Source organism: Pseudomonas sp. P7779, assembly GCF_013386315.1.
In the GTDB taxonomy this organism is placed as follows: Bacteria; Pseudomonadota; Gammaproteobacteria; order Pseudomonadales; family Pseudomonadaceae; genus Aquipseudomonas.
Window position 1 is genome coordinate 1 of record NZ_JACARZ010000004.1, and the last position, 53,579, is coordinate 53,579.

The 53,579-nt window shown below is 57.0% G+C and carries 61 protein-coding genes and 7 pseudogenes (1 of these 68 running past the window's edge); 19 read left to right on the forward strand and 49 right to left on the reverse strand.

Annotated elements, in window-relative coordinates:
• Positions 1-18 precede the first annotated feature (18 nt).
• From HX869_RS01175 to HX869_RS01190, 4 genes are read right to left on the reverse strand one after another with little or no spacing between them, the layout of a single operon-like run.
• Positions 19-390, reverse strand: coding sequence for a hypothetical protein (locus HX869_RS01175; RefSeq protein ID WP_178902620.1), 372 nt, complete (start codon positions 388-390; stop codon positions 19-21).
• Positions 390-677: an ogr/Delta-like zinc finger family protein gene (locus HX869_RS01180; protein ID WP_010176319.1), complete on the reverse strand. Its 288-nt coding sequence runs from the start codon at positions 675-677 to the stop codon at positions 390-392. Before HX869_RS01180 ends, HX869_RS01175 begins: the two co-directional genes overlap by 1 nt.
• Positions 677-1,147 carry a YmfL family putative regulatory protein gene (locus HX869_RS01185; protein WP_177054625.1) on the reverse strand — a complete coding sequence of 157 codons (471 nt, stop codon included), beginning with the start codon at positions 1,145-1,147 and terminating at the stop codon, positions 677-679. Before HX869_RS01185 ends, HX869_RS01180 begins: the two co-directional genes overlap by 1 nt.
• Before the next feature lie 29 nt (positions 1,148-1,176).
• Complete coding sequence (locus tag HX869_RS01190; RefSeq protein WP_178902621.1) at positions 1,177-1,428, reverse strand: DNA-binding protein; 252 nt, start codon at positions 1,426-1,428, stop codon at positions 1,177-1,179.
• Between the two features lie 96 nt (positions 1,429-1,524).
• Here HX869_RS01190 and HX869_RS01195 point away from each other — a divergent pair, with 96 nt between their 5' ends.
• From HX869_RS01195 to HX869_RS01215, 5 genes are all read left to right on the forward strand, one after another.
• Positions 1,525-1,863, forward strand: coding sequence for a helix-turn-helix transcriptional regulator (locus HX869_RS01195; RefSeq protein ID WP_178902665.1), 339 nt, complete (start codon positions 1,525-1,527; stop codon positions 1,861-1,863).
• A 100-nt stretch (positions 1,864-1,963) separates the two neighbouring features.
• A complete protein-coding gene (locus tag HX869_RS01200; RefSeq protein ID WP_178902622.1) occupies positions 1,964-2,128 on the forward strand; it encodes a hypothetical protein in 165 nt (54 codons plus the stop codon).
• A gap of 111 nt (positions 2,129-2,239) precedes the next feature.
• Positions 2,240-2,716 (forward strand): hypothetical protein, encoded by a 477-nt coding sequence (locus tag HX869_RS01205; protein ID WP_178902623.1) that lies wholly within the window; start codon positions 2,240-2,242, stop codon positions 2,714-2,716.
• Between the two features lie 62 nt (positions 2,717-2,778).
• The gene (locus tag HX869_RS01210; protein ID WP_178902624.1) at positions 2,779-3,834 is read left to right on the forward strand and encodes an N-acetyltransferase; all 1,056 of its coding nucleotides are present in this window, start codon (positions 2,779-2,781) and stop codon (positions 3,832-3,834) included.
• On the forward strand, positions 3,812-4,183 hold the full coding sequence (locus HX869_RS01215) for an ASCH domain-containing protein (protein WP_178902625.1): 372 nt from the start codon (positions 3,812-3,814) through the stop codon (positions 4,181-4,183). The genes HX869_RS01210 and HX869_RS01215 overlap by 23 nt, the downstream gene beginning before the upstream one ends.
• A gap of 38 nt (positions 4,184-4,221) precedes the next feature.
• Here the strand turns inward: HX869_RS01215 and HX869_RS01220 are convergent, their stop codons facing one another.
• The 13 genes from HX869_RS01220 to HX869_RS01280 form a co-directional block, all read right to left on the reverse strand.
• Positions 4,222-5,490: a phage late control D family protein gene (locus HX869_RS01220; RefSeq protein ID WP_178902626.1), complete on the reverse strand. Its 1,269-nt coding sequence runs from the start codon at positions 5,488-5,490 to the stop codon at positions 4,222-4,224.
• Positions 5,487-5,927: a phage tail protein gene (locus HX869_RS01225; protein WP_178902627.1), complete on the reverse strand. Its 441-nt coding sequence runs from the start codon at positions 5,925-5,927 to the stop codon at positions 5,487-5,489. Before HX869_RS01225 ends, HX869_RS01220 begins: the two co-directional genes overlap by 4 nt.
• A gap of 5 nt (positions 5,928-5,932) precedes the next feature.
• A complete protein-coding gene (locus HX869_RS01230) occupies positions 5,933-8,554 on the reverse strand; it encodes a phage tail tape measure protein (RefSeq protein WP_178902628.1) in 2,622 nt (873 codons plus the stop codon).
• Positions 8,544-8,663 carry a GpE family phage tail protein gene (locus HX869_RS01235; RefSeq protein ID WP_017477242.1) on the reverse strand — a complete coding sequence of 40 codons (120 nt, stop codon included), beginning with the start codon at positions 8,661-8,663 and terminating at the stop codon, positions 8,544-8,546. Before HX869_RS01235 ends, HX869_RS01230 begins: the two co-directional genes overlap by 11 nt.
• 8 nt (positions 8,664-8,671) lie before the next feature.
• Positions 8,672-9,007, reverse strand: a complete 336-nt coding sequence (locus HX869_RS01240) for a phage tail assembly protein (protein ID WP_010176308.1) — start codon at positions 9,005-9,007, stop codon at positions 8,672-8,674.
• 47 nt (positions 9,008-9,054) lie between these two features.
• Positions 9,055-9,570, reverse strand: a complete 516-nt coding sequence (locus HX869_RS01245; protein ID WP_178902629.1) for a phage major tail tube protein — start codon at positions 9,568-9,570, stop codon at positions 9,055-9,057.
• A gap of 57 nt (positions 9,571-9,627) precedes the next feature.
• Positions 9,628-10,803 carry a phage tail sheath protein gene (locus HX869_RS01250; RefSeq protein ID WP_178902630.1) on the reverse strand — a complete coding sequence of 392 codons (1,176 nt, stop codon included), beginning with the start codon at positions 10,801-10,803 and terminating at the stop codon, positions 9,628-9,630.
• A gap of 120 nt (positions 10,804-10,923) precedes the next feature.
• A complete protein-coding gene (locus tag HX869_RS01255) occupies positions 10,924-11,358 on the reverse strand; it encodes a phage tail assembly chaperone (RefSeq protein ID WP_178902631.1) in 435 nt (144 codons plus the stop codon).
• Positions 11,359-11,370: 12 nt separating this feature from the next.
• The gene (locus tag HX869_RS01260) at positions 11,371-13,299 is read right to left on the reverse strand and encodes a phage tail protein (RefSeq protein WP_178902632.1); all 1,929 of its coding nucleotides are present in this window, start codon (positions 13,297-13,299) and stop codon (positions 11,371-11,373) included.
• Positions 13,296-13,913, reverse strand: coding sequence for a phage tail protein I (locus HX869_RS01265; protein ID WP_178902633.1), 618 nt, complete (start codon positions 13,911-13,913; stop codon positions 13,296-13,298). The genes HX869_RS01260 and HX869_RS01265 overlap by 4 nt, the downstream gene beginning before the upstream one ends.
• Positions 13,913-14,824 (reverse strand): baseplate J/gp47 family protein, encoded by a 912-nt coding sequence (locus tag HX869_RS01270; RefSeq protein WP_178902634.1) that lies wholly within the window; start codon positions 14,822-14,824, stop codon positions 13,913-13,915. Before HX869_RS01270 ends, HX869_RS01265 begins: the two co-directional genes overlap by 1 nt.
• Positions 14,821-15,165: a GPW/gp25 family protein gene (locus HX869_RS01275; RefSeq protein WP_178902635.1), complete on the reverse strand. Its 345-nt coding sequence runs from the start codon at positions 15,163-15,165 to the stop codon at positions 14,821-14,823. The genes HX869_RS01270 and HX869_RS01275 overlap by 4 nt, the downstream gene beginning before the upstream one ends.
• Positions 15,162-15,734, reverse strand: coding sequence for a phage baseplate assembly protein V (locus HX869_RS01280; RefSeq protein ID WP_178902636.1), 573 nt, complete (start codon positions 15,732-15,734; stop codon positions 15,162-15,164). The genes HX869_RS01275 and HX869_RS01280 overlap by 4 nt, the downstream gene beginning before the upstream one ends.
• A gap of 170 nt (positions 15,735-15,904) precedes the next feature.
• Here HX869_RS01280 and HX869_RS01285 point away from each other — a divergent pair, with 170 nt between their 5' ends.
• Positions 15,905-16,891 carry a DUF4062 domain-containing protein gene (locus HX869_RS01285; protein WP_178902637.1) on the forward strand — a complete coding sequence of 329 codons (987 nt, stop codon included), beginning with the start codon at positions 15,905-15,907 and terminating at the stop codon, positions 16,889-16,891.
• Between the two features lie 58 nt (positions 16,892-16,949).
• Here HX869_RS01285 and HX869_RS01290 read toward each other — a convergent pair.
• From HX869_RS01290 to HX869_RS01340, 12 genes and pseudogenes are all read right to left on the reverse strand, one after another.
• Positions 16,950-17,411, reverse strand: a pseudogene (locus HX869_RS01290) (phage virion morphogenesis protein).
• Positions 17,401-17,883 (reverse strand): phage tail protein, encoded by a 483-nt coding sequence (locus HX869_RS01295; protein WP_178902639.1) that lies wholly within the window; start codon positions 17,881-17,883, stop codon positions 17,401-17,403. Before HX869_RS01295 ends, HX869_RS01290 begins: the two are co-directional and overlap by 11 nt.
• Positions 17,880-18,065 (reverse strand): annotated as a pseudogene (lysC, locus tag HX869_RS31390) (Rz1-like lysis system protein LysC); the annotation flags it as partial. The gene HX869_RS01295 and the pseudogene lysC, both read right to left, overlap by 4 nt.
• Positions 17,980-18,423 carry an Rz-like lysis system protein LysB gene (lysB, locus tag HX869_RS31465; RefSeq protein ID WP_178902640.1) on the reverse strand — a complete coding sequence of 148 codons (444 nt, stop codon included), beginning with the start codon at positions 18,421-18,423 and terminating at the stop codon, positions 17,980-17,982. The gene lysB and the pseudogene lysC, both read right to left, overlap by 86 nt.
• Positions 18,420-18,623: a hypothetical protein gene (locus HX869_RS01305; protein ID WP_177026840.1), complete on the reverse strand. Its 204-nt coding sequence runs from the start codon at positions 18,621-18,623 to the stop codon at positions 18,420-18,422. The genes lysB and HX869_RS01305 overlap by 4 nt, the downstream gene beginning before the upstream one ends.
• Positions 18,620-19,462 carry an N-acetylmuramidase family protein gene (locus HX869_RS01310; protein WP_178902641.1) on the reverse strand — a complete coding sequence of 281 codons (843 nt, stop codon included), beginning with the start codon at positions 19,460-19,462 and terminating at the stop codon, positions 18,620-18,622. Before HX869_RS01310 ends, HX869_RS01305 begins: the two co-directional genes overlap by 4 nt.
• Positions 19,459-19,782, reverse strand: coding sequence for a phage holin, lambda family (locus HX869_RS01315; RefSeq protein ID WP_017477258.1), 324 nt, complete (start codon positions 19,780-19,782; stop codon positions 19,459-19,461). The genes HX869_RS01310 and HX869_RS01315 overlap by 4 nt, the downstream gene beginning before the upstream one ends.
• A gap of 45 nt (positions 19,783-19,827) precedes the next feature.
• On the reverse strand, positions 19,828-20,040 hold the full coding sequence (locus tag HX869_RS01320) for a tail protein X (RefSeq protein WP_178902642.1): 213 nt from the start codon (positions 20,038-20,040) through the stop codon (positions 19,828-19,830).
• Complete coding sequence (locus HX869_RS01325; protein WP_178902643.1) at positions 20,040-20,501, reverse strand: head completion/stabilization protein; 462 nt, start codon at positions 20,499-20,501, stop codon at positions 20,040-20,042. The genes HX869_RS01320 and HX869_RS01325 overlap by 1 nt, the downstream gene beginning before the upstream one ends.
• 103 nt (positions 20,502-20,604) lie before the next feature.
• Positions 20,605-21,306, reverse strand: coding sequence for a terminase endonuclease subunit (locus HX869_RS01330; protein WP_178902644.1), 702 nt, complete (start codon positions 21,304-21,306; stop codon positions 20,605-20,607).
• A gap of 4 nt (positions 21,307-21,310) precedes the next feature.
• Positions 21,311-22,333, reverse strand: a complete 1,023-nt coding sequence (locus HX869_RS01335) for a phage major capsid protein, P2 family (RefSeq protein ID WP_178902645.1) — start codon at positions 22,331-22,333, stop codon at positions 21,311-21,313.
• A 40-nt stretch (positions 22,334-22,373) separates the two neighbouring features.
• A complete protein-coding gene (locus HX869_RS01340) occupies positions 22,374-23,204 on the reverse strand; it encodes a GPO family capsid scaffolding protein (RefSeq protein ID WP_178902646.1) in 831 nt (276 codons plus the stop codon).
• A 155-nt stretch (positions 23,205-23,359) separates the two neighbouring features.
• Between HX869_RS01340 and HX869_RS01345 the strand changes: the two genes are divergently transcribed.
• The 3 genes from HX869_RS01345 (at position 23,360) to HX869_RS01355 (ending at position 27,219) form a co-directional block, all read left to right on the forward strand.
• Complete coding sequence (locus HX869_RS01345; protein ID WP_178902647.1) at positions 23,360-25,117, forward strand: terminase ATPase subunit family protein; 1,758 nt, start codon at positions 23,360-23,362, stop codon at positions 25,115-25,117.
• On the forward strand, positions 25,117-26,166 hold the full coding sequence (locus tag HX869_RS01350; protein ID WP_178902648.1) for a phage portal protein: 1,050 nt from the start codon (positions 25,117-25,119) through the stop codon (positions 26,164-26,166). The genes HX869_RS01345 and HX869_RS01350 overlap by 1 nt, the downstream gene beginning before the upstream one ends.
• Positions 26,167-26,229: 63 nt before the next feature.
• Entirely contained in the window at positions 26,230-27,219 is a 990-nt protein-coding gene (locus HX869_RS01355; RefSeq protein ID WP_178902649.1) for a hypothetical protein, read from the forward strand.
• On the opposite strand, the gene HX869_RS01360 is transcribed toward HX869_RS01355, so the two are convergent.
• Positions 27,191-27,874, reverse strand: a complete 684-nt coding sequence (locus HX869_RS01360) for an SOS response-associated peptidase (protein WP_178902650.1) — start codon at positions 27,872-27,874, stop codon at positions 27,191-27,193. The two genes, HX869_RS01355 and HX869_RS01360, sit on opposite strands and share 29 nt — an antisense overlap.
• A gap of 28 nt (positions 27,875-27,902) precedes the next feature.
• Positions 27,903-28,241, reverse strand: coding sequence for a hypothetical protein (locus tag HX869_RS01365; RefSeq protein WP_178902651.1), 339 nt, complete (start codon positions 28,239-28,241; stop codon positions 27,903-27,905).
• A gap of 1,291 nt (positions 28,242-29,532) precedes the next feature.
• Between HX869_RS01365 and HX869_RS01370 the strand changes: the two genes are divergently transcribed.
• Positions 29,533-30,546 carry a hypothetical protein gene (locus HX869_RS01370; protein ID WP_178902652.1) on the forward strand — a complete coding sequence of 338 codons (1,014 nt, stop codon included), beginning with the start codon at positions 29,533-29,535 and terminating at the stop codon, positions 30,544-30,546.
• A gap of 235 nt (positions 30,547-30,781) precedes the next feature.
• On the opposite strand, the pseudogene HX869_RS01375 reads toward HX869_RS01370, so the two are convergent.
• Positions 30,782-31,655 (reverse strand): annotated as a pseudogene (locus HX869_RS01375) (tyrosine-type recombinase/integrase); the annotation flags it as partial.
• Between the two features lies 1 nt (position 31,656).
• On the opposite strand from HX869_RS01375, the pseudogene HX869_RS01380 reads away from it, so the two are divergent.
• Positions 31,657-32,286: pseudogene (locus HX869_RS01380) on the forward strand (hypothetical protein); the annotation flags it as partial.
• Positions 32,287-32,369: 83 nt separating this feature from the next.
• Positions 32,370-33,737 (forward strand): HEPN domain-containing protein, encoded by a 1,368-nt coding sequence (locus HX869_RS01385; protein ID WP_178902653.1) that lies wholly within the window; start codon positions 32,370-32,372, stop codon positions 33,735-33,737.
• Between the two features lie 83 nt (positions 33,738-33,820).
• On the opposite strand, the pseudogene HX869_RS31770 reads toward HX869_RS01385, so the two are convergent.
• The 4 genes and pseudogenes from HX869_RS31770 to HX869_RS31475 form a co-directional block, all read right to left on the reverse strand.
• A pseudogene (locus HX869_RS31770) lies at positions 33,821-34,107 on the reverse strand (hypothetical protein).
• A 56-nt stretch (positions 34,108-34,163) separates the two neighbouring features.
• The gene (locus tag HX869_RS31395) at positions 34,164-34,370 is read right to left on the reverse strand and encodes a hypothetical protein (protein WP_256736743.1); all 207 of its coding nucleotides are present in this window, start codon (positions 34,368-34,370) and stop codon (positions 34,164-34,166) included.
• Between the two features lie 567 nt (positions 34,371-34,937).
• Positions 34,938-35,825: a hypothetical protein gene (locus tag HX869_RS01390; RefSeq protein WP_178902654.1), complete on the reverse strand. Its 888-nt coding sequence runs from the start codon at positions 35,823-35,825 to the stop codon at positions 34,938-34,940.
• A 35-nt stretch (positions 35,826-35,860) separates the two neighbouring features.
• A pseudogene (locus HX869_RS31475) lies at positions 35,861-36,076 on the reverse strand (hypothetical protein).
• Positions 36,077-36,807: 731 nt separating this feature from the next.
• Between HX869_RS31475 and HX869_RS01395 the strand changes: the two are divergent.
• Positions 36,808-37,131 (forward strand): DUF2442 domain-containing protein, encoded by a 324-nt coding sequence (locus tag HX869_RS01395; RefSeq protein ID WP_178902655.1) that lies wholly within the window; start codon positions 36,808-36,810, stop codon positions 37,129-37,131.
• Positions 37,132-37,231: 100 nt separating this feature from the next.
• Here HX869_RS01395 and HX869_RS01400 read toward each other — a convergent pair whose 3' ends face one another.
• The 6 genes and pseudogenes from HX869_RS01400 to HX869_RS01425 form a co-directional block, all read right to left on the reverse strand.
• Complete coding sequence (locus HX869_RS01400) at positions 37,232-37,501, reverse strand: short-chain dehydrogenase (RefSeq protein ID WP_177083887.1); 270 nt, start codon at positions 37,499-37,501, stop codon at positions 37,232-37,234.
• A gap of 333 nt (positions 37,502-37,834) precedes the next feature.
• The gene (locus HX869_RS01405; RefSeq protein WP_178902656.1) at positions 37,835-38,188 is read right to left on the reverse strand and encodes a gamma-glutamylcyclotransferase family protein; all 354 of its coding nucleotides are present in this window, start codon (positions 38,186-38,188) and stop codon (positions 37,835-37,837) included.
• A gap of 18 nt (positions 38,189-38,206) precedes the next feature.
• Positions 38,207-38,814 (reverse strand): annotated as a pseudogene (locus tag HX869_RS01410) (M24 family metallopeptidase).
• A 211-nt stretch (positions 38,815-39,025) separates the two neighbouring features.
• A complete protein-coding gene (locus HX869_RS31775) occupies positions 39,026-39,301 on the reverse strand; it encodes a hypothetical protein (RefSeq protein WP_161635744.1) in 276 nt (91 codons plus the stop codon).
• A gap of 114 nt (positions 39,302-39,415) precedes the next feature.
• Entirely contained in the window at positions 39,416-39,994 is a 579-nt protein-coding gene (locus tag HX869_RS01420; protein WP_178902657.1) for a DUF4337 domain-containing protein, read from the reverse strand.
• 54 nt (positions 39,995-40,048) lie between these two features.
• Positions 40,049-40,933 (reverse strand): LysR family transcriptional regulator, encoded by an 885-nt coding sequence (locus HX869_RS01425; protein WP_177067023.1) that lies wholly within the window; start codon positions 40,931-40,933, stop codon positions 40,049-40,051.
• Between the two features lie 96 nt (positions 40,934-41,029).
• Between HX869_RS01425 and HX869_RS01430 the strand changes: the two genes are divergently transcribed.
• Positions 41,030-41,998, forward strand: a complete 969-nt coding sequence (locus HX869_RS01430) for an SDR family oxidoreductase (protein WP_178902658.1) — start codon at positions 41,030-41,032, stop codon at positions 41,996-41,998.
• On the opposite strand, the gene HX869_RS01435 is transcribed toward HX869_RS01430, so the two are convergent.
• Both HX869_RS01435 and HX869_RS01440 read right to left on the reverse strand, forming a co-directional pair.
• Complete coding sequence (locus tag HX869_RS01435; RefSeq protein ID WP_177008389.1) at positions 41,985-42,341, reverse strand: DUF2784 domain-containing protein; 357 nt, start codon at positions 42,339-42,341, stop codon at positions 41,985-41,987. The two genes, HX869_RS01430 and HX869_RS01435, sit on opposite strands and share 14 nt — an antisense overlap.
• A 24-nt stretch (positions 42,342-42,365) precedes the next feature.
• Positions 42,366-43,262 (reverse strand): LysR family transcriptional regulator, encoded by an 897-nt coding sequence (locus tag HX869_RS01440; RefSeq protein WP_178902659.1) that lies wholly within the window; start codon positions 43,260-43,262, stop codon positions 42,366-42,368.
• A 97-nt stretch (positions 43,263-43,359) separates the two neighbouring features.
• Between HX869_RS01440 and HX869_RS01445 the strand changes: the two genes are divergently transcribed.
• A complete protein-coding gene (locus tag HX869_RS01445) occupies positions 43,360-44,208 on the forward strand; it encodes an oxidoreductase (protein WP_178902660.1) in 849 nt (282 codons plus the stop codon).
• 104 nt (positions 44,209-44,312) lie between these two features.
• Positions 44,313-44,999: an HAD-IA family hydrolase gene (locus tag HX869_RS01450; protein WP_004371166.1), complete on the forward strand. Its 687-nt coding sequence runs from the start codon at positions 44,313-44,315 to the stop codon at positions 44,997-44,999.
• A 117-nt stretch (positions 45,000-45,116) separates the two neighbouring features.
• Here the strand turns inward: HX869_RS01450 and HX869_RS01455 are convergent, their stop codons facing one another.
• Entirely contained in the window at positions 45,117-45,509 is a 393-nt protein-coding gene (locus HX869_RS01455) for a YbaN family protein (protein WP_177008388.1), read from the reverse strand.
• 20 nt (positions 45,510-45,529) lie between these two features.
• The gene (locus HX869_RS01460) at positions 45,530-46,117 is read right to left on the reverse strand and encodes a YecA family protein (protein WP_004371163.1); all 588 of its coding nucleotides are present in this window, start codon (positions 46,115-46,117) and stop codon (positions 45,530-45,532) included.
• A gap of 276 nt (positions 46,118-46,393) precedes the next feature.
• Here HX869_RS01460 and recQ point away from each other — a divergent pair, with 276 nt between their 5' ends.
• Together recQ and HX869_RS01470 are read left to right on the forward strand one after the other, a co-directional pair.
• Positions 46,394-48,520 (forward strand): DNA helicase RecQ, encoded by a 2,127-nt coding sequence (gene recQ / locus HX869_RS01465; RefSeq protein WP_004371161.1) that lies wholly within the window; start codon positions 46,394-46,396, stop codon positions 48,518-48,520.
• Positions 48,521-48,641: 121 nt separating this feature from the next.
• Positions 48,642-49,076 (forward strand): MarR family transcriptional regulator, encoded by a 435-nt coding sequence (locus tag HX869_RS01470; RefSeq protein ID WP_004371158.1) that lies wholly within the window; start codon positions 48,642-48,644, stop codon positions 49,074-49,076.
• 132 nt (positions 49,077-49,208) lie between these two features.
• Here the strand turns inward: HX869_RS01470 and HX869_RS01475 are convergent, their stop codons facing one another.
• Positions 49,209-51,398 (reverse strand): patatin-like phospholipase family protein, encoded by a 2,190-nt coding sequence (locus HX869_RS01475; RefSeq protein ID WP_177027712.1) that lies wholly within the window; start codon positions 51,396-51,398, stop codon positions 49,209-49,211.
• An 83-nt stretch (positions 51,399-51,481) separates the two neighbouring features.
• Here HX869_RS01475 and HX869_RS01480 point away from each other — a divergent pair, with 83 nt between their 5' ends.
• Entirely contained in the window at positions 51,482-51,769 is a 288-nt protein-coding gene (locus HX869_RS01480) for a SelT/SelW/SelH family protein (protein ID WP_003214624.1), read from the forward strand.
• On the opposite strand, the gene HX869_RS01485 is transcribed toward HX869_RS01480, so the two are convergent.
• The gene (locus HX869_RS01485; RefSeq protein WP_178902661.1) at positions 51,763-52,653 is read right to left on the reverse strand and encodes a DMT family transporter; all 891 of its coding nucleotides are present in this window, start codon (positions 52,651-52,653) and stop codon (positions 51,763-51,765) included. The two genes, HX869_RS01480 and HX869_RS01485, sit on opposite strands and share 7 nt — an antisense overlap.
• A gap of 154 nt (positions 52,654-52,807) precedes the next feature.
• A protein-coding gene (locus HX869_RS01490; protein WP_178902662.1) for an AraC family transcriptional regulator crosses the window boundary here: on the reverse strand, positions 52,808-53,579 show its 3' portion. Its footprint extends 20 nt past the window's final position; the window shows 772 of its 792 coding nt (coding positions 21-792); its start codon lies beyond the right edge, outside the window; its stop codon occupies positions 52,808-52,810.

Below are 53,579 nucleotides of genomic sequence, written 5' to 3' on the forward strand. Positions count from 1 at the left end.
GGCGGGGTTAGTCGGGGGTTACGGTGTTACGAGGCGCAGTCGGCGGTTTTCCGGTGCGTTGATGATGCGTTGGTAGATCAGGCTGACCGGTACGGCCCAGGTCATTCCGCTGGCCGGGTCCGTGATGACAGCCACGGCACCGGAGCTTGCATCGACGTCCAGCTGGTGGCGGTCGTTGTTGGACTTGAGCTCACCGTAGGCGCGACTGATCAGTTTTTCAGCCATGTGCAAAGGCACTTCCAGGCTGCCCACCAAGTGCTGCACCGCGCGGCAGAAAAGCAATTGATCGTTGCCGAGGTACTCGGTCTGGTGACGTTGCAAGAAGGACAGGCCAGCGGTTTGCATGGTTGCCTGGTATTCCTGGTAATCGGTATCGGTAGCAGTATTCATCACGCACCCTCCATTTCCATTTGGTCCAGCAGATCGGGTTGATCATTAGCGGTTTTCATTGCCTGGCGACGAATGACCACATCTGCAACCGGGAGGCGCACAGCCGGGTTAGGCATGCCGCTGGGGCTAAGCTCGTGGGTCATTTGAAATTCAGCACGCACCGCCCAGCCGCAGGCCTCGTTGGTGCATTGCATATAGGTGATGCGCAGGAAAATGTGCTGGCCTTCGCTGGTGCGGATGCGCATCCGGCTGTGGCAGTGAGGGCACACCAGTTTGTAGGTACTCACTAGACCGCTCCCTGGCTGTAAAGCTGGATAGTCGCGAACACCTCGGCGTAACGGGCCGACATGTAGGTGACAAGGGCGGCGATGATCGCGTCGGCCTCGCGCTTTTCAATGATCCCGTCATCCAGGGCAGCAGACATGATCTGGTCAACCCTGCCGCGCTTGGCCGAGGCTTTGAGCGAACGGGTGTACAGCTCAACGTTGTCCAGGGTTTCCGGGAGGCTCAGCGGTACGAACATGCCGCCGTACATTGAGGCGATGTAGTCCGGTAGGAAGGTGGTACCGGCAACTTTCTCCAGGCGATGAATATGCTCGTCGGTCAGCGGGCGACTGCCGGCGTTCTCGTAGGCCTGGTTGTCGAACTTCTTGAGCGGCATACCGAGGTCTGCCGATGCGTAAGACCGACCGCCAGGGTAGGCGCCGATAACGGCCATTACGACGCTCTTTCTGCTGTCTAGAACTGGGCGTTTCATCTTCTGGTTTCCCCTTGGTGCCAGAGGCCCTAGTTTGTTATCACGCAATCGGCGCCGGTTTGGGGCGGCGGCGTAGTGATCACGCCGTCCTTGATTCCCAGCAGGACAGCGGCACGGTGGGACTCCCCCCGACGCCCGCGATTCTGGCCGCTAAGCACCGCATAAACGGTGCTGGGGTTCAGTAGGTGCTGTTCCGCAAAGTCCTTTACCGTCTGGCCGCGCCTTTCAAGGGCGTCACGCGCTAGATGGCGAGCTTGCTCGTAGGTGTAGGCGTTGGGCATAGTGCAGTTCCGTGCAATTTTATGTGGTGACACGCAAAGAATGATGCACATATCTGCACTTGTAAATAGCGGAGATGAAGAAATTTGCATTATTCAGTGGAAATAGGTGCTCGGCTTCAAGCTGAGCGAAAGCGCTTGGGCCTCAATCAGGATCAGTTCGCCGATGCTGTTGGTGTCTCCAAACGGACGCAGGCGGCTTATGAAGCGGGCAACACTGACCCGTCCTCTCTTTACCTCCATTCGGCAGCCTCAAAGCTTGGGGTCGACGTGTTGTTTGTGGTGACAGGCGTCGCTACGCCTCGGCCAGTTGAAGGGCTGAGTGTGGGAGAGGACCGCTTGGTAACTCAGTACCGATCATTACGAGAAAATGACCAGCAAGCTGTGGATCGTATCGTCGGCGCTATGTGGGAAATGACAGCGCGAGAAAAAGAATAATCCTTCAGCGAACTCCGTAGAATCCGCACGGGACTACGTATTGCTTTCCGAGGAGGCTCGGTAACGTCGATTCAACTATGCACTTGATGGAGTAATGAGCATGTTGGATCAAAGTGGAGATAGCCAGGATGATGAGAACGCTATCGAGCCTTCCAGATTGACGCATGATGAAAAGAAGCTTCTTACGCTTTATAGGGAAATGTGTGACATCGACCGGCGTTACATTCGCCGCGTGGCTGAGGCGTTAACCGCGACCTCCGGTTGACCTTGTAGTCAAGGTCTTCAGCCCAGGCTTTTTGCCTGGGCTCCAGTTAGCAGACAGGTGCATAGTCGCTGAGTGGGTTTGGTGTTTAAGGGATTAAAGGGAGTAGGGATCATGCGCAATATTTGTGTCGCAGCAGGGATGTTGCTTCTAAGCGGAACCGCTTGGGCCAATGACGAAGCCATTGCCCAGCATTGCAGCGGCGAGTGGCCCACTGATCGCGAGATGTACACCTATTGTGTTGGGGAGCAGCGTAAAGCTGTGCGAAACCTCGCCAAATACTCGGGATCCATCCGTGCTCATTGCGAAACCGAGTGGAAAACCGACTACGAAATGGTGGTGCACTGCATCAAAGAGCAGCAGGCCTCTCAAGGGGCGGTCGCCCGCGCTCCTCAGGATGAAATTTCAACTCGCTGTGCCCGCGAGTGGCCCAATGAATATGACATGCAAGAGCACTGCGCCAAAGAGCGTAGGACAGCGAAAGACAACATTGAGCGTAACTATTCGGGTCTTCTGCGTCGCGCCTGCGAGCGCCAATGGGGTACTGAGTATGAAATGGTTGAGCATTGTATTGAAGAAGACGGGCAGTAATTTGCGGTTTTTTGACCGTCGTCCCGTTCAAAAAATATTAAAAATGCATAAGGAAGGATTCTATGGAGCTGCGACTTACAAAATTTGCTGACGTTAATTTTAATGATGTTTTTTTTGATTCATTAAAACAAGATTATGCAGAGATTCCAGTTTGGTTTGAAAAGAAAGCACAAGCGGGGGACAGCGCATACGTTTTTTATGGGGATGCCGGCGCTATAGATGGATTTCTTTATCTAAAGGTAGAGGATGGCGTTGTTTCGGATATTAATCCTCCACTACCTTACGGACGTCATGTGAAAGTTGGAACGCTAAAGATTAACGCGCATGGGACCAAGTTGGGTGAGCGGTTTCTGAAGAAAATATTTGATTACGTAGTCGCTTCTGATGCACAAGATGTATACGTAACGGTGTTTGAAAAACATGGTGGATTGATATCTCTCTTTGAAAGGTACGGTTTTGAGAAGCACGGAAACAAGGTCACGCCGAATGGGGTGGAATGGGTGCTTTATAAACAACTTTCAAATGTGCCTGGAGATATAACCAAGAGATACCCCGTCGTTTTGGCAAATGGGCGTAGAAAGTTTTTGCTTACGATCTATCCTGAGTTTCATACTCGATTGTTTCCTGATTCAATATTAAATAACGAAGACCCAGAAGCGATAATTAAAGATGTATCGCATACTAATAGTATTCATAAGGTTTATATATGTAAGCTCTTTGGTGCTGACCAGTTGCGCTGTGGTGACGTAATTGTAATATACCGTACCGGTAACGAAGTCACGCCAGCTTGGTACAGTGCAGTGGCTACTTCAATATGTGTTATACAAGAAGTCGTTTTGCTCAGCATGTTCAGAACTGTTGACGATTTTCTGGCATATTGTTTGCCGTTTTCTGTGTTCAGTGAGGAGGAGCTACGACGGTTTTATAGGGATGGAAAATACCCTTATATTCTTCGTTTCTCTTATAATTATGCGCTGCCAAAGAGACTGAATCGTGCTACTCTTGTTACGAATTGTGGGATGGTTGACAGTCGTTGGGGCTGTACTGAGTTAAATGATAGGCAGTTTTCTCATATACTTGAGCTGAGTGGTGCAAATGAAAATATTATTATCAATTAAGCCGGAGTTTGCCGAAAAAATTTTTCAGGGAGAGAAGCGGTTCGAATTTCGTAAGAATATTTTCAAGCGCTCGGATATAAGCAAGGTTGTGGTTTATGCGACTATGCCAGTCGGTAAGGTTATAGGGGAATTTGATATTGATGGTGTGATTGAGGGTTCCCCTAAGAAAGTCTGGGCTGAAACGAAATCTCATGCAGGGATAACCTCCAGGTTTTTTAGTGAGTACTTTACTGGTCGACAGCGCGCCTTCGCAATTAAAGTTGGTGGAACACTTCGCTACGAACATCCATTGAATTTATCTGATCTTGCTGAAGGAATGGTGGCCCCACAATCTTATAGATACTTGTGAAGCTTTAACTCCGCAGACGGGCCCCAAATTTTGGGGCCTTAATTTTTCGCATCTTGAGCTCGTTTCCATTCTCTGGTGACTGCTCTTTTCGCAGATGCTTCAGTTGCATACAGCCATCGTAATCGTCTCGGCTTCTTCTGATCCCCCGTTGTAATCATCTTCTCCTTTCCTGTTGTCTGGTCGCGGTAGTACGCGATGATCCCCGTGTAATCGCCTTTGTTCTCTTCTGCCAGGTCCTCAACGTTGTCCTGCGGTAGCTTGCTTTCCAGCTCGAGGCTAACCGTATACCCGCCATCCGCAGTGAGGCTGTGCTGCACGTTGCCGCCGTACCAGATGATTTCGTCGATTTCCGCCTTTACGCCTTGCAGCGTGTAGACCAGTTCGGGGATCAGATCCGGTCGGCCCATTGCCAGGGTGTAACTGAGTGTGGCACTGCCGCGTTGCAAGCGCCGGAACTCGGCACGAGCGGCGCGCAGGGCTGACTGCTGGTCGCTGTAGGTGTGGCGCAGGTCTTTGAGGTTATCGCCGTCGCCGGCAATGGCCTTCTGTTTTTTGGCACTGTTCACGTCGTAGTAATAGGCGCGCACGCCGTCGTAGCTGTCGCGGTCGGCTTGTAGGTAGCGGTGTTGGTCACCGTCGGCGCGGGTGAGGGTGATGTGCGGCAGGTCCAGGCCGCTGGCCGTCTTGCCGCCACCCGCCGGCAGGCACAGTAGGCAGCCCGCTTTCACGCTGGCCACCGCGTCGAACTCCTCGCCCAGGCGGCTGATCAGGTTGGCGTCAGACTCGTTGGCCTGGTCGAGCTGCAGGATGGGCAACCCATCCAGAGCGCCTGCGATGGTCGCGGTCAGGCCGTTGCCGATGGCGATATCGCCCAGGACGACGCCGAGGGTGGTGTTGCTCCAGCTACGCTCCCGTTTGGTTTTCAGGCCCTTGCGCAGGTCTGCCGATCGAGCACGGATGCTGAGTACGTCCGGCGCGCCGCTGTGTTCGGTTTCGTCGACAGTGTAGGTGCCTTTGTCCACCAGGCCGGTATCACTCCAACCCAGCCACAACCGCAATACCGCACCTTTGGGTGGGATCGAAAGCAGACCATCGTGGTCGCTGAGGGTGATGCTGAGTTGGTCGGCCTCGACGCCGCGATTGTCGGTCAGCTCCAGGCTCATCAGGCGAGGGCTGATCAGTTGGGCGATGTCCAGACCGTCGACGGTGAGCCGGAAGGCGGGCACGGGATAGGCCGCGTCGCGGACGTAGCGCTCAGCGGTACTGCGCACGTAGCCGGTGACCTTGGAAAAGATGGAGTCGATCATAGCAGGCCTCGCAAGATGTTGACGCCAATGCTGGTGCCGGCGCTGAGCAGATCGATGCGGTCGTCGTCGATGCGCTTGAGGCTCAGGGTGAACTCAATGCGCCGTGGCGTGCCGTCCTTGAAAAAGAAGGTCTTGTTCTCGCTCAGGCTCTCTATCACCCACAGGCCGTATATCCGCCCGGTGCCTTCGACCATGGGCCAGGCCTTGCCGGTGTTCGCCATCAGGCGTATCGCGTCGAGGCTTAGGGCGCTGCCAGCCAGCTCAGGGAATATGATGCCGGGGAGGGTGATGGCATCGTCGCCACGACCGACGAATTGCCGTGCGGGCGCCGCGCCGATGCGATTGTTGCTGGCATGACGCCAATCGGTTTGGCGTTGCAGCTCCTGGTAGGCGGCGGTGGAGAGGCTGAACACGAACATGCCGAGGGCCATCATCATGGTGGTTATTCCAGGTCAGAAAGTTTGCTGCGCTGACGCGCTTTCTTTTCGTTTTCGATGCGTGCCATCAGTGCACGCACGCTCTTTTCCAAACTTTGCATGTCCGTGCCTGGCCCCGCCGTAATGGTGAATTCGTAGGTGTCGTGGCTGTCGTAGACCGCAGCTGCGGGCGCGCTGCTGATCGGTGGCACAGTGTCCACGGAAAACGCCGACACGGCTGCTGTGCTCAGTGCCTGAGTGCCCGCCGCTGTCATCTGCTTGCTCATGGTGGTCAGGGCGTCCAATGGGCCTTTCTGTCCACCTTCCAGGCCCTGTGTCAGGCCTGCCATGGTGAACCCTCCCAGCTCTGCGAACACCCGCGACGGGCTGTGGATGCCGAGTTTCTCCTTGAACCAACCAATGCTGGCATCACCGATAGAGCTGATGGTGTTTTTCACGGCGCCGAGCCCGGCCGTCAGCCCATTGATCAGGCCGTTGACGATCATGCCGCCGAATTCAGTGAAGCGGCTAGGCAGCTCGATGCCCAGGTAACTCAGCACACCGGCAAATGCCTGGTAGAGCAGGCCGAGCGGGCTGAAGTTGACCAGGGTGGTAATGATGCCCCCAATGCCACCGTCGAACCCCGATTTGATTTCGTTCCAGGCGTTGGCGAAGTAGGTTTTTACCGCGTCCCAGTTCTTGTAGATCAGGTACGCGCCGCCGGCCAGTGCAGCGACAACAGCAGCGATGACCAGGACAATCGGGTTAGCGGAAAGCCCCCACAACGCTATGCCAACCGTACGAAGTGCGGTCACTAGGTGACCAATCAAAATCCCGCCCAGCGTTCGCAGTACCGTGCCGAACACCTTGAAAATACCGATGATGCCGGGCAGGCGAACACCGAACATGGCCAGGCCGAAGCGTAGGAACAGGAACGGCCCCAAGATGCCGGCGAGTGTGAGGGCGAGCCCGCCGAAAACCGCTGACAACACCACCACACTGGCTACGATCTTCAGCAAGGTCGCCGTCAAAGTCGGGTTGGCTTTGACCCAGGCATTGACCTTGTCTAGCACACCGCCGATGGCGTCCATGACGTCGACCATGGTCGACCGTACGGCTTCGCCCGCGCCGCTTTTGGTGTTGAATAACTTGTTCTGCAGCACTTGCCAGCGACCTTCGATCGCATCAGCACGGATATCCATTTCCCGCTGCATCGATCCATTGGCTGCGGCGTCATTCACCAGGTCGAGCTGACGTTTCAGTTCGTCCAGGTTGTTGACCAGCTTGCCGGCGTCCTTGCCGAATTCTTTGCCGAATATCCGCGTTGACGCTTCTGTCTGTTGCTCAGGCGACAGCTTTTTGATCCGCTCAAGGACACCCATCATTGTGCCCATGGCGTCCTTGCTCATTCCGCTCTGCACAGCCTTTGAGTCAAGGCCGACCATGGCCATGCCTTCCTGGAACTTCTTGCTCTGCATGGTGGCTATGGAAAGCTCACGGACCATAGCCCTGGAAGCGCTCGCGGCGACTTCTGGTGCCGAACCCAGCGACAGGAACGTACTGCCCAACGCTGCCGCCTTGCGGTAGTCGAGCTTGTCGGCTACGTCGCTCATACGGGTCAGCGTTTCAATGATGTCGCCACCCTTGGAGCGGGTGTTGTCGTCCAGGTAGTTGAGTGCATCACCCAACTCGGAGATGTTCTTGATCGGTACCTTGTACAAGCCGGCGATCCGGCCCATGTCCTCGCCCACCTGTTCCGCTGGCAGATCGAACGCCACGGCGGCAGTGGCCGATACCTTTGCCATGGTCAAAAGGTTTTCTTTGCCCTGAATACCGGCCCGGGCCTGCGCTTCGACTAGGGCTGCGAACTCGGTGGTGGCAATAGGCATTTCGTTGCTGGCCGCTTTGATCGCGTCCGCAAATTCGTAATAGGTGGCGGTGAGTTTGCCGTTGTCGTCCCGCGCGCCGTCGACCTGCTTGGCTACGCCCATCATGGCGGTTTCGAAGTCGACGTATTCCTTTACCACGCCGATGACTGGGCGGCTGGCTGCGTACGCAACGCCCAAGCTGGAGCCCCCGGCCACGGCCGCGTTGCCCGCGAACTGCTTGCCCTTGTCGTAGCTGCCCCGGGCCATGGCCGCGCGCTTGTGCTGGGCGCTCAGCTCCGCCATGCGCTTGCCTTGCGTGCTGACGCTGGCGTTGGTGGCTATGATCTGCTCGCGCAGCTGGCGTTCGTGGGCCACCAGATTTTTAGTGCTGATGCCGGCGTCATTGAGCTTTGACCGCAGGCCTTGGAGTTGAACGCTCTGCTGCTGGTGTTGCTGCTTGAGCTTTGTGGCCTCGCGTACTGCTGACTGAAACTCGCGCGTCATTGCCCTGGTCGGCGCGCCGGTCGCGGCAAACTGCTGGCTGAGGCCTTTGACTTTATCGCGTGCCGCGGTGAGCGCGGTGCCGGTCTGGTCGGCGGCGGCACGCTGAGCGCGCCAGGAGCTGACGTCTTTCTGTTGGGTGTTGAGTTCTTTCAGGCGGTCGCGTGCAGCCTTGAGCGCGCGAGCGGTCTCAAGGCTGCCGTTGTTGATTTGCTTCAACGGGCGGGTGGCTTTGTCGATGGCATCCAGCACCACCTGTAGCCGCAGATCATTTGCCATCGGTGGAACTCCGCACCCTGGCACGCTCGCGCCAGTCCATCAGTTCTTGCAGACCCAACTGATCCATGTCAGCCGGTGCCCAGTGAAAAACCACCGCCAGATCGGCCATGGCCTCCTCTACGCAACGAGGGATGCATCCGTCTTCGTCGATTTCTGTAGCAAAAAACCGGTGATCTTCGTGCTGAGCGCGACCAGGTCGGCGGGGTCCATGGACGTAACTTCAATGGTGGTGAGGGTCGGCGAGCTGATGCGCGGTAACACCTTGATCAGGCTGTTGACGTCCATCTGCAGCAGCTCGGCCAGGCTCACGCCTCGCAGCTCGCCCGAGTTGGGTTTGCGCAGGGTGATGCTATCGATGGTGCTGGTGCCACGGCGGATTGGGGTATCGAGGATGACGGTGTTTTCGTCAGTCAGTGATTGAACGTCAGGTTGTTCGGTGGCTGCGGTTTTCATGGATAAAGCTCCTGGTGAGGGGCAAAAAAATACATGGCGATTGGAGGTCAGAAGCCCAGGGCGTTGCGCTGTTTCTCCAGCATGTCGACGCCGCCGACTTTCTCGATGAAGTTGAGCAGGTCGATTTCGATGATTTCTTCGTTGTCCACCGTCAACTTGTAGTAGGTGCAGGTGGTGGTCATCGAATGTTCGGTGTCTTCGCCTGGCTGGGCGTCACCCATTTCGATGGTTTCGTGCCGGCCGCGCACAACGATTTCCACGGCGCTGACTTCGCCTGTGTCGTCCTGCTCATAGGCGCCGGAAAAGCGCATGGCGACACCCGACGCATTGACCATGCCGAATTGCTTCAGGCTGATCAGGTCCAGCCCGCCGGTCTTCCATTCCAACTGGATACCGTCGTCGGAAAAACCGAGGTCAGCCTTGACCGGGCCGTTCATGCCACCGCCGCGAAAGGCTTCCATCTTGCGGCCGAGGGCGGGCAGGGTGACGGACTTCACCACCCCCCTGTAGATGTTGGCGTCGTTGAACAACATGAGGTTCTTGAGTTTGCGTGGCATGGCCATGGCGGTGTTCTCCGGGTGTTTGGCAGCGGGTCAACTCCCCTTTCGGGGAGCCCCGGTTTAGCCGTTGATCTGGCTGGCGAACTGCATCAGGTATCTGTCGGTAATACGCTGGCGCAGCGTGAGGTCTTCCAGGGGCGGCACTGGCGTGTAGTCGTAATCGATCGTCAGCTTGCCGGCCTTGAGGGTGTCTTTGTCGTTGATATCTTCCGGGTACCAGGCGCTGCCGCCGATCAGGTAGCCCTGCGCAACCAGCTCGCGAAACTTGGCGTTGATGCCTTCAAGGATGTCCCGCACCAGGGAGGCGTGCATGGGCTTGTCCACAGCCCACATGTGCGCCTCGGCCATGGTATCGGCGAGGATCTGCGCGGTACGGGTGTAGTTTTCGAAGGCGAACAGCGGATCGTCGCTGCAGGTACGGCTACCCCAGAAGCGGAAACCACCCTCGTTGATCAGGGTCGTGACCTCGTTGCTGTTGAGGTAGTTGGCGTCGGTGGCCGGGTTTTGCAGATCCCAGAACACGTCTGCGCTGATGCCGGTCACGCCGTTGATTGCAACGTTGGAAAGAGTCTTGTGCCAGCCGGTTTCCTGGTCGATTTTTGCCCGCAGGCCCAAGGCGCGGGCCACCGCCGACGCGGTAATGGTCGCGCTGGTGACCGTGTCCCAGTTCTGGAACTCCGGCCAGATCACCATGACCTCACGGGCGCCGAAGTTTTCACGGTAAGCGACCACTTCTTCCTTGGTTTTGCAGTCCCACGCACTGACATAGGCGAAGGCGCGCAGGTCCTGCGCAATCGGTACCAGGGCGGCGGCCACCGGCTGGCTGTCAAGACCAGGTACGCCGAGAATGCGTGGCGTCATGCCCACACGGGCCTTGGCTGCGAGCAAGGCTTTCATGCCGGTGTATTTGCCATCGGCGGTGGTGGTGCCGATCAGGGCAGTGGTAGTAGCGGCTGAGTCTGCGCCTTCCTTGACCCGAACCACGATGGTGTAGGGCTTGGTCTGATCGGCGATGGCTTGGAGGCTGGACGCCAGAGTGCCCTTTACGCCGGCTTTGGCGATGGCGCTTTGCACGTTGGTCAGCAGTACCGGAGTGTCCAGCGGGAAAGCGAGCGGGTCCGCATCTTCAGCCGTACAAACCAAGCCGATGACTGCGGTGGGAATGGTGCGAATGGGGCGGGTGCCGTCGTTGAGTTCGATGACCCGCACGCCGTGGAGATAGTCTGAACCGGCCATGGGTGGATGCCTGCGCTGTGATGGAATGACAGTGCACAGGCTGCCGCGCGCGCGGCAGTTCGGCGAGTGGTGGACGTTGTAGGTGGACACGCTACAAGGCGCGCCACCTTTCGATGGTTGTTATTGAACCTGCTCATCAAGCCAAGTGGGCGCGATAGGGCGATGCGTGCTATCCGGGAATTCCGGCGATTGCGGCCAGTCGCGCAGTGCCTGCATGAACACCAACAGCCCTCCGAATTGCTCGGCGGTGAGCGTTGTCGGCGCGCCAATTTCGAGCTGATCGCGGTGCCGGTCACGCAGCCATGCCGCAGACGTCAGTACTCCATCACGCCAAGCGCGTTCGGCCTGGGCTACGGCATCGGGGTCAACCGGCGGTTCGACCAGCTCAAGCGAACCATCCTCGGACACTTGCGCGAGCAAACCGCGCGATATCCCTGCCAGCAGCTCCCTTCGCTGTGGCTCGGTGATTGCAATCGCGTCGGTCGGAATCTGCTTTTTGCTATTGAGCGCAGTGTCGAAGAAACCACGCTCTGAGGGGCTGTAAAACGCTGCCATTGGTGTACCTCTTTATCGGCCAAGCGCCAGCCAAGCGATGTCGCCTGCTGACTGGGTGTAGTTGTTCTGAACCCGGATCACAGACCTCGACACGTACCCAGCTCCAGGCGTAAATGCTGCCCCGGTAATCATCGTCGTAAAGGCCATGAAGGCTCCCACCCACATGATTTCGTTCGGGAACGTCACGGAAAGGGATACGTCACGACCAGGGCCTTGCGACGTACCGCTGTTGGTCGCCTGTCCAACCCCGACCGCTAACCCCCATTGCAGGATCCATCCGCCCAGCCAGGTCGGCATTGCGATGTGGCCATTCGCGCCAAGCACCCATGAAACGCCTGCCCGTAGTTTCTTGGACGTGACGGCCTTTGTGTCGTCAACGCCGGCATTTACTTCGGGTTGTGTGGCGAGCTGTATAACGCCCAGTACACCCTCTTGAGCGGCCTGCCACAACGCGCTCAAGCGGGTGGCGAGGGTTAATGGGGTGACTATCGTCGTCGGTTCAGTACCTGTGTTAACAGCGGTCTGCGACGCGATACGGGCGATACCAGCAAAGCTCGTTGTCGCCTGCACAACTTTGGCCGCGATTGCCTGCCAGACCCGTAGCGCTGTCATCGGCTTGGTCGTGTCAGAACCTTGCTCAGCCTCTGTTTGGCTCGCCGATGCGATGCCGTAGCCAGACAAGGTGTTCGGCAGGCCTGTCAGTGCAGCAAAGGGCACAGAGTACAAACCAGCCCCGCTTCCCGTGATCGTGCCGCTGATCTCAACGACCCCCTCCGACTTGATCCGGATGCCCGGGCCGATGGACCAGGGGTCAGTCCCAAGCCCCAAGAATGCAGTCTTGAATATGCCGTCAGAACCACCGTAAAAGCCCATTCCTCCTCTGATTTCTGTAGGCGCTCCAGCGAATACCCCCTGTGCCCATGCCGAGGTATTTCCGTGGGTGAGATAGAGTCTGCTGCTCTCTGTCAGTTGGACATTTCCTTGCAGGCTGCCGCCATTAATCGACAGTGCATCGGTGATCCCGGCCGCAGCGAGCGTAGTCGGGTTCGTGCCGGCAATGACCCGACCATACTTGTCGACAGTAACCTTGCCATATGAACCCGCATTGACCCCCGTGCGCCCCACAGCCATTTCGAAGGTAAGCGCAGTAGTGCCCAGGACGATTGGGGCATCGGTTACCAGTTGCCAAACGCTGTCGCCGTTGACCGTGCCCGTCTCGACGCTCACAAATAGACCAGGTGTCACCTCGATGCTGGTATCTGCATCCTCGGCGCGTTTCCACAGGCCAGTTGAGGAAACAACCCACAGGCCGTTGTCCTTGGCCGTCACTTGATTCTTCACCAGCACGCGAGCCCCAGCCTGCAACGCCACGCCGTCAACAGTCTGAAGGCCGCTCAACGTGGTGTTGGCAGTAGTGGCTACCAGCACGGAGTGCTTGAAGTCCTGCTTCGCCTGGGCCTCGATGATGGCGGTGTCGACATACTCGCGTGTGGCCAACACAACGCTGGGGTCAATCTTTAGCTCGATATTCGCGGTGTTGCTGACGATCAGGTTGATTCGAATCACCTGTGTCCGGCCTGATCCCTGGGCAAGCAGCGGTTTGAAGGTCGGCGCGCAGTTGGCAACCGCGACCATGTCGCCGTCCTTGTCGTAAAGGGCCAGCTCACGTACCCACCAGCCGCCAACGCTCTCCGGGATGACCTGCTCGGCAATGATCACGCTGGCGTTGGCTGGATCAACCTTCACCTGATTCAGGGGGGCACGTCGGCGCTCATTGATCAGCCTGGTTTGCGAACTGCTGGGGATAGGGTCGGTGCCATTGGCATCGCCCACGCCCATTTGGGCAAATGTCCATGCTGTGCCGAGGGCATCTGCATTGGCCTGCTTGGCCCTGCCGATGTCAATGAGGATCGCGAAAAACTGGCTGTTTTGGTCGGTCATGAGTGAATGTCCATCGTGTCGATATGATGTTCGCGGCCACCGATGCGAATCACACCGCTGACGTCAATGTCGCGCTGTGTCGGTGGGTAAACGCTGAGTTCGTCGCCTTCGTACACGCTGGCCCCGATAAACACCGTGCCGGTGCTTTCCAGGCTGATGGCCAGGCCTGTCAGGTGACGGGTGACGGGCTTCGCGTCATCGATCAGCCAGGTCAGCTCCAGGTACATTTCTTCGGTGATACCGGTGTCCAGCACGCCGACCTTCAAGGCAAATGTGCCGGGTACGCCCTCTGGCGCCGTCTGCCACCACTCCATCACCTCAATCAGGTAACCCAGCGGCTCGACCACACGCCGCAATGCACCGATGGTGCCCTTGTGAGCGTGGATGTAGCGGGATGAACGAATGGCCGCGCGTTTAGTGGCCTCGGCCCAATTGCTATCCCAGCGGTCGACGGAAAAGGCCCAGGCCAGGTAAGGCAGCAGCGGCACAGGGCAGGTGTTCGGGTTGCACAGCTGTCGCAATGGGATGGGCACCCGCTGAATTTGCGCGAGTGCCTGTGCGGCCTGGCGCTCAAGCAGCGTGGAGTTTCCGGGCAGCAGGTGCTGAGCGCTCATTACTCGGCACCCCGGGTGACGGTGACGCCAGTGCAGTAGGGCGCCTGGGCTTTGGTCGCGACAATGTCGACCCAGTTTTCCAGTTCAACCTTGCGCACACCTTCGACATGCAACGCGGCGTGAATAGCGGACTCCGACACTTCCATTCCCAGGCGCCGACGCTGGCTGACATAGATCAGCAAGCGCTGCTCAGCTGCTGCCAGAATCGGCTCAGACTCAGGACCGCTGGTTAACAGGTAGAGCCTGGCTTTGACCTGGTAGCGGATGATCTGCGCGCCTTGGACGGTCAGGCGGTCAGCCACCGGGCGACGGTCATCGTCGCTCAGGTACGTCTTGACGATGGCAAGCAGGTCGGCGGGTGCTGTGCCATCACCCAGCAATGATTGAACGGTGATCACCGCCACGGCAGGGGATGGACTTTCGGCTGTGGCGTCGGCAACGCGGCCATCTGCCCCTCGGGCATGGAAAATGTAGCTGTTGCGTGGCCCGGCGGTGCTCAGCCCTTCCCAGGACATTTGTGCCCGCTCGCGTAAGCTGTCGTCGCTCTCCATCAACCGCGCTACGGGCGGGTTTGCCAGCGGCTTGGCTTCTTGGACTACCAGGCGCGTGACGTTGAAGTTGCCCGCCAATTGGTCCAGATCGGGACCTTTGGCCAGGGCCAGCAGGTTGGCAATCGACGCCTCGTTGACCCGCTGGCGCCAGATGGTTTCGCGGTAGGCGTTTTCTTCCAGCAGCTTGGTCAGCGGCTCCGATTCCATTTCGAGGCGCGCGGCAATCTCGGGCTGTTCTTCAATCGGCCACAGACTGATCATGTAGGCCTTGCGTTCCGCCAGGATCAGTTCGTAGTCGATCTGCTCGACGATCTGCGGCGCCGGGAGCTGGCTGAGGTCAATCGCGGCAAAGGAGTTCATACACTGCCTCCCAGTTGCAGCGGGATGCTCAGGCTGAATGTCTCGTTGCTGTCGACGACGCTGCCTTCCACGTCCAGCACGGACTGGCCTTGCAGATTTGCGCCGACGAACTGAATGCGGCTGAGGCTGATCCGCGGTTCCCAGCGCATCAGCGCCATGACTGCGCCCGAGTACACCCGCAAGCGGGTGACGTCGTTGAATGGGTGGTCCACCAGCTCGGGCAGCAAGCTGCCGTACTCTCGGCGCATCACCCGGGTACCGATGCGGGTGGTGAGGATGTCGGTCATGGACTGGGTGATGTGGTCCAGAGTGCCGATGGCGCCGCCGGTTTGTCGGTTCATTCTGGTTTCCCCGTCTTGCCGTTGCCTGGCATCACACTGCCGTGGGGATGGTTGACCAGGCTGATGCCGGCGGCGACCACGTCTTCGGAGACGGTCACAAGGCCGACCACGTTCTGGTTGCCCGTTTGGTTGTAGTCGCCCTGGTGATTTATAGGGCCGATGATATTGATCCCGCCCTTACTGACGATGCTGGTGGTGCCGCTGTCGGGCAGGGTGGCATTCAGGTGGTGGGCGACACTGTCGTACTCGATCACCGCGCCGTCGGCGTAGGTGCGTCGGTGCAGGCCAGGGCGGTTGCCGTTGGCGGGGATATGGTCGCTGGGCAGGCCGGTGATGACGACGCCGTTGGCGAGCTGGCCAGAGGGGCTGAACAGGATCACCTGTTCGTCAACGGTGGGCGGGTCCCATTCGCGGTCGGAGCCGGCCCGCAGGGCGAGCCACGGCAACCAGGCGGTGGTGAGTGCACCGGTTTTTACCTGCACGCGCGGGGGCTCCATCTGCACGGCGGCGATGACGCCGAAGCGGATGAGGTTTTCGAGCATGCGGGAGAGGGCGGCGAATTCGTTCATGGCGCCGATGGTGGCGTTGCGCGCATGAGAGTGCAGCTAAACCTATTTGTATTATGCTGTGCTACAAGCATGGCATGCTGCCATCGTCTCAGCACTGCAAGTGTCTTGAAGCCGCCAAGCTTAAATTGATCAGTGTTTATTTTTAGATTGAATTTTTAGGGTGGGGAAGCATGGATAAGCGATATCAGGTTTTTGTAAGCTCAACTTATTTGGATTTAAAGGATGAACGTCAGAGTGTTACTCAAACTTTGATGGAAATGGACTGTATTCCAGCGGGCATGGAACTTTTTCCGGCTGCTGATGAGGATCAGTGGACCTTCATTCAAAGGGTTATCGATGATTGTGATTATTATCTCCTGATAGTAGGTGGTCGGTATGGGTCGGTAAGTGATGAAGGGATTAGCTATACCGAAAAGGAATTTGATTATGCAGTAAGTAAAGGCTTGAGAGTGGTCGCATTGCTACATGGTAATCCTGACGTGTTGCCTCTTGGGAAGTCAGAGGTTGCTCCTGAACAGCGTGATAGACTTTCTTTGTTTCGAACTAAGATTTCTACGGGGCGGGTCGTAAAGTTTTGGAATGACGGAGCTGAACTTCCAGGCTTGGTTGCGTTAAGCTTGGCTAAAACAATTAAGCTGTATCCGGCTCAAGGTTGGGTGCGAGCAAATGAAGTATCTAATGAGGGGTTGTTGTTAGAGATTAATGATCTTAGAAAGTTGAATGATAGTTTGATGGCGCAAATTCAGGATCTAGATTCGCAAGTGGCACCAATTTTTGATATTCAAGATTTGGCGGGTGTTGACGATAATTTTCGGCTGAATGGAAAATATTTTAATAGTTACGGCAGTAATTCAGATTGGTATGTGGTGTTCTCATGGAAGGAGATTTTTTATTATGTTTCTCCTTATTTGGTAGGTGGTGGAGATCCCAGCGAAATCAAACGAGTTTTAAAGGAGGCTGCATGCGCAAGATATGGCGTGGATCTGGGGATTAGCACCTTAGAAGATCAAGATTTTCAGACTGTAAAGGTTCAGCTGCAGGCTTTGGGCTTGGTTAATGTAGAGTTGTCTGATAGTAGAACTAAAGATGGGGTGTGGAAGCTGACAAATCGAGGAGAGAAGCTAATGGTAGAACTCCGGGCCGTCAGAAAAGAATAAGAAAAAGAAAGGTGCGGATTATGGATTTAACATGGTGATCCGAAGAGAGAATTTTTACTCAGAAAGTACCGAAATGGCGTAGTAGGCCGTCGCGGACAATGTCTAAATCTAATTCGCAAAATCCCAACAGTTTACGCTATTCGTAACTTATTTCAGTTGCTCCACGCTCGGCTCTATCTTTCAAGCCGTATTGGTGAACTCTAGCAATCCGGGCGACACGCCCGGTGAAGCCCACGGTAATGATATTGCTGTCGCCTCGGAACTTCATGTATGTCGCGGTACGCAGTTTCTTGAACATCGCCAGCTTGCGGCGAATACGACCCTGTTTCCCGCGAAGATCACGCTTTTTTCGAGGCGCATATTTGCTGCCATCCGGGTTTTCCTGCGCCATCACTCGTTTCTGCTGGCTGCGGCGCAGCTCCTGTCCAATGGTCCGAGCAAGTTTGCTGCGCTCCCCAGGCTCCAACCGTGCCAGTAGAACCGCCGCCCAGGTCTCCAACGTCTCCAGGTTATTTGCCATCGGGCACTATCCACTCACTGGTGTTGCCCTGGGCCCCGGGCTTCCAGTTCGGATCGAGATAACCCGCCACGCGCTGAGGTTCGTTCGGGTGTTTGACGGTGGTGTTGCCCTGGTCATCGTTGCCAACGACTACCCGCTCTGTCAGCGGCAGGGTGATGCTGAGGTCCACTTTGTCCTTGTCGAGGATGTCGGCTTCGAACTGGATGCCGCTTTTGACTTTGTCGAGGTTTTCCAGCAGCTCGGACTGGTTGACGCTGAGCCAGCCCAGGATCGGCAGGATCACGCTGTCGGGGTGGCCGGCGAATTCGGTGAGGATTATCTGCAGGTCAAAGCTGTATTCAAACGACAGGGTATGGGCGGCGGTGCAACGAACCCTGCCGTTGTCGATGAATATCAGCAGGCGGTCGGGGTTGTGTTTGAACTCGGCAACGGTGGCCAGCAGGTGGGCGCGCAGGCTTTCGGGCTTGTTCATGGTTGGGCCTGCTGGTGTTTGTAGACCATGTCGACCTGGGCGGCGCAATCAGCCCAGGCAGCTTCGGCGCGTTCCTGATCGGTCAATTGGTCCCCGTTATTGCGCGGGCTGGTCGCCGGTAGTTGGCACGGCACCACGGCCGGACAGCCAGTCACGGTAAGCTGCGGCGCCGGTGAGGGCGGGGCGCTCGCGCAACCGGCGAGCAGCGTCAGGCAAAGGCTGAGCAGCCCAGTCGCGTAGTTCGGAGTTTTCACGTTTCAGGTCCTCTATGGTTCGCTCGCGTTTTGCCAGGCCTTGGCGCAGTTGATCCTGTTGGATGCGCAGGGTGCTCTGGGTGTCGCGCTCCTGTTTCAAGGTGGCGGTGAGGGTGTTGGCGGTTTCCAGGTTGCGGTCAGCGTCCTTCCGGGCATCCGTGGCCTCCTTTGCTGCAAGCTTGGTCTTGTTCTCTGCGGCATTAATGCGCTGTTGCTGGCCCCAGATCACCAGCACCAGGACACCCAACAGGGCGAGGCCATAAAGGGACTGGCGCAGGACGCTCACGCGCGGTACCAGCCAAGTTTGTTCATGGCGGCGGTGTCGAACTGCTTGATCGGGCCGCGCACGATCACAGCCCTGGCGCCGTTCATCATCTGGATGGCTTCGCCCAACAACTGCATGTCGTCCTGTTCGGTCGACTCAGGTACCACCAGCAGGTCACCGTCGTGCACCCGCAGTTTTTCTACTGCGTCGAAGTCGATCATGCCGCGACCCCTTGCCCGCACTCGCAACCCGCGTGCCGTTCGTAGGCACGCTGGAGCTTGGTGTCATAGAGATTTCGCAGATAGTCTGGCCCGTTGTAGAGCCTGGCGAACTCGGCCCATTTGCGAGCTTTGAGTGCCTTGTGTAGCGCCGGGTCGGTCTCGATGAAGCGGGTAAAGGAGTCGAACTGCTGTGATTCGCCAGCACTCATTGCCGCTACAAAGTCCTGCACGCTGGCATAGCCGAGGCGCTTCCAGTGGAAGCCCATGATCTGGAAGGCGCCCCAGGAAGCCGACTCTAGGGCGGCGGAGTCGTCGATCAGTCGGGCCATGGCCAAGCGCTGGTGCTCGGCGGTACCACCGATGTATCCGCCGGGCTTCGGGTTGACCAGGGCGGGGTTTGCCGTGGCGAGCTGGTCGGCGTGCCGCTTGAGTTCGGCTGGGTCATCGCCAGCGTTTCGAACCGTGGCGAGTTGGCGGTACATGATGTGGCGTTCGAACAGGATCACCGGCTTGCCGTTGTCAAGAAATCCCTTCCCCTTGGATTCCACTTCATTGACCGCGTAGATGCTCGCCAGCGGCACTCCGAGCCCTTCGGCAGCGGTCACCAGGTCATTGTTGCGCAGCAACTGGGCGCAGTCGCCGCCGGCAAGGCTGGTTTGCGTCTTGTTACCGGCTACACCATCTGCGACCAGACCGACTTTGACCTGGTAAGCGCGGACGGCGGCCTCGGTGGCGTCGCCGTAGTCACCATCCGGCACCAGGTTGGCACCGTGTTTGTTCAGGTTCTTTTGTAGCATCAGCACCGCTTGTGAGCGGTCACCGTGGCGAAGGGTGGTCATAGTTGCTCTACCTTTCGGTTGAAAAACCTCTTGGCCGCAGCGCGGGTGCCTTCAACGCCGAGCAGGCCGATTACCCCGCCGAAAAATGGCGCGGTGGAGGTCGGGATGCCCAGCAGCGCCAAGCCATGGCTGGCGGCCAGTGCCAAGGATCCGCACAGCGGAGCCTCGACCACCATGCGGCGTAGGGTGCCGCCGCCGTACATGATTCGCAGGGCGGCGATGATCAGGGCGAGGACTCCGGCGTAAAGAGTCGGCCAGTTCTGTTCGAGCCAGGCGGCGAGCCAGGCCCAGGTGTCGGGACGGTCAGGCATGCGCTTCATTCCGTTGTCCAGGGTTGGTGGGTTCAAGGGCTTGGTGCTGCGGTGTCAGTCCCATAGGTTCACCATCTGCCGCTGGGGCGCGCTGGCTTGGACTTCGGGCATGTTGACGACAAGGCCTTGCGGCAGGATTGGGCCGTGGTCGGCCAGGCCTGGGTTCGCTTCAAGTACTGCCTCGGTGACGCCTGCAGTGCGGCCGTAGTGGCGCCAGCAGAGGGCGTCGACGGTGTCGTTCTGATTGGCGCGGACGGCGACAGGCATCAGATCAGCTCCACGGTGGTGCGGCTGCGGCCGAGGAAGTCGCGCACAGCCCAGCGCAAGTCGCGGCGGTAGTCGTCGATGTTGGGGGTAAGCTCTTCAGCTTTTTGGCTACCGGCATTGGTGGCGCTGTAGTCGCGGTAACGCTCGCAGACTTCGGCTCCGGTGCCGGCTTCGATCGCGCGGCGATAGAGATGAACCTTTACCGACACGTCTTTGATGCGGTCACCCGGAACTTCGGCCAGAGTGTTGTAGCCCGCAGCCTGTTGGGTCGTTCGCCATTCGCTCAGTTCGTTATTTAGATTGATCGCGGCGGCGATCACGGCAGTCTCCAGACGAGCCGGAGTGACGCTGGCGTCGATGCGCAGGGTGGAGCGTAAACCGTCCAAGTCAATCGACGGCCAGAATGGGTCGGTGTTGATGTGGCCGCTGTCGACGGTGCCGCTGGCAACAAATGCGCTCATGACTGCACTCGAAAAATAGGTCGCCGGTGGTCGGGGCTTCACGTTCAGGAGGAGCGGCCTGGCCGATCCGCCCCGAGCCGGCGGGGTGCGTGGGGACGCTCAGTTAGCTGCTGGTGGCAGCGTGCTTTTTCAGGAGGCGTTCTGCGCCATCCAAATCTTTCTTACCGCCGCAGCCGTCGTGCAGTTCGATGGCACGTTTGAGCAGGTCAATACCAGCCTGGATCTGTCCAGGCTGGCCTGGCTCTTCGGTGGTGATGCCATCCAACGTCGCACGACCGGTTGCCAGGTACAGCTTGGCGCGGGCCTGGTCGGGCATGTCTTCGGCGTCGGTCAGTTCGACGGTGCGGTGCAAGATGCTCAGGTCGAAACTGCCATTGGCCTTTTGCGATTTCAGCGCGGCCGTTGCGATTTCTTCCGCCACTAGGCAACCGGTGGTGCGTTCGAAACGGTCCGGCATGATCAGCTTGTGCTTGAGCACGTAGTCGGCGATGTCCAGGGCACCGCTGTAGTCCTCGACGTCAACGCGCCAGACCATGACGGTGGTTAAGACGTCGTCCTGAGCACCGTTGCCCGCTGCAAGTACTCCCTCGACATACGGGATGTACTCGGGCAACAACTGTGCCTTGAGTGCAGCCTTGCCCTCGTTAGACTGGATGGCTTTCAGGCGCAACCGGTCTTGCAGCAACTGATTCAACTGATGCTCATAAGCGGTCGCACCAGCCATGGATTGCTGCGGTGCTGTTTTCGCTGCTTCCATGGCCGCGCGAACGCGGCGTTGGTGGGCTTGGGCGATGCTGAGTGTCATGGGATTAACCCTCGCCGCCGGCGTCTTCGACTGGGGTGATGTTTTCCAGCAGGCAACCCAGGCCGTATTCCTCGACCACGTACGCCTCGTTCGATGATTCGAAGTTGCTGACGCGGTTCCACTCCGGTTCTTCCTTGAGGTAGCGGCGGCGCCCGCCGATCTGCCAGTACACCGACAGGTTGGCGAAGGTGGTGATGAGGATCGTGCCTTCGGGGATGTACGGCACCTCGTACAGCGGCAAGCCCCCGACGCGGCGTTGCGAGATGATCAGATCGCTGGCCAGGGTGTTGGTCGAGTCCTGGTCCTTGTTGACCAAGGCCAGGAACTTGTCGTGGACCAGTTCGCGCCCTGTCAGCACCACCAAGCCTGGATTGCGGCGGTACCAAGGGTCGAGCAACTGGATGGCGTCGTAGACAAGGGCGTCGATGTTCTTGAAGTCGCCGGTTTTGCCAATGGTGATCTTGCCGGCGACGGCGCCTTCCTTCAGCACGCGGTCGGGCGCGTGGGTGCGGTACTGCTGGAGCCAGCCGATGTTGACGTCTTCCAACAGCGGGTGCGAGGTGCGGTCGGTCTGCTCGGCAGCCGAGGTGCCGTAGAAACCGATCTGGATACGGTCGAGCGCCTGACGTTGGGCGATGGCGCTGGACAGGCGGGTTTGGAAGTCCGGGAACTTGGCCCAGGCGTCGAGCTGTTTGTAACTGACGAAGGTATCGAAGTCGGTCTGCTCGGCCTTGTACTTATCGCTCGACAGAGTGCCGATGCTGCGCGGCTCACGTTTTTTGACGTTGGTGTTGGTACGGCTGGCAACGGTACCGCCCACGCCCAGTCCGACCTTTTCGCCTTCCTGTTCATCAACGCCGATGACGTTGACCTTGGTCAGGAACTCGCTCGACTCCTGAATCTTGGTTTCCAGGCGCTGCTGGATGGTTGGGTCGACGCTGAATGTGGCGGTGGCCGATTCAACGCCGTTGAGCAGTGCGACCTGGCTGAGGTAGCCGGTGAAGAGTTTTCGAGTGTCGTTACGCATGGGTGTCTCCGATAGTGGGCTGGGCGGTGTAGGCCGCAGGTCAGAACTCAGCCAGGGCTTGTTTGCCGCCGCCGGTTACCGGTGGGCGCTGGGTTTGGGAGTGGTCTTGGGTTTTGCCGAGGGTGGTTTTCAGCTCGACCAGGTCTTTGCTGAGCTGCTCAACCTTGGTATTCAGCTCGCCGGAGAATTTCTTCTCGGCGGCGATTTGATCCGGCAGGTCTTTGACGTGGTCGGCAATCGCTTCGACGGCCTGGCCGATCTGGGCGAACTCTGCATCGTCCTTCGCCTGTTTGCCGCCCAGCAGCGCCTGAACCTTGCTGAAAAGCTGGGCTCCGAGGCCGGGCTTGTCTTCGACTTCTTCAAACTGCAACTCAGTTTCCACCGCCTCGGTGAACATCGACGTCGCGGAGTAATGACGGTCTTTGAATGGGCTGGATTCTGGCTTCTGCGCGGAGAAAGACAGTACATCGGTGCCCAGGCTGGCGGGGGAGTCGGTCACCGCCAGGCCGACGATGTAGGCCTCGCCGGTGTCCGAGAAGTTGTCGTCAATTTCGATCGAGGTGTAAATCTTCTGCTTGGCCTTGTTCATGGCGATCAGATCGGGCGTCGGCTCGACCTGGGCGAACAGGGCCAGCTTCTTCTGGCCGTTGATTTCCACTTCTTCGGTCTTGACCGCGAGCACGTCACCGTAGGCCTTGAAAGGGCTGTCGGGCAGCAGGCTGCGGAAGTGCTCCAGCCAGATGCGAGCGCCATAGGTGGCTGGATTGAAGTTCTTCGCCGCCTGTTCCAACCAGCTGCGTTTGATGGTGCGCTTGTCAGAGGTAGCACCCTCGACGGCGACGCGGAACCAATTGCTGCGAAATTTCTTCATGCCGGGAATCCTCAATGCGTTGGGCGCTAAGTGCGTTGCAATGAGGGGCATGGTCGTGACGCGCGCGAGTTGCGGCAACGGGACGGGATTGTAGAGAGCGGGACTACAAGGGGCGACACTACTGACTCGCAGGCGTGGGCGGCAGCATCGCGGCCATGACTACGACTGAACTGCTCCCAATCGATCCCCGACGCCAATCCAAGTTCCTGTATTGGATGGGTTGGCGTATCTGCGAGATTGCCGAGGCTACGGGCGAAAAGGAGAAAACGCTACACAGTTGGAAGGCCCGCGACGAGTGGGACCGGGCGGATAACGTCGAGCGGATCGGCGGGGCGTTGGAAGCGCGGCTGGTGCAACTGATCCTCAAGGAAGGCAAGAGCGGCGGCGATTTCAAAGAGATCGACCTGCTGCACCGGCAGTTGGAGCGCCAGGCCAGAATCCAGCGTTTTCAAGGCGGCGGTACCGAAACCGAAATCAACCCCAACCTCGCCAAGCGCAATGAAGGGCCGAAGAAGAAAACGCTGAAAAACGACATCAGCGAAGACCAGATCGAACTGTTGCGCGAAGCGTTTATCGACGGGTGCTTCGACTACCAGAAAGATTGGTACCGCGCGGGTAATCAGCGCACCCGCGTCATCCTCAAGAGCCGACAGATCGGCGCCACTTACTATTTTGCACGCGAGGCGTTCATTGATGCGCTGGAGACCGGGCGGAATCAGATCTTCCTGTCGGCGTCGAAGAACCAGGCCTACCTGTTTCGCGGGTACATCCAGGCATTTGCCCGCGAGGTCATTGGCGTCGAGTTGACCGGTGACCCCATCGTTTTGCCGAATGGTGCGGAGTTGTTTTTCCTCGGTACCAACGCACGTACCGCCCAGGGCTACCACGGCAATTTCTACTTCGACGAATTCTTCTGGACGTTCAAGTTTGAGGAGTTGAACAAGGTCGCGTCGGGCATGGCGATGCACAAGAAGTGGCGAAAAACCTACTTCTCGACGCCATCGACTATGGCCCACGAGGCTTACACGTTTTGGACTGGGGAGCGTTTCAACAAGGGCAAACCGGCTGCACAGCACACAAAAGTCGACGTATCCCACGGAATGCTCCAAGAGGGGCGTTTCTGCGAGGACCGGCTGTGGCGCCAGATTGTCACCATCCTCGACGCGGAGCAGGGTGGTTGCGACCTGTTCGACATTGAGGAACTGCGGCGAGAGTACAGCCCTGAGGCTTTCGCCAACCTGTTGATGTGCGAATTTGTCGACGACGGCGCGAGCATCTTCCCGCTGACGGTGTTGCAGCCGTGCATGGTCGACAGCTGGGTCGAGTGGGCGGAGGACTACAAGCCGTTTGCCATGCGGCCGTTTGGTGACCGTCAGGTGTGGATAGGGTATGACCCGGCAGAAACCGGTGATTGCTCCGGTCTGGTGGTGGTAGCGCCGCCGCTGGTTCCTTGTGGCAAGTTCCGGGTGTTGGAGCGGCACCAGTTCCGAGGCATGGACTTTGCGGCGCAGGCCAGCGTCATCAAAGCCGTCTGCGATCGCTACTGGGTGACGTACATAGGGATCGATGTCACTGGCTTGGGCAGCGGCGTGGCGCAGCTGGTGCGCCAATTCTTCCCCAACGTCACCACGTTCAGCTATTCGCCAGAGGTCAAGACGCGCCTGGTGCTGAAGGCCTATGACGTGATCCACCGGGGCCGGCTGGAGTTCGACGCCGGCTGGACCGACATGGCGCAGTCGCTGATGGCGATCCGCAAGACCATCACCGCAGGCGGTCGCCAATTCACCTACACCGCCGGCCGCAACGACAACACCGGCCACGCCGACCTGGCGTGGGCGCTCTTTCACGCATTGCATAACGAACCGCTGGAGGGGCAGACCACTGCCAACACCGGGCGGATGGAGATTTTTTGATGTCGAACCGCCGCAGAAATACCAAACAGTTGGCCCAGGCACCTGTCGTAGCAACGCAGGAGTTTTTCCCGCGCAGTGACACCAAGATGGAGGCGTTCAGTTTCGGCGATCCGTCACCGGTGCTGAGCGGCCGAGAGGTGTTCGATTACCTGGAGTGCTGGTTTAACGGGCGTTGGTACGAGCCTCCGCTATCACTGGACGGCTTGGCGCGGTCGGTGGGTTCCAGCGTGCACCTTCACTCGGGGTTGATGTTCAAACGCAACCTGCTGAGCAAAACCTTCATTCCGCACCGGCTGCTATCGCGGGCGGCGTTTGAACAGTTCTCCCTGGACTTCCTATGTTTGGGTAACGGCTATCTGGAAGGCCGGCGCTCAATGCTCGGCCCGGTGCGCGAGCTGGTACCGCCGCTGGCGAAGTACATGCGCTCAGGCAAGGACGGTCGGCAGTTCATGGTCCAGGGCTGGAAGGAAGAGCACGAATTTGAACCTGGCACCGTTTTTCATCTGCGGGAAGCGGATTTGCATCAGGAGGTCTATGGTCTGCCCGAGTGGATCAGCGCCTTGCAGTCGGCGTTGCTGAATGAATCGGCCACGCTGTTCCGCCGCAAGTACTACGAGAACGGGAGTCACGCCGGTTTCATCCTCTACATGACCGACGCCGCGCAAAACGAAGCGGACGTCGATTCTCTTCGCAAGGCGCTCAAGGACTCCAAGGGGCCTGGCAACTTCCGCAACCTGTTCGTGTACTCACCGAATGGCAAAAAGGACGGCCTGCAGATCATTCCGGTCAGTGAAGTGACGGCCAAGGACGAATTCAACTCGATCAAAAACCAGACCCGCGACGACGTGCTGGCCAGCTTGCGCATTCCGCCGCAGCTGATGGGAATTGTGCCGCAGAACGCGGGTGGGTTTGGGTCGATCAGGGAGGCGGCACAGATCTATGCAGCCAATGAACTGGAGCCGATTCAGGCGCGTATGGCGCAGGTGAATGACTGGCTTGGGGAGGAGGTCGTGCGCTTCAAACCCTATGAAATTCCCAAGGATAGTTAGTCGAACCACAATTGCTTTGGTAGGGTGCCCATGCCTATCTAGGCAATTGGAGAGGGTAAAAAATTGAAGGTCTCAATTTTCTTAGGCAGCGCTATTGGTGGTTTGCTATCGGTATTGATTTTGGTGCTCGCTTTTCGCGCTTTTGACCATGATATAGATGTGGTTTTTGGGGGCGGTGGTGCACAAGACGTGGATCTATTGACCGCAGTTGTTTTGCCATTACTTTCGACTTTTTTCGGTGCAATGGCGGGTTCCTACTATACATATAGGTTGCAAGTAAGGACTAAGGGGCACGAGGCGGTTCAAAGGGAAATATACCTATTGCGCCAAGCCAGTCTAGCGTTACAGTCCCAGTTGAATGATTTGGCCGGAATAAAGAAGGTAATGGTGCTGCCGTATCGAAACGATTCGCTTAGGGCGCTGAGCTTACCTATCACTATTGGTTCTGTTGGTGTGACGGAAAGAGTTGATCAGGATGTGGCTATACCCTTAATTAAGTTAAATGAAGCGGATCTATTGCTTAGAGTGCAGTTTTCTGAAAAGACCTACCTAAATACTCTTGAGTTGCAGCAGTCATACCACCGACTCTCTAAGGAATACTCTGAGAAACTAAAATCTGAAGGTATCGACCAGTTCGACGTTTCATCGCTTACTTTCAAGACCAAGATCGTCGGTGGTGCAATGATTGCCCAGTTGTATGTGACTGGGGAAGCGTTGATAGACGCATTGGATGGCGGTATTGAAGACATTATGACCGCGCTAAACGGCCTTTCAAGAGTTTATAAAGAAAATTATAGTAGTGGGCAATTTCAGTTTATATCTGTCGTACCTTTCGAATCATCAGCTGAAGTTTTCGCGAAAGTTCCGCAGCCCATCATTAAAGATGTGAAGTCATTAATGGAATTGGCTAGGTATTACCCCAAGTATTATGATCCGGGTTCGGACGAAGTTATTCCAATCGCACGACTTGCTAAGCCAAACTGGCGCTCTCCGTTCTATAAAGCAGTTAGCTACAGACATTACGTCAGTAACGCAGAGGCTCAATCAAACTAGCGCCGTTGTTCCTGGCGTTGCCAACAGCGGTACTTACCTTGAACCAATCAAAGGTCTCAGCCGGTTCTCCTTGGTGCAACACCATCTGCTCGGCACGGTCCTTGGGCGTTGTCGGGTCCAACCATTCACGGGCCAGTTCCGGGTTCAGCACCACGGGTCTTCTGTCATGAATGTCCAACATTCCGCCTGCACTATCGGCCGTGATGATGACGAAACCGTCATGCTCGCCTGGGCCTTCATCGGTATTCGGTAACTGTCCGATAGAGGCGCAGAATATCGGCGCACCGTCTCGCCGGCGTATTAGGTAGGGCTGCTTCTTGGGGCCACCGTCATCCACCCATTCAAACCAGTTGTCGATAGGCGTGATTGCCCGGTGCGGCCAGATCGCACGGTAGAAGGGGCCGTGGGCCACCTTCTCGACGCGGGCATTGATCGGCGCGGCGCGATCCTTGGCCCAGTGCGGCCGCCATCCCCAGTGCACCAGTTCGGTGCGCAGCATGTCGCCCTGCAGGTGGAGCAGGGCGACTTGGGTTGTCGGGGCGACGTTGTAGCGCTCAAGTGGCAATTCACCGACCGAGTTCGCCAGGGCATTGGGCATGTTCAGCGCCGCAACGAAGTCGTGGATGCCGCTGTACTGGGAAAGTCTTCCGCACATGGTTGAGCCCTCAATCTGAAACCTGAGCTTAGACGATGGTTTTTGGTCGAGTGACGAGGCCATCGAGCAGCTCTTTCAGCTGATCCGCTCGTTTCTTGTCAGCTCTTGATGAGGTCGTCAGGTCGTTGATCTGTTTGCGCATGGCGGCGGCTTCAGTACTTCTCTCGGAGAGGTATCCCCGGAACTGCGTCTTGACTGCCTCGGCCTCAGCCAGCATTTGCACCAAGCCATGAATATCCTCCCTCGCTTTGCGCAGCTGCAGGTTCAGTTCCTGGATCTCATTCTCCAGTAGGCGGGCGTGCTGTTTGTGCATTTCTAGAGGCGTGGGGATGCCAAGCCATCCGCAGGTTTCTTCGTCGATGTTCATGGGGGGTAGTTCCGATTGCTGTATGTGCATACAGTAATCGAGCTTGGCAAGTTGTGGGACTTTGGGCGACGAGCTGTAGGAGGTTGGGCCAGTGGCACGCTACGTCGCGCAATTCGGGGAGTTGACGTGCTACATGTGGGGCTATGACGTGCTTCATGACCTGGCGCGCGCCGTCGTCCCCCCACCGCGCCTGCGGGCTAAATGGGTCGTTTTTTCTGCGCCCCTGCGGACCACTCCCGGCGGCTTAGGCTGGGCGCTTGCTCGGCGTTGTGGGGAGGTTGAAAGCCTGCGGAACCCTGCACTGAGGGGGTATTTCTTCGAACGGTCTGGATGCGTCGCTGTGCAGGTAGAGGGGGGGTATTTCAAAAAGAGTAATTTCAGTAACCATGTCTGGGCAATGGGCTGGAGGCCGCGTATTCCGTGGGGATCGGTATTACAAAAAGGAGTAACAGAGAAGTAATTGAAAAGGTAATTTTCTGCCAATCTATTGTTTTTAAAGGGTTTTTATAAAAATGAGAATTACGTTTATAAAGAGTAATCAGATTACTTCAATATTACTTAAAAATTACCTTTTGGCCGAAATGCAAAACCCTTTAATTTCAATGGCTTGAGCGTAAAAAATGGTCAAGGTTACTTATGTTACTCTTTTTTTTGCCCCCTCTAGATTTCGAATTCCAGCCCCCTATACGTGTGATGCACACGCGTACTGAGGTGCATGCTGATGCTCGTGGGAATGGCGTGGGAATGCTTTTGCGCAACTGGCACCCCTGGAGCCCTTGTATTCCGGGGCGTCGGCCGCGAGATTGAGGGTGCGGGTACTTTCGAATCTCTCCTTCACCGCCACATTAAGTAAACACAAACCCCTGGTTTTCCTAGAGAAAGCCGGGGGTTTGTGGTTTTTGGCGTCTGAAAAATGGCCATATGGGACAGATCTGGGACAGATACTGCTTTGCGAGGCGGTATGAAATGCGCGTTGTGCGATTCGATGGCTTTCTGAAGAGGTTATCCACCTCTGTCGGAAGACTATCCGGTTGGTAAGTGATTTTACTTTCTCTACTGACGCTGACCGTGGCTCTAATTTTTTGTAGTGAAGCACTGACAGTCGTGCATACAATTGGCCATCATTCACGCAAGGAGTGATAACGATGTCTTTTGAGGAAGATTCAGACATTGCACAGGCCTAGGGCTTGGTGGATTTTTGAATTTTAGTAGATTTTATGAGTTGTACACAGTATTGAGATTCAAGTGAGCTGAGAGTTTAGTGTTCAAATAATTGGATAGAGGGATGGTTATGCAGGAAGCCTTAAGTTTTTCAGCGTTTGCGAATAAAATCGATGATTTGTATGGTGCAGTAAATAAGGGGAGAGATTTTGAATACATGTATTCTTATCTCTGTAGAAATAGCTCGTATTTGTCTAGGTCTATACTTCGTGATGGTGATTCAAAGCTCTTCTTTGCGAAAGCATTTTCATGGATTTTCTCTGTCGCGGGGAAGATGGAAGTCGATTTGGGAACTGCATTCAGGAAGAAATTTCCAGGAGTTTGCCCTTATTGCCTAGGTTTGCCTTGCCAATGTAATGAGACACATAGGGCGCCGATTAATAATCTCCCTGCTTATGCCGTAAGGGGGGAGCTGAACGATAAGTATAATACTGATACAAATGCTTCTAAAGAGTTGACCTTGGAAAAGGCCATCATAAGAATTGGGTCGATTTATCCTGCAAATAAAGCAATATGGAAAGCTTTCGGTAGCTTTTACCATTTCTCAAGACTCTTTGAAGAACTTGGAGAGGTTCACGAAGCTTACTCAAGCTATAAGAAAACCGGCGAGAAGCTTAATTTTGAAGAAGAACTGGCTGACGCTACTGCTTGGCTGTTATCCGCTTGGGGTATATATTACAAAGAGGAGTCTCTATCTGATTGGTTGATGGATTACTATATGGATGGCTGTCCTGTATGTAAAAAGCCTGCATGTGCATGCAAAGAATACTCCGATCGACCGCAAATGATTTCTGATAAAGCAAGTCTTGAGGAGGTTAAGTTAAGGATCGTTGAGTTAATTGGTTTGGATCCGGCCTTGAAAGATGAGATTAATGAATTATTGCAGTCAATGGATCAAGCAATAGCTACAACATCTACAGTGGATGCAAAACAAGCAGTTGGCAGCGTCAAGAGAACCTTGGGAAAACTGTTCGATGCGATAAGGACTGCCGGCGATGTGACCGATAACGCAAGCAAGGTGGCATCTAATATTCAGACCATTTTGGCGAGGATTGATGATCTTAAATCTTTTTGGCCTGGCTAAGGGATTGGGTTGAATTGGCGCAAATTCATTATGCTTTTTAAGTCGAGTTGCGCTATGAAAGCCCGCTGATTGGCGGGCTTTCACGAAAGAAGCGTGAGCTATAAATTCATTATTCAGTGGGGTTCTGTAGTTTTTTATTTGATGTGCATGTTGTCATTGATGGTAAGGAGTGTTGTATGCCTGTGACGCCTGTAAACTGTCAATTAGGTTGATGTTCTATCTAGGATTTTACTTGCTATAGGTTTAATGCTAGCTGCAGCATCCCAACAACATCCGGCCCATCCTCATTAATCCACGTTCCATAATGCTGACGAATCATGTTCCCATTGGTATGTCCCATCTGTTCCGCGATCCAGTCTATCGACGCTATCCCCGTGGTCAGCAGCTGACTGGCGTACGTGTGCCGGCACTGACCAGGTCCACGATATCGAACCCCGGCCGCGAGCAAGTGAGCCTTGAAAAATCTGTCCCGCACCACGAAGTCGCTGACGTGCGGCAGGCCGCTTTTCGTATTCAGGAAGACGAAGTGCAGCTTATGTTGCCGCACGGTTTTGTCGTCTCGTTCAACGATATCAACGGTTTCCGCCTTCTTTTTTCGATTCAACGCATCGATCTTCTGCAACGCATCTCACGCCGGGGCGAGCAGGCGAACCTTCCGCGTCGATCGACGGGTTTTCGTCACTCGATAAGCCCCGCGCACCTTGGAACGACGGAATGTCACCGTGCCTTGCTCCAGGTCGACATCCTCCCAGGCCAGGGCGATGGTCTCGGACACCCGGGGGCCGGCCCATATCATGAACTGAACCATCAGCAGTTCTTGCGTGCGGTTGGTGTGCGTTTCCAGGATCTGTTTGATTTCCGCCCGGGTGAACGGATCCGGTACTTCGGGATCTGGCAGGCGCACCATCAAACCCTCGGTCGGGTCATGCGCCACTTTCATCCTGGTGCGATACAGCCTGAACATGGCGCACGTTGCTGATGATGTCGCGGATTGTCTTGTTTTTGAGCGTTTTCGACAGGGTTACCTGTATCCATTCCTGCAGATCCAAGTGGTCGATACTGTGGATCTGTACTTTCCCCCAGCGTGGCCTGACATGAACCTCTGCCTCGAGCATGCCCAGCGTCCCGAAAGGTGACCAGGTGTGGCAGCACAGCGAGGCCTGTCAGCAGCGCGTCGATGCAGACGGCAACTGGCTGCGCCAAACGGACGGCAAGATCCTGGACAAGGCGATCGAGCGGGAAGTAGAGGCGATGGGCAACACCGAGCGGTTCCAGAGCCACAACAGGACCGTGGACGATCATTCAACCGAGTCGGTAGGGGGCATCAAAACGCTTGAAGCCCTGGGCGCGCTTAAGCTGCTGTCGGGCGGGTCCGCGAGTCTGGCGGCTGTAGACGATCTGCACCAGGCCACTGGCCGTGACCTAAACCTCGTGGTCGGGCAGAAGCATAACGCTGCGGTGGGTGGTGACATGCAGGAAAGGATTCAGGGCCCCCGCAGGAGCGTGGCGGGAGTCAGTCAGCAGATGCAGGCGCCGAAGAACTGGATTGGGTCCGGAACGGTGAACCTGTTTCAGGTGGTGTGCGACATGCTCGACCTGTTGCAGCAGATGAACACGCAACTAGCGGCACACACACACGTACCAGGACCAACGCCGAGCCCGACCGATGCGGCGGCATTCACAGCTAAGGCTCAGCAAGCACTGATGCTGTCCGCAAAACCTAAGTCTATTACCCTTTAACCAACCGGAGCCGCAAGGCACTTTGCGTTTTTCATGACTACAGCACAATATGATGCTCAGTCTAGGACACTCGGTGCGCGCTCATGTTCGATACAGTTAAAGAGCTGGAACTACACAAAGAATATTTTTTTGAAGTATTTTATCGCGAGGGCAACTCTGGTTATGCGGCCACGCTTCATTTAACCCCGGGGCTGATAAAATTTAAAGTTACGTCTGAGCGAGATTTTTCGCTGTCTTGGGATGCGACCGAAGCTAGGTGCGACAACCATAGGAATGTATTTTTACTTAAAGGGCTTTACTGTGTTGGAGTGAAGTCAGTGGTAATTAATCACATGCCATATGTTGGGTTGAAGGAAATTGAGTTTACCGTTGAAAGTGTAATTTTTTGCCCTAATCAACCTCCACAAAATGGCGTTTTTGAATCAATAGATATAGCCTCTACAACAATAAATGAATGGGTGGGTTATACCACTACGCAACAGAAGATATTCGATGCAAGTTATAATCGCGAAGATGTAGAGCCACTACTGGTCGAGTTCTCTACTCCTGCAAACGAGCATGACGAGATAGGTGTGCGTTACAATGCGACGTCCCGTCAGTCTCATTTATTGTATGAGCATGGATTTACCTTTCCACCCTCACTATTTTATTTGTTCGGTTCGGGGGGGCATGTTGCTGACCCGTATTCAACTTACCTTCGTATCTACAATCTATTAGCTTTCCTGACCGGCACAGAACCCTCCGTCCAAACTGTGACGCTCAATTACGATCTTTATGGCTATCGCCAAAAAGGCTACCTCTACTGCATGAATAACAGTTTGAAACCTAAAAGATCAGATCTTTATGCCATGTTTCCCCTTGGGATGAACCCCCGGTTTGATGACTGGGGTATTGCGCCATTTCCCATGTCTTCTTTCGAGTTGTATTTTAATCCAGAGTCCGATCTTCCTGATTTTTTAGAGAAGTACGTCAAGTATCGAAATATGGCGAATGTCGAGGATAGACTGCTGGGTTACTTTAGGTTGCTTGAAAAGCACAGCTATAACAGGAAGTATTATCTTTCCGAGGGTTTGTTTGTACGATTCTCCCGGCTTGCAAAAGGCTGGGTAAAGGGCAATACCTCGTTGAGCGCCAAGCAGATCAAAAGTTTTGAGGGTGGGCTTAAAAGGTTTAATGGTCAAAAATACAACACTGAGAAATGTCTCAGTGATTTTCTTTCTTCGTTGCCTGAGTCGATTCAAAAAAATTTGGGGGTCACTAAAGATTTATTATCGAAAATTTGCACTCTTCGGAATAATATTACACATGCAAATAAATATAATATCGAAGATAATAAGTTGCACTTATTTGCTGCTCATGTTCATCATCTGCTTATTTTTGCAACTTTAGAAAAGTTGGGTGTTGTTCTAGCAGATGTTACAAATATTACTAATCGCCTCAGGAATTATTGACTGTATCTGAACTGGAGTGGAATTAAGTTTCGATGGTCGGAAGTGGTTTTCTCGACTGTCCGCACTGCAAAGAGGAAATTCGTCTACTCTAAACGGCACCACCATGACTGGGCATAAGCGCACCCATCGATGTACTCAATCCCGCTATGCACAAAACCGGTAATGGCCTTCACTGCCAGTGTTGCGGCCAGCAGCGGCGGCAAAGGATCCGGGTCGAGAGACATGCCCACCTCAACGCGAGCCATGTTCGCGCTTCGACCGAGCTCTACGCTGTTAACCGAGTTAACCATTACGTTGCCTGGTAGCGGCTCCGCTCCTGAGGAGTCAGGGCCACCCCTTGGCGCCGCATAGGGGTAATAAGCATACGCATGCGTTAATCCGCTTAATCACCGTTGTGACAATCAATCAGTGCTTCTACTGCATAGGCTAGGCACCGTCGGCCTGCTCCAAGAGATCGCTGAGATCGTCACGGTTGATCAACTGAAGGCGGAGCAGGGTGTGAGCCTGAATAAGTAGTGTCTTGTGGTGACGACCAGGGTTTTCGAGCAGGGCGGCTTCGTCCCGCAGAATTAATTCCCACTGCGCAATTGTGCTGCTTCTATCACTCGAAACTGCCAAATGCTCCGCGTTCATAGGATAGCCTCTGAATCTATCTGAAAATACTGTATGAATGAGCAGTGTAGCGATTTAAAGGAAGAGGCAACGCCGATCCGATGAAACGAGATCGAGGCGGGGAGAGGTGCGCTGGCAAATTCCCTTGAATGAAGAAAAAAACTTGTGAAAAAGCACTTATCCCCCTCCCGCCGACGGGGTTTGCGTCTGTTTTTTGTGCAGAGCTGAACTTAGTGCAAACGAACCTGCAGCCCTGGAGCGCCGGGGCGCTCTGCATATGATTGGCGATTTCACAAATGTAACGTGATGATGAGAAATGCAGCGAGATTGCACAGCGGTGCATCTGGCGATCATCGCAGGAGACCCAATGGAACCGCTGGTTTCATTAAGGAAAATGTTTGAGACTGTGAGCTTTCAACATTGTGTCCTATCTTTTGTTGGCGTTGGTTAGCTGCAACCGACGAAGCCGTGGCCACAAGCCCACGACTGGCGTGGGCGGATGCATATTTGATGTTTAGTATAAAATGAATTCGTTTCTAAAAACTTCAGTTCAATCAATGTTATAGTGGCTAAGTGGAGTGTTGATGTTCATATACAGTACTTTCCGCTATTGCGAAGTTTGTTTAGCTGTGTCTCAACTCTTCTGTAGACATTCTCGAAGCGTTTGATGTTTTGTGGCAGTTGCTCCGTTATGAAGTAAATGTCAAAGTATTTGCTTAGTAATTTTTCTCTATTTGCTTTTCGAATCATTCGAAGGAGCGCGCCAGTGCCTAGCCGTTTTTTACCCAAAGATTTTCTCTCTCTAAAAATCACCTTCGCCCTTTCTCGAGCAGTTTGTAAATTGCAGTGCTCTTTGATGTAACCTATTATTAAGTTCTCAAACCATTGTTCTGCTGGTTTTGAAAGCCAGCGGCCGTGACTTAATCGACATTGAGATATTGCTGTAATTGCTGGCCCCATATTGTGCTCACTAAAAAGCGCAGAATAAAAAACTCTAAAGCCGCCCATGACCTCCGAGACATCAACCTTTTCAGTGGGGGCAACTAGGCACCAGCACGGCGCAGGTTCGATCGCCTGCATTTGCTCTAGAAAATAGGCGCCATAGCATGCTGAGAATACAGCCAATAGATTAAATCGACTGGATATGTTTAATGGAAGCAGCGCCGCAGATAGTTCCTTCCAACTTAAAGTGCTACTGTTCTCAAACTCTAAGCCATCCACTGGGCAGCCATGACAATCTACATGGAGGAGAGGTATTTCGCCGGATTCTGCTTCGCGTGTGAGTTCTTTCAGTGCCTCTAAAAAACCAATCGCAGAACTGCATGATATGACCTGTATCGGAATGTTGTAGCGTTCAGATTGTTCTATCAATGATGTGACGTATTCGGAAAGATACCTTCCAGTTTCGATTTCATGTGGTTCTAGTGATTGAATTATCACAATCTTATTGAAGGTGAATCCCACTAATGGTGCCATTTTTAATCCTGTTGAATTGCTAAGAGAGTGGGTTGTTAATCGATCTCGGGTCCTTTTAGTCGAGCAATACATTGTCTAATATGGCCCGCATTCTCACCTAAGGTGGCTAATGCCCCCCGCACGTTTTCGCCGATATCATCTAAGCCTTATTGCTCCACACAAAGCGTAAGCTCCATCACAGCGGGCTCAAGTGCCAGTTGATTTTCATAAATTCTCTCAAGTACATCAGCGAACGAATACTCTTGCGTCATACGAAGGTTCCTATCGTGAACTCTCAGACTAGCCTCAAGCTGCAGGATTCGCCTCACAGACGGCTATTTTGGAACCAGGGCTGGGAAAAAGGTAATTGTGGTTAGGTAAGGCTCTAAAGCCGCTGCAGCCCAAGTAGTCCGTGGGTTTGAGGTATTAACTTGAGGGGTAATATTTGGCAATGGTAAAGGTAATATTCGCCCGAGTGTCCGGTTTTGCTGGGGATTGAGCTTGTCAGGAATTACCCGAGGAAAAGGTAATGACCTAACCTATAAATTACTAAATTATTACCTCTCTAAATATCTTTCAACCTATTGAAATTAAAGATATTTTATCTTTTTTATCAAGCGTATTACCAATATTACCTTTTTCCCATGCCTCAACATAAACCGGTCGGTTTGCCGTTTTTTTACCCCTCTCAACCCTCGCGCACTAACTTGGTGCAAAAGCCATGGGACTGCCATGGGACTGAGAATGCCGTTTTTTTGGAGAGGAAACATCGCTGCAGCCCGCGTAAGACGGGTACTTGCATAGTGAAAGTGACTTTGCAGGTGGTTTCGAATCTCTCCTTCACCGCCAAGTTCGATGTGAACAAAACCCCTGGTTTCGAGAGAAATCAGGGGGTTGTGGTTTCTGGGGTTTGAATAGGTGGTTGTGCTCGGGAAAAATTTTCTCTAGCGTTAGCCCGTTGGCTAGAGGGTTCTGGAACGAATAAAACCGGAGGAGCTGACTTATGACTAGCAAGCTTCGCATCTCTGCTGTGCAACCAGTTGCCAGCAAGCATGCCATCGAAATTGAGTGGAACAACGACAAACGGCACACCGTTGATCTCACTGATCACATCAATATCTTTCCGCTTCTGAAGCCGCTTCAGGACTTGGCTCTATTTGGTCGGGGTGAAGTCGGCGAGTGGGGCTTTGACGTGACTTGGGGCAATGACCTTGAGTTGTCCGCTATCACCTTGCATCGTTTGGCACTGGAGCAGTCCGGCGAAGTCATGCTGACTGATTGCCAAGTATGTAGGGTTGGCGTGCAAGGGTTGGGAATACGAGCATAAGGCTCGTGGCACGCGTTGCGTTTAGGTGGGTAATGTTCGCAAGAAAGGGATGACTGATAGGTCGTCCCTTTTCCGTTTGTGCGGGATCAAGCAAATGGGTTTAGGCGTGCTGTGCCGCCATCCTCCGTCCAATGACATCCAGCAAATCACAACCATCACGCAACGGAATCGAACACAGCAGCGAAAAGTCACTGAGCACAACCGTATCGCTGCTGATCTCCGCGCGCAGTGCCAGATTTTCAAGAACTTGAGTAACAGCACGAATTCGATACCCAGCAGCGTCCAGCAAAACGTCCAGCGGCGCAGTGGTGTCTACAAAAAGGGCAGGTGTCTCGCAATCGTTGCTGGTGAGGGCCATGTATTGGTTCATATGTGATGTCCGTTCTCTTAATGGAGGAGAGCAGCCACACATTTGTCGCCAAACAAAAGGTGGCAGCCGTACGCGGGTTGGCGAACCGGAACAAGACGGACAATGCCGGCAGACCCGAAGGTCTCCCACGCACAGCTACCATTGGGTAGCTTATTGCGCGCAGGAGCATCCCGCAAATTAGCCGGGAAGCTTCTGCCGTCTTAGTAGTCGAGTCGCCAAACCCGGTCGCCATGTAGGCGACCGGCGAACTATATGCCCCCCCTCACAAACCCGGCAGGGCATGCCTTCCGATTGATCTGTAGGAAATCACTCCGATTGACCAGCTGCACGCTCTCAAGCCTGCACATACACCCAAGCCGTCAACCCCGAAGCCAGCCCCACCGAAACCCGCTTATAGTCCGACACCTCATACGCATCCGCCGCCGCCAGCTCCTGCTCGGTAATCTGAAACACCATCCCCTCAACACTGTCCTCATTCCGCCCGCTCGGCGAAACAATCGGATGATGGGTCTTGCCACTCGCAGCCAACACCTTGGGATCGGTAATCTCCACCCAGCGTTTTGAATACCCCAGCATCGCATCCTGCTGACCCACCAACTCCCGCCCAAAGTTGGACAGTTGCACGGCTTTGTCCTGCAACGTGCCGTAAGAAAACAACAGCACGGGAAATTCGGTCGAGCGTTCCATCTTTATTCCTTGAAAAAGTTAAGCCAGCAAATCTTCGTAAAACGCACCATAAGCCCCGCTCGGGTGCGCGATCTGTATCTCCAGAATCCACAGCCCTTCATTGGGATACTGGTCAAAGTCCCCAAGATCACCGCCACGATAAATCGCATGGGGGAAATCGCTGACGCGGTGCCCTTTGATGTCCAGGTTCAGCACCCAACCCATTTCCTTCGCTTGCTCTTCGGCAAAACGATACAGCTCCAGGCCGACGACTTTGTCGTTCCTCCAGCGCCGCTCAACCCAATCAAACAGCTCTTTTGCCGCGCTCGCACATGCCTTCATCTCGGGGTCGTTACCGGTGCTGAATGTCGCCCCCGCATCACCTTCATGACCTTGCCACACGGCGCCCATGTCGATGAAGTAGATGTCGTTTTCTCCCAGCACCGGGTCGCCGTCGGAGCGTTCCTTGAGGTCTTGAGGGTGTTGGCGCCAAAGCGCACCAGCAGGGGGTGCCAGATGCGCTGCATGTCGAGGTCGGCGAGGACTTTTTTGCCGAGTTCGCGGGCTTCGGATTCGAGCATGCCGGGGCGGATGAGCTTGGACAGCGCTTCGATGGCGCGCCAGGTCATGGCCTGTGCGTAGCGCATTGACTCGATGCTGTAGGCGACGCCCACAGCTTCCTTGGATGATTGTGCGGTCACCGGCTTTTCCTCGGCTTTATAGTGTCAGGCGTTATGCGTTTTACTATATAGCGAGTAGGTGTAGGACCCCAAGCGGATATGCCGGAATATCCCGATGTTTTCTGACGCGAGGGGCTGGTGAATATAAGTAAGTCTAGGAGGAGGGGGTATCAGATGGTCAGTAGAAGATTCCCGCAAGATTGCCCTTTTCTACGAATTCACGCGGCTCGCGTAAAATTTGCTCCAGAATTGAGAGTCTCGAGCTGCCTTCTTCGCGTAGAAGGGTACCGACGAGTAGGCCTCTTTTAAGCGTCGCGAGCCCTGCGCCCGCCTTTCGGCTTCCTGGATGCTCAAAGCTCCACTTTGCCAGATTTCCATCCAGAAGCTGTCGGCCCGCAGTGTCTCGGAAGGTTTTGTTTGCGAAGTCGTAATAAGCATTTCGTACCTCCGGCACGTTGCGAGCGATGGCGAGTTTTATAGTCGGTTTGGTTTGGTGATAGCTATCAGCGAAATACGACGATACGTGACGTCGTATTTCTGCTTTCGAGGGGCGATGAAAATCCAGCTCTCAAATATGCAACCACGCCATCCCACCCAACACCACACTCATGCCACCGGCGGTATAGGCCATGCGTTTCAACCACTCCTTCCTTGTCAGCAAGGTAATCGCCGCCAGCGAAATCGCGATCTGAATCGCGGTCATCGCCTGTGCCCAGCGGTGATGTTGATGCAATGCCTGCTCTGACTTTTCATCCCATTCCTTCGATGTGGCCTCGAGCTTTTCGGCCTGTTTGCGCACGTCTTCCTTCTGGGTTTTATAACGCTCGATCTCATCGGTGTAGTGCTTGGCGTCAACCCCCGGAATATGCGTCGCCAGCTCCGCAAGGTTCTGCCGGCTGGATTTGGCCTGGTAGTAGTTCCACTGGTTGGCGGCTTCGGTCTTGAAGATGGCGGCGTTGTTTTTGTCCATCGCCGCTTCGCTTTCGGTGGAGCCGGCCTGGTAGCTGAGCATGGCGCCGACGGTGGCCATGATGGCGGTCATCACGGCGATGCGGCTGGCGAAATTGTCTCCGCTGCGGTGGGCATGTTCGGTGGCGTGTTCGACGTGTTTTTCGTGGGGGCTGGGGACTTCGAAGGCTTCGGACATGGGGGCGTCTATGAAGGGTTTGAGGGACTCTGATTCTTCACCAGCGAAGCTGTCTCAATCCTGTACGTAATGCTGCAAACCGGCCACCAGGGCGTCAAAGGTGACGCGGCAGCGCGGGCTGTTGCGCAGGTCTTCGTGCATGGTGACCCAGGTGTCCAGTTGCAGGGCGAATGCGTCGGGCAGGACCCGGCTCAGGCGGGCGTCTTGCCGGGCCAGTTTGACCTGGCAGCCACCGATGCCGGCGCCAGCGCGGATCAGGGCCAGTTGTGCGAGGTCGCTGTCGCTGCTGAGGGAAAAGGCGCTGCGGTCGAAGCCTTTGACGGCCAGGCTACGGATGAAGGCGCTTTCCTGGTCGTAGCCGATGACTGAATGAGCTGAGAGATCATTCAGGCCCTGGGGGATGCCATGTTGTTGCAGGTAGTCGTTGCGCGCATGCAGGCCGACTTCGATAACGCCGATCCTTTTCGCCAGAAGTTGTTCCTGGCTGGGTCGGACCATTCGCACCGCGATGTCGGCCTCCAGTTGCAGCAGGTCCAGCAGGCGATTGCTCAGCACCAGTTCGACCTTGAGGTGCGGGTGCTGTTGGCGCAGGCGGGTGATGATCGGCGGCAGGACTTCCACGCCGATCACTTCGCTGGCAGACACTCGTACCACGCCGCGCACTTCGGGGCCTTGGGGCGACGCGGCGCGCTCGAGTGCGGCGGCGGTGGTTTCCATGGTTTCGGCATGGGTGCGCAGGGTGAGGGCGACCGCCGTGGGCAACAGGCCGCTGGCGGAGCGGGTGAACAGCACCACGTTGAGGGATTTTTCCAGCGCAGCGATGTGCCTCCCGACCGTGGGCTGCGTGATGCCGAGCTGCCGTGCGGCCCCCGACAACGATCCTTCCTTGAGTACCCCGAGGAACGACCGGTAAAGCTCCCAACCAATATTTGATGCCATGCATAAATGTATAGCGTCTGGATGATCTTCGGCAATTCCTCTATAGCTCGCCGGCGAACAGAATCGCCCCATCACACAACCCTCAGGGGAAAAAGCATGAACAAGGTTCTGGTAATGGGCGCGACAGGCGGGATTGGTGGTGAGGTGGCACGGCAGTTGTTCGCTGCGGGCTGGCAGGTGTGCGCCCTGACGAGGGATGTGGATAAGGCTCACAAGCAGAATGCCGATTTCACCTGGATAAAAGGTGATGCGCTGAACCGTGGGGAAGTCGTCGCAGCGGCCCGGGGTTGTTCGGTGATCGTGCATGCGGTGAATCCGCCCGGTTACCAGCGCTGGGCGGAGCTGGTGCTGCCGATGATCGACAACAGCATCGCGGCGGCAGTCGCGGAAGGGGCGACGATTGTCTTGCCGGGCACGGTGTACAACTTCGGGCCTGATGCATTCGCGCGGTTGGAGGAAGATTCGCCGCAGCATCCCCTTACCCGCAAGGGCGCGATCCGGGTAGAGCTGGAGCAGCGTTTGCTTGAGGCGACCCGGCAGGGCGCACGAGCGCTGATCGTGCGGGCAGGCGATTTTTTCGGCGCCAAGGCCGGCAGCAGCTGGTTTTCCCAAGGCCTGGTCAAACCCGCAAAACCGGTGGCCAGCGTGAGTTATCCGGGAGCATCAGGCGTGGGGCATCAGTGGGCTTACCTGCCTGATGTGGCGAGGACCATGGTCGAGTTGATTGCACGCCGCGACAGCCTTGATGCCTTCGCCCGCTTTCATATGGCGGGGCACATAGATGCCGATGGTCGGCAGATGAGCCAGGCGATTCAGCGGGTGGTGTCACGCAGGACCGGCCAGCAGCCTTCTGTACGTGCTTTCCCGTGGTGGCTGCTGAAACTGGCCGCGCCCTTTGTCACCACCTTCCGCGAGATGCAGGAAATGCGTTACCTGTGGCAAACCGAGGTGCGCATGGATAACGGCCGTCTCGTACAGATATTGGGCAGCGAACCGCACACGCCTTTGGACGAGGCGGTTGAGGCGACATTGGTGGGTCTCGGCTGCTTGCCTAAGCGCGCCTGATCAGCCGTACATACACCGCGATATTGATCAACAGCACCAGCGCGCCCAGCCCCAATTGAATCTGCGGCGTCAGCCCGGCCGGGTAGATCAGGGTCAGGATGTAATGCTCGATAAAGCCGCCGCCATATCCGTCCTGCCCGGCCAAATGACGAAACAGATTTTCCCAGCGGGTCAGCGGGCAGGGCAGATGGAACACTTCAACGGCGACGCCCCACGCGGCGGCAGGCAAATGCAGCCACATGACCGGTCGCCATTTGAGGGCGAGCAAACCGCCAAACAGCACGAACAGAATGAACGACAAATGAAACAGCACCAGGCCGTCGGCGGCGAAGCGGTAGAGCATGATGGGGTTCGCTTTTTGAATGGATCAGGTCCCGAATTCTTCCTTCAGGAACTCGATAAACACCCGCAATTTCTTCGGCGTGTTCGTACGGTTGAAGTAATACAAATACAGCGCGCTGTGGGCAATCCAGTCGTCCAAAACCTCCACCAACTCACCGCGTTGCAGGTACTGCTCGACGCTGGAGCGCGCCACGTAGGCAAAGCCAAACCCGTCCAGCGCACCGCGCACCATCAATTCAACATCGTTGGTCGCCAGCCGGCCTTTTACCGTAACCCGCATCTGCTTGCCGGCTTTTTCAAAGTCCCAGCGGTGCAGCGAGCCGGTCTGCGCACTGCGGTAGTTGACGCACTCATGCTCGAGCAAGTCGTGGGGATGAGTGGGCAGTTTGCGCCCCTGCAAATACTGCGGCGTGGCGACGATGACGAATCGCAACTGCGTCGCCACCGGCACCACCACCATGTCTTCGGCCAGCACATGGTCGTAGCGGATGCCCGCGTCAAAATCCTGGGCGACGATGTCCACCAGGCTGTTGTCCACCGCCACTTCCAGGTTGATGCCCGGGTATTTGCGCAGGAAGCGCTGGAGCAACGGTTGCAGGACCATTCGGCTGGCGGTGGAGGGAATGTTCAGGCGCAAGGTGCCGGCGGCGTCGACCGTCGCCGCTGCTACGCTGTGCAGGCTGGTTTGCAGTTCTTCCAGCAGCGGCGTGATCTTCTGGATCAACTGCTCGCCGGCCTCTGTCACGCTGACGCTGCGGGTGGTGCGGTTGAGCAGTTGCACACCCAACTGTTTCTCGAGGGCGCGCACGCGATGGCTGACGGTCGACACCGACAGGCTGCTGGCGTCGGCCGCCTGGGTGAAGCTTTTCGAGCGGGCGACCTGCAGGAACAGTCGCAACTGCTGAAAATCGGGCGTGTCCATTGTGTGGTATTTCCGAAAGGGCCTTGCAGATTATGCATCTTTTTAGCAAGAACTGCGGCGCGCATACTTTTCCTACACACACGAGGATTGGCCCTTTATGACGACTTCCACCGCAAAACCCGTCTGGTTCATCACTGGCTGCTCCACCGGTTTCGGCCGCCAGCTGGCGTTGCACACCCTGAGCCTCGGCTACCCGACCGTGGTCACCGCGCGTAATCCGCAGCAGGTGCAAGACATCGTTGCCGGTCACGAAGAAAACGCCCTGGTCCTGACGCTGGACGTTACCGACCAGGCCCAGGTCGAGGCGGCTGTCAAAGCGGCTGAAGAACGTTTCGGCCATATCGACGTACTGGTCAATAACGCCGGTGTCGGCTACTTCGGCTCCTTCGAAGAAAGCGACCTGGATGACGTGCGCAACATGTTCGAAATCAACGTGTGGGGCTTGAGCGCCATGACCCGCGCGGCCTTGCCCGGCATGCGCGCCCGGCGCTCGGGCAGCATCGTGAACATTTCCTCGGTGGGCGGTGTGGCGGCGTTCCCGTCGCTGAGTTTCTACAATGCGACCAAGTTTGCGGTGGAGGGCCTTTCCGAGGCGCTGTCCCAGGAAGTCGCGCCGTTGGGGATCAAGGTGTTGCTGGTCGAGCCGGGCCCGTTCCGCACCGACTGGGCCGGGCGTTCGGCCAACGAGGCGGCTCACGGGATTGCCGACTACAAGGAAACGGCGGTGGCACGGGCCAATATGGTTCGCAACTACAGCGGCAAGCAGCCGGGTGATCCGGTGCGCGCGGCGATTGCCATCGTCAAGGCGGTGGAGGCTGAGCAACCGCCATTGCGCCTGTTGCTGGGCAAGGCTGCGTTGACCTTTGCGCGGACCAAGGTGAAGGCGCTGAGTAAGGATTTTGATGCGTGGGCTGAGGTAACTGAGGGGGCGGATTTTCCCGAGTGAAGCACTGACTGGATTCGGCACAAGGCCGTAACGGTTGCTTGCAGGTAACGCTGGCCGTTATTGTGCTGAATCCTTTTAGTCCTTTTGCCCACGGATCTGTAGTGATGAATGCACCGCGTACCGCTGTCCCGATCAAGGCTGTCATTTTCGATATGGACGGGTTGTTGCTGGACACAGAAGGCATCTACACCGAAGTCACACAGATCATCGCCGAACGCTATGGCCGTACCTATGACTGGGGGATCAAGCAGCACATCATTGGTCGCGGCGCCCAGGACCTGGCGGATTACGTGGTCAAGGCGCTGGACCTGCCGATTACCCCCGCAGAATTCCTGGTGATCCGCGAGCCGCTGATGAGCGAGCGTTTCCCCAAGGCCTTGGGCATGCCGGGTGCTGAGGCGCTGGTGCGGCACTTGAAGGCGCATAACATTCCGATTGCCGTGGGCACCAGTTCGTCGCGCAACTCGTTTGGCCACAAGACCACGTTGCACCGTGAGTGGTTTGGGCTGTTCGACACTATCGTCACGGCGGATGACCCGGAGGTCGGGGCGGCCAAGCCGGCGCCGGATATCTTCCTGACGGCGGCGCGCCGCTTGGGTGTGGCACCGGAGGATTGCCTGGTGTTTGAGGATTCGCCGTTTGGCGTGACAGCGGCGAAGGCTGCGCACATGACCGCGATTGCGGTGCCGGATGAGGCGATGGCGGACAGCAAGTATCACCATGCTGACCAGATTATTCGCAAGTTGGCTGACTTTGATTTGGCGGCGTATGGCTTGCCGCCGATGCGTTGATCCCTCTGAAGCGACTGGATTAAAAATGTGGGAGCGGGCTTGCTCGCGAATACGGTGTGTCAGCCGATACATGTGCTGACTGATCCACCGTATTCGCGAGCAAGCCCGCTCCCACATTTAGTCCTGCGGTGCCTTGGGCAAGGTCTTCTGCCGCAAAATATAAACCGTCACCAACACCGCACTGGTCAGCATGAACCCTCGCGCCCAGATCAGCGGCACCAGATAGCAGGAAAAACCGATACTCACCCACATCAACCCAATGGCATACACCTTGCCCTTGAGCGGAATCCCGTTGCCATCCAGATAGTCACGAATCCACGGCCCCAGGCGCGGGTGTTCCACCAGCCAGTGGTAGAAGCGCGGGGAGCTACGGGCAAAGCAGGCGGCAGCCAGCAGAAGGAAGGGGGTAGTGGGCAGCACCGGCAGGAAGATGCCGATTACTCCGAGCGCCACGCTCAACCAGCCGATGGCCAGCAGAACGTAACGCAGGATCGCGGAACGGTTGCCCATGGGCGCCACGGGCAACGGTCTTAGTGGTGGCGAGGCTTGAGGATCGCCGGCTTTTCGTCAGGTGCGTTGCACAGCAGGTACAGGGCGGTCAGCGCTTCCGGGATCTGAACGATCATGTCGTCCATCAGGTTGGCGTCGGCGGCGATGTCGGAGAACTCAGGTTGCTCGTCGAACAGGCCGGAACCGACCATGATCGGCAGCAGCATTTCGCTGACTTCTTCTTCAGCCGTTTCGAACCAGGCCTCTTCACGCAGGAACACGCCTTCCATGAAACCGATGCACCAGCCGCGCAGTTCGGAGTCGTCCGGGTCTTCGCCCAGGTCCAGGTCGCAAGGCAGTTCGAACTCTTCATCGGAAGCCAGTTGGCGGCCAATGTGAGCCTTGAGGGCCAGCAGGGTCGATTCGATTTCTTCGCGCTGGGCGGCATCACTGTAGTGAGGCTCTTCGGAGAACAGGGCGTCGATCCATTCACGGTCGGGAACGACATCGGAGCATATCGACAGCGCGGTCAGATAGCCGTGGGCGGCCACGTAGTCCAGCGCCTCGTCGTGCAGCTCATCGGCATCGAGGAAGGCTTGCAGGCGGGTTAGTTGCTCAGCGAAGGACATTGACGGACTACCTTGGGAATAAACGATGGGCAATTCTAGGCTTTCTTGAGCTGCCAGGCCAGCCGCAGCACAGATTTGAGAGGTATTTGAGCCCGGCGGCAATTCACCAACGGCACCCTTTGCCGGGTAACGCTCGGGTATACTGCCGCGTTTTGTGATGCCCCTGCAGGCCAAGCGCCAGTCGCGGGAAAAGTTCGCTTACGGATTATTTCCCGCTCAAGCGTGCTTTTTCGACCAGCCTGTACAGAGGGATTTCGGCGATATTTGGAGTTTTTCATGCTCGAGCAGGCTCAACGCGTCCTCAAGGACATCTTCGGCTACGACAGTTTTCGTGGCCGCCAGGGTGCGATCATTGAGCGCGTGGCCAACGGCGGTGACGCCCTGGTGCTGATGCCTACCGGCGGCGGCAAGTCGCTGTGCTTCCAGGTACCGGCACTCCTGCGGGAAGGGCTTGCGGTGGTGGTGTCACCGTTGATCGCCCTGATGGACGACCAGGTGGCCACCCTTGAAGAGCTCGGCGTGGCGGCTGCTTCGCTGAACTCCACCCTCAGCGCCGAACAGCAGCGCGACCTCGCCGCCCGGATCAAGCGCGGCGAAGTGAAGATGCTTTACCTCGCCCCCGAGCGCCTGGTGCAGCCACGGATGCTGGCGTTCCTGCAGAGCCTGGAAATCGCCCTGTTCGCTATCGACGAAGCCCACTGTGTGTCCCAATGGGGCCACGATTTCCGTCGTGAATACCTGCAACTGGGCCAGCTGGCGGAACTGTTCCCCAACGTCCCGCGCATCGCCCTGACCGCCACCGCCGACAAGCGGACCCGCGAAGAAATCGTCGAGCGCCTGCACCTGCAGAACGCCGAGCGCTTCCTCTCGAGCTTCGACCGGCCGAATATCTTTTACCGCATTGTGCCCAAGGAACAGCCGCGCAAGCAGTTGCTGGCGTTCCTCTCCGATCGGCGCAGCGACGCCGGCATTGTCTATTGCCTGTCGCGCAAGAAGGTCGATGAGGTCGCCGCATTCCTCAGTGAACAAGGCTACCCGGCACTGCCGTATCACGCGGGTTTGCCCAACGAACTGCGGGCCTACCACCAGAAGCGCTTCCTCAACGAGGAAGGCCTGATCATGGTCGCCACCATCGCGTTCGGCATGGGCATCGACAAATCCAACGTGCGCTTCGTGGCCCACATGGATTTGCCCAAATCCCTTGAGGCGTACTACCAGGAAACCGGGCGTGCCGGCCGTGACGGCCTGCCGGCGGATGCCTGGATGGTCTACGGCCTGCAAGACGTGGTGATGCTCAAGCAGATGCTGCAGAACTCCGAAGGCGACGAGCGCCACAAGCGCCTGGAGCAGCACAAGCTCGACGCGATGCTGTCGCTGTGTGAAGAAACCCGCTGCCGTCGCCAGACCTTGCTCGCCTACTTCGACGAAGACATGCCCAAGCCCTGCGGCCACTGCGACAACTGCGTGGACGGCGTGCAGACCTGGGACGCTACCGAGCCGGCGCGCCAGGCGTTGTCGGCGATCTACCGCACCGGTCAGCGCTATGGCGTCGGCCACCTGGTGGACGTGTTGCTGGGCAAGGACAATGAAAAGATTCGCAGCTTCGGCCACGAAAAACTCTCGGTCTACGGTGTGGGCAAGGCCCGCGCCGAAGGCGAGTGGCGCTCGCTGTTCCGGCAGATGGTCGCCCGTGGCCTGGTGGACATCGACCTGGAAGGCTACGGCGGCCTGCGCCTGAACGACAGTTGCCGGCCGCTGCTCAAGGGCGAAGTCAGCCTGGAGCTGCGCCGCGACCTCAAGCCGCAAACCACCGCCAAGAGCAGCACCAGCCAGGCCAGCCAACTGGTGCGTTTCGAAGAGCGCGAACAGTGGGAAGCCCTGCGCGCGCTGCGTAAGAAGTTGGCGCAGGAACACAGCGTGCCGCCTTACGTCATCTTCCCGGACTCCACCTTGCTGGAAATGCTCCGCGACCATCCCACTACCCTCGGCGAGATGGCCAGGGTCAGCGGCGTCGGTGCGCGCAAGCTGGAGCGTTATGGCCAGGCCTTCCTCGAAGTGCTCGGCGGCCAGGTCGAGGCGCCGAAAGAGGTCGCCGACATCCGCCACGAGTTGATCAGCCTCGCCCGTGCCGGCATGACCCCGATCCAGATTGCCGGGCAGCTGCAGTGCTCGGAAAAGAACGTCTACACCTTGCTCGCCGAGTCCATTGGCAAGCAGCAGTTGTCGTTGGAGCAGGCCCTTGATCTGCCGGAAGATTTGCTCGGTGAAATCCAGGATGCATTCCTGGATGGAGAAGGCGAATTGCCACCCGTTTCCGAGATTGCGCCGCTGTTTACCGGCCGCGTTCCCGAGGGCGTTTTGTACTGCGTAAGGGCCGCTTTGCAGTCGGAATTCGAGATTTGATGTGCCAATTACGACAATGTAACGAATCAGTACATACCGGGTCTTGCCTACTGGCATGGGTCATGCTTAGCTGACTAATAATTAGCCACACTTTATTTTCAGTCTAATCCATGAGTTTTTTATGCCGTTAACCGATCAACACCGTTTTGGCATGCAGTTGGCGCATATGTCCCGAGGATGGCGTGCCGAGCTGGATCGCCGCTTGGCAGGTTTGGGACTGTCCCAGGCACGCTGGCTGGTGCTGCTGCACCTGGCCCGTTTTACCGAACCGCCTACCCAGCGTGAGCTGGCGCAGAGTGTCGGGGTAGAGGGGCCCACCTTGGCCCGTTTGCTCGACAGCCTGGAAAGCCAGGGCCTGGTGCAACGCCAGGCCGTGGTGGAAGACCGCCGCGCCAAGCGCATTGTGCTGTGCGACACCGCGAAGCCGCTGATCGAGCAGATCGAGACCATCGCCACGGCCTTGCGCCATGAGCTGTTTGTGGGTGTCGATGAAGAGGATCTGCGGGTGTGCATGCGGGTGCATGAACACATCCTCGGAAATCTCGAGAAGTCCTGATCCCAAGTACACAGAAGATCAAAAATGTGGGAGCGGGCTTGCTCGCGAAGGCGGAGTGTCAGTGAATATATGTGCTGACTGACACACCGCCTTCGCGAGCAAGCCCGCTCCCACATGGGTTTTGCGGCGTAGTTAGAAGGTTTGCCCCAGGTTCAGGTACACCGCCTGCTGACTGTCATCGTTAAACCCATAACTGAAATTCAACGGCCCCAGCGGCGTATCAAACCCCAGGAAAATACTGGCGGCGTTGATGTACCCGCTGTCGTATTCATTGTCGTTGTTCCAAGCCCGCCCTCGCTCCAGTGACGCGCCCAGGTACAACGGGAAATCCAGCGGCAAATAAGACCGCGGCGTCAGCCGGCGATAGTAGACCGCGCGCATCAGGCTGATGTTCTGCCCGGCAATCGCATCCTCCCGGAAGCCCGACAGCTGCCGCGCGCCCCCCAGCAGGAAGCTGGAAATCACCACGTCCGACTTATCCAGGGTGCGCCCATACCGCCCGCCGAGGATCAGTGTGTCCGGCCCGCTGCTCATGGCTTTGTCCAGCTTGAACTCCCACTGGCGATAGCGCTGGTCCGAACCCAGCCCCGGTTCGAACTCCCGGAAGGCCAGGCCAATGTCTTCGCCGGTATGGGGGAAGTACACGTTGTCGAACGAGTCGAAGGAGTACTTCAGCTCATAGAAACCCTCGCTGAAGTTGATGCTCGGTGAATTCCGGTCGCCAATGCGCACATCCGCCTTGCCCCAGGCCTCGCCGACGCCGAAACGAATCTCGCCGCTGTTGCCGATCTGCCGGCCCACGTTCAGGCCGAAGCCGTAGCGTTCCAGGCGGTATTCGGAGATCGGGTTATTGTCTTCAATCAGTTCGACGTTCTGTGCCTGGGCACTGATATAGGGCGCGACGAAGTAGCGTGAACCGGTGTCCATCGGCTGATAGAACTCGCTGTACAGCTCCTGCTTGTCCCCGATCTGCACCCGCGTCAGCCATTCGGCGCCGAGGCGGTTGATGCCGTTCATGCGGTAGCTGGCGCCGAGGTTGAAGGCGCTGTCGCCGCGCATGTCATCCGACAGGTTCAGGCCCAGGCGCAGGTAGTCGGTGCCGCTGCGTTTGCCCCGGGCGCTGATGACCAGGGTGTTGTCCTTGCCCTTTTTCACCACGCGGTATTGCACCTGTTCGAAGTAATCCAGGCCGTACAGAGTGCCCATGTCGGTTTGCAGGCGGGCCAGGTCCAGGGGCTCGCCGAGGTTCTGGCGGATGTAGTAGCGGATCACCTCGTCGCCCACTTTGGAGTCGTTCTCCACCTTGATCGCGGTGATCACCGGGTTGCGCTCGCCGGCCGTTCGCGCGGCCACCAGCGACGGGTCCACCGGTTCGGCCGGGCGCAGGTGCGCCAGGCGCACGTCGAGTGCGCGGGTGGCGCGGTAGCCCGCGTCGATCATGTCCTTGGCGCGCCCGAAATCCGTCACCCCGTAGGCGGCCAGGGGCGGCTGGATCAGCACGTCGCGGGGCGCCAAGGCCTTGAGTTGTTCTTCGGAATTGCGCCGGGTCATCAGGGTGATGGACTGGTTGAGCACGTCCACCACGGTGTTGAGTTGCTTGCGTGAGCGCAGCGGGGTGCCGATGTCGACGACGATGGCGATGTCGACTCCCATTTCCCGCGCCACATCCAGCGGGATGTTATCGGTCATGCCGCCATCCACCAGCAGCCGGCCATCCAGCTCCACCGGGGCAAACACCGCCGGGATCGACATGCTGGCGCGGATCACCTGGGGCAGGTGGCCTTTGCGGAACACCACTTTTTCACCACTGGTGATGTCGGTGGCCACGGCGCGGAAGGGGATCGGCAGCTTGTCGAAATCCCGCACGTTACTGGTGTGGGCGAACATGCTTTCCAGCAGCAAGGCCAGGTTCTGACCCTGGATCACCCCAAGTGGCAGGCCGAGGCTGCCGTCGTCGCGGAAGCTGAGTTTCTGTTTGACCAGGAAATCCCGGTCATCCTGCTTGCGCCGGAATGGCACGTCTTCCCGCGGTGGCGCGTCAGACAGGGCGAGCTTCCAGTCGATGTTCAGCGCGAGTTTTTCCAGCTCGTCGATCTTGTAGCCCGAGGCGTACAGCCCGCCGATCACCGCACCCATGCTGGTGCCGGCAATCGCATCGATGTGGATGCCCTGTTCTTCCAGGGCCTTGAGCACGCCAATGTGCGCCAGGCCACGGGCGGCACCGCCGGAGAGCACCAGGCCGATCTTCGGGCGCGGGTTTTCGACGGCTTGGACGAGGACAGGGAACAGGCACAGCAACAGACAGGACAACAGGCGGCGCATCATCAATCTCAAGGCAGGACGATAAAGGCCGGTATTATAGCCACTCGATCCTTTCAACCCGCCAAGCAGGAGCCAGTCAATTCATGTCAGCGGCCAAGCCCGAGATTGTCATCACCTATTGCACCCAGTGTCAGTGGCTGCTGCGCGCCGCCTGGCTGGCCCAGGAACTGCTGAGCACGTTCGCCGATGACCTCGGCAAAGTGGCCCTTGAGCCGGCCACTGGCGGTGCGTTTCGCATCACTTGCGATGGCGTGCAGATCTGGGAGCGCAAAGCGGACGGCGGCTTCCCGGAAGCCAAGGTGCTCAAGCAACGGGTACGTGACCAGATCGACCCGCAACGGGACCTGGGGCATAACGACCGTACTCAGTGAACCTCGGCCGTGGTGGCCGGCTGCTTGGCCGGTTTGGCGCTGCCCATCAGCCCGGACACCACGATGGCCACGATGATCAGCGCGCCGCCCATCAGCATGCGCAGGGTTGGTGTTTCAGCAAACAGCAGCCAGGCCGCGGTGATGCCGTACACCGGCTCCATGGCAAACACCACCGCCGCCGTGCGCGCCTTGAGCACCGCGAGGCTGGCGACAAACAGGCTATGGGCCAGGCCGGTGCAGAACACCCCGAGCAGGCCGATCCACAGCCAGTCCAGTGGTCGCACTTCGGCCAGCCCGGGCGCGGCGACGGGCAACAGGCACAGCGCTACCACCACGTTCTGGCACAAGGCGGCCTGTACCGGCGGGATGCGCCCACTGGCGCGGTTGTTCAGCGACAGCAGCGAGAACAACAACCCGGAGCCGACCGCCCACAACAAGCCGCTGGTGGCCTGGCTGGCGAGATTGAAATCCGGCGTGACCAGCACCAGGCCGATGCTCACCAGCACCACCAGCAGGATCTCGTTGGCGCGAATCCGCTCGCGGAAAATCAAGCCTTCGAGAATCACCGTGAACGCCGGGAAGGTGGCGAAGCCCAAGGTGGCGATGGCCACACCGGCGACCTTTACCGCAATAAAGAAACTCACCCAATGCCCGGCCAGCAGCAGGCCGCTGACCAGCAGGCGGCGCCAGTCGCGGGCTTGCAGCTTCTGCCAGGGCGTGTTGCTGGCAAAGCGCGCAAAGATCGCCAGGGCAATGACCGCGAACGCGGCGCGGCCGAACACGATAATCGCCGGCGAAGCGGCCGCCAGTTTGCCGAACACACCAGTGAGGCCAAACATCAATGCGCCGATATGCAGGGCGCCGAGGGCTGTGCGGGGAGTCATTGCGATCCTTAAACGACGGGTTTACAGGATCGCAGTCTAGAGGGTTGCAGGCATTCGCGTCTGTCGTTGGGCTCGCGGCTTTTGTTGCAGGACTCTTGCTTGGTGAAGATCCCTGTGGGAGCTGGCTTGCCTGCGATGCAGGCAACTCGGTCGTTCAGATAGCGCGCGGTGATGCTATCGCAGGCAAGCCAGCTCCCACACCGGGCGGTGCTCGTCTGAAGGCTCGGGGCGAGAGGCCAAACTCGCGCAACATCGCCGCAGCAAATGCACTTTGCGAACCATAGCCCACCCGCGCGGCAATCTCGCCGATCGGCAGCTGGCTGTCGCGCAGCAGGCCGCGGGCCATCTGCAAGCGCCGGGTGCGTATGTAGTCCATCGGCGTCTGCCCGCTTTCCGCGATAAATCGTGCATGCAGGCGGGCGACGGACAGGTCGGCGAGCTTCGCCAGGTCCGCCACTTGCAGTGGGTGCGCGGCGTGCCGCTGGATATGCGCATCGAACGCGGCATAGGGCAGGCGCTTGCCCTCCGGCGGCTGCGCAAGGTTGAGGCTGGCCAGCAGCAATATGGCGCCTTGCTGGGCGATCAGCGGATCGTCCACCGGGCTGCTTGCCAACCACTGCACCAGTTGGCTTTGGCGATTGTCGAGGGTCAGGTGTGCGCACCGGTCGAGCAAGCGGCGGCTGGCGTCGGCATGCTCGCCCAGGGACTGCGCCAGCCATTGCTCATCGGGCACGTCCAGCACCAGGCAGCGGCTGCCATCGCGACTGCGGCATGCGTGATGGGCGGAGTAGGGCAGCACCATCACACTGCTGTGCTGAACCTGGCCGCCCCGGCCATCCACCTCGAAGTCCAGGTGCCCGGACAGGCCAAACACCAGCTGTGCATGGTCGTGGCTATGGGCGATAGGCGCATCGGGGTAGTGGCGT

Excerpts from the sequence above, each read along its gene's own strand:
- HX869_RS01175 (WP_178902620.1), bottom strand. The coding sequence starts at position 390 with ATGAATACTGCTACCGATACCGATTACCAGGAATACCAGGCAACCATG.
- HX869_RS01185 (WP_177054625.1), bottom strand. The coding sequence starts at position 1,147 with ATGAAACGCCCAGTTCTAGACAGCAGAAAGAGCGTCGTAATGGCCGTT.
- HX869_RS01190 (WP_178902621.1), bottom strand. The coding sequence starts at position 1,428 with ATGCCCAACGCCTACACCTACGAGCAAGCTCGCCATCTAGCGCGTGAC.
- HX869_RS01200 (WP_178902622.1), top strand. The coding sequence starts at position 1,964 with ATGTTGGATCAAAGTGGAGATAGCCAGGATGATGAGAACGCTATCGAG.
- HX869_RS01205 (WP_178902623.1), top strand. The coding sequence starts at position 2,240 with ATGCGCAATATTTGTGTCGCAGCAGGGATGTTGCTTCTAAGCGGAACC.
- HX869_RS01210 (WP_178902624.1), top strand. The coding sequence starts at position 2,779 with ATGGAGCTGCGACTTACAAAATTTGCTGACGTTAATTTTAATGATGTT.
- HX869_RS01215 (WP_178902625.1), top strand. The coding sequence starts at position 3,812 with ATGAAAATATTATTATCAATTAAGCCGGAGTTTGCCGAAAAAATTTTT.
- HX869_RS01220 (WP_178902626.1), bottom strand. The coding sequence starts at position 5,490 with ATGATCGACTCCATCTTTTCCAAGGTCACCGGCTACGTGCGCAGTACC.
- HX869_RS01225 (WP_178902627.1), bottom strand. The coding sequence starts at position 5,927 with ATGATGATGGCCCTCGGCATGTTCGTGTTCAGCCTCTCCACCGCCGCC.
- HX869_RS01230 (WP_178902628.1), bottom strand. The coding sequence starts at position 8,554 with ATGGCAAATGATCTGCGGCTACAGGTGGTGCTGGATGCCATCGACAAA.
- HX869_RS01235 (WP_017477242.1), bottom strand. The coding sequence starts at position 8,663 with ATGGCCGATCTGGCGGTGGTTTTTCACTGGGCACCGGCTGACATGGAT.
- HX869_RS01240 (WP_010176308.1), bottom strand. The coding sequence starts at position 9,007 with ATGAAAACCGCAGCCACCGAACAACCTGACGTTCAATCACTGACTGAC.
- HX869_RS01245 (WP_178902629.1), bottom strand. The coding sequence starts at position 9,570 with ATGGCCATGCCACGCAAACTCAAGAACCTCATGTTGTTCAACGACGCC.
- HX869_RS01250 (WP_178902630.1), bottom strand. The coding sequence starts at position 10,803 with ATGGCCGGTTCAGACTATCTCCACGGCGTGCGGGTCATCGAACTCAAC.
- HX869_RS01255 (WP_178902631.1), bottom strand. The coding sequence starts at position 11,358 with ATGGCAGCGTTTTACAGCCCCTCAGAGCGTGGTTTCTTCGACACTGCG.
- HX869_RS01260 (WP_178902632.1), bottom strand. The coding sequence starts at position 13,299 with ATGACCGACCAAAACAGCCAGTTTTTCGCGATCCTCATTGACATCGGC.
- HX869_RS01265 (WP_178902633.1), bottom strand. The coding sequence starts at position 13,913 with ATGAGCGCTCAGCACCTGCTGCCCGGAAACTCCACGCTGCTTGAGCGC.
- HX869_RS01270 (WP_178902634.1), bottom strand. The coding sequence starts at position 14,824 with ATGAACTCCTTTGCCGCGATTGACCTCAGCCAGCTCCCGGCGCCGCAG.
- HX869_RS01275 (WP_178902635.1), bottom strand. The coding sequence starts at position 15,165 with ATGAACCGACAAACCGGCGGCGCCATCGGCACTCTGGACCACATCACC.
- HX869_RS01280 (WP_178902636.1), bottom strand. The coding sequence starts at position 15,734 with ATGAACGAATTCGCCGCCCTCTCCCGCATGCTCGAAAACCTCATCCGC.
- HX869_RS01285 (WP_178902637.1), top strand. The coding sequence starts at position 15,905 with ATGGATAAGCGATATCAGGTTTTTGTAAGCTCAACTTATTTGGATTTA.
- HX869_RS01295 (WP_178902639.1), bottom strand. The coding sequence starts at position 17,883 with ATGAACAAGCCCGAAAGCCTGCGCGCCCACCTGCTGGCCACCGTTGCC.
- HX869_RS01305 (WP_177026840.1), bottom strand. The coding sequence starts at position 18,623 with ATGATCGACTTCGACGCAGTAGAAAAACTGCGGGTGCACGACGGTGAC.
- HX869_RS01310 (WP_178902641.1), bottom strand. The coding sequence starts at position 19,462 with ATGACCACCCTTCGCCACGGTGACCGCTCACAAGCGGTGCTGATGCTA.
- HX869_RS01315 (WP_017477258.1), bottom strand. The coding sequence starts at position 19,782 with ATGAAGCGCATGCCTGACCGTCCCGACACCTGGGCCTGGCTCGCCGCC.
- HX869_RS01320 (WP_178902642.1), bottom strand. The coding sequence starts at position 20,040 with ATGCCTGTCGCCGTCCGCGCCAATCAGAACGACACCGTCGACGCCCTC.
- HX869_RS01325 (WP_178902643.1), bottom strand. The coding sequence starts at position 20,501 with ATGAGCGCATTTGTTGCCAGCGGCACCGTCGACAGCGGCCACATCAAC.
- HX869_RS01330 (WP_178902644.1), bottom strand. The coding sequence starts at position 21,306 with ATGACACTCAGCATCGCCCAAGCCCACCAACGCCGCGTTCGCGCGGCC.
- HX869_RS01335 (WP_178902645.1), bottom strand. The coding sequence starts at position 22,333 with ATGCGTAACGACACTCGAAAACTCTTCACCGGCTACCTCAGCCAGGTC.
- HX869_RS01340 (WP_178902646.1), bottom strand. The coding sequence starts at position 23,204 with ATGAAGAAATTTCGCAGCAATTGGTTCCGCGTCGCCGTCGAGGGTGCT.
- HX869_RS01345 (WP_178902647.1), top strand. The coding sequence starts at position 23,360 with ATGACTACGACTGAACTGCTCCCAATCGATCCCCGACGCCAATCCAAG.
- HX869_RS01350 (WP_178902648.1), top strand. The coding sequence starts at position 25,117 with ATGTCGAACCGCCGCAGAAATACCAAACAGTTGGCCCAGGCACCTGTC.
- HX869_RS01360 (WP_178902650.1), bottom strand. The coding sequence starts at position 27,874 with ATGTGCGGAAGACTTTCCCAGTACAGCGGCATCCACGACTTCGTTGCG.
- HX869_RS01365 (WP_178902651.1), bottom strand. The coding sequence starts at position 28,241 with ATGAACATCGACGAAGAAACCTGCGGATGGCTTGGCATCCCCACGCCT.
- HX869_RS01370 (WP_178902652.1), top strand. The coding sequence starts at position 29,533 with ATGCAGGAAGCCTTAAGTTTTTCAGCGTTTGCGAATAAAATCGATGAT.
- HX869_RS01385 (WP_178902653.1), top strand. The coding sequence starts at position 32,370 with ATGTTCGATACAGTTAAAGAGCTGGAACTACACAAAGAATATTTTTTT.
- HX869_RS31395 (WP_256736743.1), bottom strand. The coding sequence starts at position 34,370 with ATGAACGCGGAGCATTTGGCAGTTTCGAGTGATAGAAGCAGCACAATT.
- HX869_RS01390 (WP_178902654.1), bottom strand. The coding sequence starts at position 35,825 with ATGGCACCATTAGTGGGATTCACCTTCAATAAGATTGTGATAATTCAA.
- HX869_RS01395 (WP_178902655.1), top strand. The coding sequence starts at position 36,808 with ATGACTAGCAAGCTTCGCATCTCTGCTGTGCAACCAGTTGCCAGCAAG.
- HX869_RS01400 (WP_177083887.1), bottom strand. The coding sequence starts at position 37,501 with ATGAACCAATACATGGCCCTCACCAGCAACGATTGCGAGACACCTGCC.
- HX869_RS01405 (WP_178902656.1), bottom strand. The coding sequence starts at position 38,188 with ATGGAACGCTCGACCGAATTTCCCGTGCTGTTGTTTTCTTACGGCACG.
- HX869_RS01420 (WP_178902657.1), bottom strand. The coding sequence starts at position 39,994 with ATGTCCGAAGCCTTCGAAGTCCCCAGCCCCCACGAAAAACACGTCGAA.
- HX869_RS01425 (WP_177067023.1), bottom strand. The coding sequence starts at position 40,933 with ATGGCATCAAATATTGGTTGGGAGCTTTACCGGTCGTTCCTCGGGGTA.
- HX869_RS01430 (WP_178902658.1), top strand. The coding sequence starts at position 41,030 with ATGAACAAGGTTCTGGTAATGGGCGCGACAGGCGGGATTGGTGGTGAG.
- HX869_RS01435 (WP_177008389.1), bottom strand. The coding sequence starts at position 42,341 with ATGCTCTACCGCTTCGCCGCCGACGGCCTGGTGCTGTTTCATTTGTCG.
- HX869_RS01440 (WP_178902659.1), bottom strand. The coding sequence starts at position 43,262 with ATGGACACGCCCGATTTTCAGCAGTTGCGACTGTTCCTGCAGGTCGCC.
- HX869_RS01445 (WP_178902660.1), top strand. The coding sequence starts at position 43,360 with ATGACGACTTCCACCGCAAAACCCGTCTGGTTCATCACTGGCTGCTCC.
- HX869_RS01450 (WP_004371166.1), top strand. The coding sequence starts at position 44,313 with ATGAATGCACCGCGTACCGCTGTCCCGATCAAGGCTGTCATTTTCGAT.
- HX869_RS01455 (WP_177008388.1), bottom strand. The coding sequence starts at position 45,509 with ATGGGCAACCGTTCCGCGATCCTGCGTTACGTTCTGCTGGCCATCGGC.
- HX869_RS01460 (WP_004371163.1), bottom strand. The coding sequence starts at position 46,117 with ATGTCCTTCGCTGAGCAACTAACCCGCCTGCAAGCCTTCCTCGATGCC.
- recQ (WP_004371161.1), top strand. The coding sequence starts at position 46,394 with ATGCTCGAGCAGGCTCAACGCGTCCTCAAGGACATCTTCGGCTACGAC.
- HX869_RS01470 (WP_004371158.1), top strand. The coding sequence starts at position 48,642 with ATGCCGTTAACCGATCAACACCGTTTTGGCATGCAGTTGGCGCATATG.
- HX869_RS01475 (WP_177027712.1), bottom strand. The coding sequence starts at position 51,398 with ATGCGCCGCCTGTTGTCCTGTCTGTTGCTGTGCCTGTTCCCTGTCCTC.
- HX869_RS01480 (WP_003214624.1), top strand. The coding sequence starts at position 51,482 with ATGTCAGCGGCCAAGCCCGAGATTGTCATCACCTATTGCACCCAGTGT.
- HX869_RS01485 (WP_178902661.1), bottom strand. The coding sequence starts at position 52,653 with ATGACTCCCCGCACAGCCCTCGGCGCCCTGCATATCGGCGCATTGATG.